Below are 54,864 nucleotides of genomic sequence, written 5' to 3'. Positions count from 1 at the left end.
CGCCCGCGTCGGCGATCACGGCCTCCAGCGCGGCCTGCCACACCGCGAGGACGTCGTGCGGCGAGCCTGCGGTGAGCAGCGCCAGCGCCTCCCCCGCCGCCACGGTCCCGGCGTCCTCGTCGACGATCTCGACGAGCCCGGCGTCCAGGGCGACCCGCCAGGCCTCGGCGGCGTACCCGGCGGCGTCGTCCCCGGTGAGGCCGAGCAGCTCGGCGGCGGCCGGGAGCTGTTCCTCGGCCAGTCCCCCGCCTGCGTCGACGCGGGTGTCCGGCCCTGCCCAGCGGGCGAGCCGGGCGGCCCGGGAGAGCAGCGGCGCGGCCAGCGCGGCACGCGCCAGCTCCACTTCGGAACGCAACCGCACCGGGGGCAGGGGCGAGCTGTCTGACATCGGCGGGTTCTCCTCGGACGCCTCAAGGGTCGTACGGCGACATGGACACCGTACCGACGGCCGTACGACCACCTGGACGCCGTACGGCTCAGCCGCTCAGCCTAGACGGATTTCCACCCATGCCGCCCGGTTCATCTCCCCGCCGGACGGCGCGCATGGCTGAAACCTTGACAACTCCCGTGACCAGGCAGGAGATTGACGCGCGTAGAGAGCGGGGAGACAAGTGTTCACTCGTTGTCTACGCGCGTCACACCCGCGTCGCATGTCATACACGCACGTGATCTGCGGCATCGCATCACGTCGCATGTGTCATGCACGCCCCATGTTCACCCTCGTCCCGGCACGTCCGTATGTCCCCGGAGGGATTCCCTTGCCGAGCAGGTCTTCCGCGCGTCTCGCCGCGCTCACCGTCGCCGCCGTCTGCAGCGCGGCGTCCACCGTCGCCCTCACCTCCCCGGCGCAGGCCGACGGGCTGCGCATCCACGACGTCCAGGGCACCACGCGCACGTCCCCGTACGCCGGCCAGAAGGTGACGGACATCCCCGGCATCGTCACGGCCACGCGCACCTACGGCTCCTCCAGAGGATTCTGGCTGCAGGATCCGACGCCGGACGACAACCCGGCCACCAGCGAGGGCGTCTTCGTCTTCACCAGCTCCACCCCGAAGGTGGCCGTCGGCGACTCCGTCACGGTGACCGGCACGGTCTCCGAGTACGTCCCGGGCGGCGCCTCCACCGGCAACCAGTCGCTGACCGAGATCACCAAGCCGACCGTCACCACCGTCTCCACCGGCAACGCGGTCCCGGCGCCGGTCGTGATCGACGCGAAGTCGGTGCCGGCCGAGTACACCCCCGCGGGTGACACGGCGGCGAGCGGTTCGGTCAACGCCCTGGCCCTGGAGCCCTCGAAGTACGCCCTGGACTACTACGAGTCCCTGGAGGGCATGAACGTCCAGGTCGCCGACACCCGCGTGGTCACCGCAACCGACCCGTACTCCGAGCTGTGGGTCACGGTGAAGCCGCACGAGAACCGCACCCGCCGCGGCGGCTCGCTGTACGCCTCCTACGACGACCAGAACACCGGCCGTCTCCAGATCCAGTCCCTGGGCGCGACCGCCGACTTCCCGGTGGCGAACGTCGGCGACACGCTGACCGGCACCACGACCGGCCCGATGGACTACAACCAGTACGGCGGCTACACCCTCGTCGCGAGCCAGCTGGGCACGCTCAAGAGCGGTGGCCTGCAGCGCGAGACGACGCAGAAGCAGTCGCGCGGCGAGCTGGCGGTGGCGACCTACAACGTCGAGAACCTCGACCCGTCCGACGCCACGTTCGACGCGCACGCCGCCGCGATCGTGAACAACCTGCAGTCGCCCGACATCGTGTCCCTGGAGGAGATCCAGGACGACAACGGCGCGACGGACGACGGCACGGTCGCCGCCGACGTGACGGTGAACAAGCTGATCGACGCGATCGTCGCGGCCGGCGGCCCGAAGTACGACTGGCGCTCCATCAACCCGGTCAACGACCAGGACGGCGGCGAGCCCGGCGGCAACATCCGCCAGGTCTTCCTCTTCAACCCCGAGCGGGTCTCCTTCGTCGACCGCGCGGGCGGCGACTCCACCACCGCGGTGGGCGTCACCAAGGTGCACGGCAAGGCCCAGCTGACCGCCTCCCCCGGCCGCGTCGACCCGGCGAACGACGCCTGGAAGTCCAGCCGCAAGCCGCTGGCCGGCGAGTTCGTCTTCCGCGGCAAGACGGTCTTCGTGATCGCCAACCACCTGAACTCCAAGGGCGGCGACCAGGGGCTGACCGCGCAGTACCAGCCCCCGACGCGCAGCTCGGAGGTCCAGCGGCACGCGCAGGCGGCGCTGGTCAACGCGTTCGCCAAGAGCATCCTCGACGTCCAGAAGAACGCGGACGTCATCGCGCTCGGCGACATGAACGACTTCGACTTCTCCGACACCACCAAGATCCTGCAGGGTGACGGCGAGCTGTGGTCGGCGATCCAGTCGCTGCCGAGGAGCGAGCGCTACACCTACGACTACCAGGGCAACCAGCAGGTCCTGGACCAGATCCTGATCAGCCCGGCGATCCGGCGCGGCTGCGACTTCGAGTACGACAGCGTGCACATCAACTCGGAGTTCCACGACCAGATCAGCGACCACGACCCGCAGGTGCTGCGCTTCCGCCCGTAAGCAGTAGGCGGGCAGGCTCAGGGCTGGCTGTACACACCGTTCAGCCAGCCCTGCCAGGCGGCCTCGTTCGCCCCGGCGTCGGCGTCCGGTGCGAAGTCGTGGACGCTGATGCCGACCGGGGCGCCCCAGTGGTTGCGGCCGAAGAACCGCACGAGGGCGTCGTCGGTGCGCAGCCCGATGAAGTAGGGGTTGCGGTAGTCGACCACCGCGTCCACGGCCCGTCCGCCGGGTCCGCGGACGCTCACCTTGGCGCCCTCGGCCGTGTCGTCCGACAGCCCGAGCGCGCGGCCCACGGCGACGAAGGCGTCCGGCGCCTGGGACGCCTCCGGCCCGTTGAGCTGGGCGAAGGTGACCGGGCGGGGCGCGAAGTGGGTGAGGTACTCGCGCAGGGTGTGCAGATAGAAGTCGTTGTGCTTGCTCGCGCCGTCGTACTGGTTGTCCCACTCGTCGGTGAAGATCCCGCTGTGCACGAAGCGCACCCAGGCACGCCGGCCGCCGTCGCGGGGCTCGATGACGTGCTCCAGCTGGTTGGCGCTCTGGGTCGGGAAACCGACGTCCTCGCTGCGGACGACCAGGTGGTGCGGCGGGTCGTACGCGGTGACGGTGGAGCCGAAGGCCGCCGAACCGCCGACCCGGGGCTCGGGCGGCTCCATCGGCCACAGATAGGCACCGGTGCCGTTGGTGATCGCCTCCCACACCTCCTCCGGCGTGGCGTCGACCTCGAACTCGCGGGCGATCTCGAATTCCTTGGACATGTCGGGGCTCCTGCTGCCTACTGATCCAGTTCGGGTACGGGCTGGTCCTTGACCGTGGGATGAAGCGCGACGACGATCCGGTGGTCCCGGCCGCCCTCCGCGTCGGGTGCGTCGTACTTGCGGATGAGCGCGCTCACACCCGCCGTCAGCTCCTGCGCGAACGCCGCGCGGTCGGCGGCGGAGGCGAAGCGGACCTCGCCGTCCAGCGCGTACGTCGCCAGCCGCTTGCGGGCCTTGGTGGCGCCGGTGATCAGCGTGCCCACGTCGCGCACCAGACGGGCGCCGAGCGCGAGCAGCCAGCGCGCGGAGAGCTGGTCACGGAAGCGGTCCGGGTCCGGCTGCACGGCGGGCAGCGCGGCCGGCGAGATGACGTACGACGCCGCGGTCGCGCGCATCAGCCGCTCGGTGACGTTGCCCTTGCGCCGCTCACCCGCCAGCTCCACCAGGCCGTGCCGCTCCAGCGCCTTGAGGTGGTAGTTCACCTTCTGCCTGGGCAGCCCGACCTTGCCGGCCAGCATCGCGGCCGACGCGGGCGCGGCGGCCAGTTCGGCGAGCAGCCTGGACCGTATGGGGTCCAGCGTCACGGCCGCCGCCTCGGGGTCCTCGATCACGGTCACGTCCAGCATGGCTTCACCCTCTCACCGAAAACTTTTCTCGTCCAGACGGATCGAGTTTTCGGTGAGAGGGTGTGGCGTGCCAGGTTCGCCGAGAGGTGCGAGAGGTGAGGCGTTCGCTGCCGGGGGACGCTCGGCGAGGAAACGTACCCGGGTCTCAGCCGCGCCGGCTCCGGCGCAGCACGCGCGCGACCACGGCAGCGACACCGGCGGCAAGGGCTGCGCCCCCTGCCAGTGCCCGGCGCGGGTGTCGCCGGGCGGCCCCGACGACCGCGTGCACGGACCGCGAGGCGCGCCCCTCGGCGCCGTGTCCGACCTCGGCTGCCTTCTCGGACGCCCGGTGCCCGGCCCGCACCGCCTGCTCCTGCACGGCGTGACCGGCCCGCACCGCCCGCTCCTGCACGGCGTGACCGGCCCGCACCGCCCGTTCCCGCGCGCCGTGCCCGGCCCTCGACGCTCGTTCCCGAAGCGCGTGCCGCGCCTTCAACAGCCCCTCCTGGGCGGTGTGCCCGCCCTTCGCCGCCCGGTCCTGGGTCTGCTGACCTGCCCTGGTCGCGCCCTCGCGCAGATGTACGGTCAGCACGCCGGCCTTGTCCTTCAGGCCGGCGGCGCGGGCCTGGGCGCGGCCCTTGAGACCGGCCTTCGCCGTCAACGCGCCCGCGGCGTCGGCCAGTCCGGCCCCCGTCGCGTGTGCGGTCCTCTTCGTCATCGCTGCCGCCCTCCTGGGTGTCGTCGGCGTCCGCTCTGTTCTGTCTCCAGACATGCGGCTACCCAGGTCGACGGCGCTCAGCCCTGCTCCCCACGCTCCTCACGCTCGGCGAGCCGCGCCAGCCGGCTCTGGAACCAGTCCAGACGGGCCTGCAACAGGGCCGCCTCCGCGACGAGTTCGGGCACCCCGAACCCCTCACCCGGCACCGCCCCACCGGGCGGCGCACCCCCGGCGGCCGCCCCCGCGCCCCCGGCGATCACCCGCAGCCGCTCCCCTGCCAGCCGGGCGAAGCCCGCCAGCGAGACGGACGTACGCGCGTGCGCACAGCCCCCGCAGACGGCCGCCAGAGCGTGCCAACCGGGCCTGCCCCAGCCCGCGTCGGCGAGCGCGACGGCCGGCGCACCGCAGGCACACGGGCCCACCGTGGCCGTACGCACCCGCTGCCGGGCATAGCGGAAGCCGCGCTCGAAACGGAGGTAGGCGCCGAGCACGGAGACTTCGAGCAGCACGGCCGCCCGGTGCTCGGCGGTGCACAACAGGGCCTCGGCGGCCTCGCGTTCGTGCACGCAGTGGAAACCGCAGTCGCACAGCCGCGCGGGCGGGCGGTGCCGGCGGCCGTAGACGCAGGACGCGTCGTCCAGCACCGCGTACGGCAGCGCGCCGCCCAGCGACACACCGGTGAACCCGGCCCGGGTGCCGTCCCCGGACAGCATCGGGTGGGCGATCTTGTAGCCGGTCGGCGGCTCCGCCGGACGTTCCGCCGGGAGCCGCAGCCTCATCGGGCGGCCGGGGCCTCTTCGGGCACGGACTCGGCCTGGAGCTCTTGGATCTCTTCGGGAAGTTCGGGTTCTTCGCCGTGCACGAGCGGCCGCTCCTCGGCGACCCCCTTGGCCAGTGCCCTGCCGAGCCTCATGACGCCTCCCATGACCTGCCGTCGGTGACCGTCCCGCCCATAGTGACCCATGAAGGGCCGAGTTGGACACAGGGCCTCGGCCCGCCGAGTCACCAATAGCTTAGAGTTACTAAGACGTATCCCGTAGAAGAATTAAGTGGAGCTAAGCCATCGCGCTGCCGAGACTACCCCCATGACGAACCCACGCGACACCGCCCGCACCACCCGCTCCCCCCGTCCCTTCGGCCGGACCCTCTGCGCGATGGTCACCCCCTTCACCGGTGCGGGGGCGCTCGACCTCGACGGCGCCCGCCGGCTGGCCACGCACCTGGTGGACATGGGCTGCGACGGTCTGGTGCTGAACGGCACGACCGGTGAGTCGCCGACCACCACGGACACCGAGAAGGCGGAGCTGATCACGGCCGTCCGGGAGGCGGTGGGCGACCGGGCGGCACTCGTCGCGGGCGTGGGCACGGCGGACACCCGGCACACGGTCGAGCTGGCGCTGGCGGCGGAGAAGGCGGGCGCGGACGGCGTGCTGGTGGTGTCGCCGTACTACAGCAGGCCGCCGCAGGACGCTCTGGAGGCGCACTTCCTGGAGGTGGCGGACGCGAGCGGGCTGCCGGTGATGCTGTACGACATCCCGGGCCGCACCGGCACCCGCATCGAGCCGGAGACACTGGTCCGGCTCGCCGCGCACCCCCGGATCGTCGCCGTGAAGGACTGTTCCTACGACTTCCTCGGCACCCAGAAGGTGCTGGCGCGCACGGAGTTGGCGTACTACGCGGGCTGCGACGAGCACATCCTCGCCCTGTACGCGGTGGGCGCGGCGGGCTGTGTCAGCACGGTGGCGAACGTCGCACCCGCCGAGATCGCCGCGATCCTGGACGCGTTCGACGCGGGCGACACCGCCCGCGCCGCGGAACTCCAGCTGCGCGCGACCCCGTTGATCGAGGCGGTGATGGCCGCCGGCCTGCCCGGCACGGTCACGTCGAAGGCGCTGCTCACCGCGCTCGGTCTGCCGTCCGGACCGGTACGGGCCCCGCTGCGGCCCGCCGGCCGGGAGGCGGCCGACGGACTGCGGGCGGTGTACGAGGAGCTCGTGGCCGGCTGATCAGCGGCGGACGAAGACGGGCACCCACGCCTTCAGCGCGTCGTAAATCTCCCTCTGGACCCCGCTCAGCGGCACGATCCTGTCGCTGCCGATCGTCACCAGCACGAGCCGGGCCCGGTACGGCTCGTCCAGGCCGGTCACCCGCTCCCAGGCGACGAGCCGCCGGTCGTCGACCCACGCGAGCAGGTCGGCACCGCGGACCTTGGTGATCTCCTTGCCGGTGCGGGGATCGCGGATCGAGGAGTACGACTTCCCGGGGGCGACCTCCTTCGTCAGACCGAGCGCGGCGAGCCGGCCGTTCGGGGACAGCCGTGCGTCGACATCCGCACGCAGGTACTTCTCGTCCGCCGGTGCGGCGGTCTTGTCGCCGTCGAGGTCGTAGAACTGCTGGGTGCCGTCATGGTCGCCCAGGACGCGCGCGTACACCTGACGGCCGGTACGGCTGTAGGAGAAGTCCGCGCGGGCGAGGGTGTCGCGGTCGTTCGCCACCGCCGTCCAGGTGCCCTTGCCGGAGGCCACCGCGAAGTCGTAGAAGCCGGTCCGGCTCGACGCCTCGAACGCGGGTCCCCAGTCCCAGCCGCCCTCGACGTTCTGGACCCTGGACCGCACATCGGGGTTGCCGGTGTACGTCGTCGCCAGGAGCCGGGTCCCGTCGTAGGAGAACGCGAGCCCGGCGACCGCGTGCCCGACCGGGATCCACCGCTCCACCTTCCTGGTCGCGAGGTCGAGCAGGCCGATCCGGCGGACGGGCAGGTTCTGCTCCAGCACGGCCGCCGTCCGCAGGCCCGGCGCGACGGCGACGAAGGACCACCGGGAGTCCTTCACGTACGTTCCGGTCCCCGGGTCGAGCAGCCGGTAGGTGCGTACCCCGATGCCCTTTTCCCCCGTCTGCGGCACGGTGCGCCAGGTGTAGTAGGCGGCGAGCGCCGTCTGCCCGGCCGCGATCAGTTCGCGCGGCGGCGACTGGTCCGGGTGCCCGGTGATCCCGTCCTGCTGCAGGATCCCGGACGGGCGCACATCGCTCTTCCCGGAGTCCAGCAGCGGCACCGCCACCGCGACGGCGACCACGGCGGCCGTCGCGGCGGCCATGGAGGCGAGCCTGCGGGTGCGGCGGCGCCGGCGCACGGCCAGCACCCGGTCGGCGAAGCCCGGCCCCGCCGGGGTCTGTTCCGCGGCCAGCTCCCGCAGGGAGTCGCGCACGAGTTCCTCGACGTTCACGGCCGCACCTCCACGGGCGAGTAGTCACGGGACGGCGGCTGTGCGCGGCCGGGGTCCGGATCGAGGGCGGCCAGTTCGGGCGCGAGGGTGCGCAGCCGGGCCAGCGAGCGGTGGGCGGTGGAGCGCACGGTGCCGACGGAGCAGCCGAGCAGCCGGGCCACGTCGGCCTCCGGCAGGTCCTCGAAGTAGCGCAGGACCAGCACGGTGCGCTGACGGGCGGTGAGCCGGGACAGCGCGGCGCGCAGCACGAGCCGCAACTCGGCGGCGGACGCGGCGTCGGGCGCGGGCGGGCTCTCCGGGGGTTCGGCGACGGTGAGTTCGCGCCGTCGCCACTTCAGCCGCCAGCGGCTGATCTGCTGCCGGTAGAGGACCTGGCGTACATAGGCCTCGGGTTCGTCGATGCGCTGCCAGCGGCCGGCCGCCTTGATCAGGGCGTTCTGCAGCAGGTCCTCGGCCGCGTGCCGGTCGCCGCCGGTCAGCAGCACAGCCGTCCTCAGCAGCGCCGAGGACCGGCTGTCCACGAACTCCACGAAGCTCTCCTGCAGTTCCGCATCCATCGTCACCTTCTCTTCCCCCGGGCCCACCTCGTGTCCGGGCCCTGTATTCCCTGGTGACGCGCGCGGAGCGGCCCCACTATGCCTGTCCGGCACGGAAAAATCACCGGAGCCGGCCGGCCGCCCTGCCGTACGTTGGCCCCGTGAGCCGCCCCCTGCTGTTCCTGGACGTCGACGGCCCCCTCAACCCGTACGCGGCCCAGCCCGAACGACGCCCTCCGGGCTACACGACGATCCGGGCGACCGTACGCCCCGGCCGCCCCCTGCGGGTCTGGCTGAACCCGCGCCACGGCCCGGCCCTGCTCGCCCTCGGCTACGAACTCTGCTGGGCGACCACCTGGATGTCCGAGGCCAACCACTGGATCGCCCCGGTCCTCGGCCTGCCCGACCTACCGTACGTCGACTTCGGCCACACCCTGCTGACCGAGCGACCGGACGGAGTCCACTGGAAGACCGAGGCCATCGTCGCCTACGCCGACGGCCGCCCCTTCGCCTGGGTCGACGACGAGCAGAGCCCACCGGACACCCTGTACGTCCACGCCCACCACCCCGCCCCGGCCCTGCTGCACCACGTCGATCCCCGGCTCGGCCTACGCGAGAACGACTTCACCGCACTGGCGGAGTTCCGGGCCTGCCTGCCGTACGACGACTGACCACCCTCGTGTCGGCCGTCGCCGGGCACACCATGAGGAAGGGGCTCTCCCGTGGCCGACTACACCTCGTTGAAACCACGCGCCGCGTCGTAGATGTCAGCCTCGATGAAGACCACGAAGAAGCTCGTCACGACGTAGTGGACCATGACGCGGTCCTCCCAGGCCGCACGCGTCACCGTGTCGGTCGTGTAGGCAAGGTGGCTGTCGACGCCTTCGGGCTCGGCCGCGATCCTTTCGACGAGCCGCAGAAACTTCTCCCGATCCGCGATCGGCATGTAGTCACGGAACCGCACAACCTGCTCGGTGAACTGGACACGTCTCTTCATCAAGGCCGGATCCTATGGACACGGCGCGACCCCCTGCAGGGAATATCGGCCGAGCCCTACGCGCCCGGCACACACACGCCCTCGCGCGCCTGAGCCGTCGGCGCACCCGCCGGCGATTTCACCCGAATGGCGCAACATGACGTGCCACCCACTTGGGTGAAGATCAGGCTGGCTAGTGCCCCGACCGAGGCAATCCGTGAAAGGGGAACCACATGCCCATTCGACGAATCCTCGCCGCCGCCATCGCCACGGCAGCCCTCGCCGGACTCGGCCTCACAGGCGCCGCCACGGCCACCGCGGCCACCGCACATGCCCGGTCCTACGTCACCCCTTCCCAGTGCAAGCAGGGCGGCGGAACGGCCGATCTGACGGACAACCTCTGCAAGGGCGGTACGTACGACGGGCAGCAGATCGACTGAATCCCACGAGGCGCCCCGCAGCCATGCGCCGCGGGGCGCTCCCGCGCGAGCGTAGCCGGGAGAGTCGCAGGGCCTGTGCCGACCGCCGGCACGCTCGGACGCCGTCGGCGTCCGCGTCGGTCAGCGGGTGCGGAGACTGCCGGTGTACACGTCCGTACGGTTCTGTGGTGCGCCGGAGTTGGTCTCGGTGAGCACTGCCCGTACCCCCTCTCCCTTGTCGTCCGCCACCAGGCCCTGGTAGTCGCCGAGGAAGTAGCCCCCGGAGAACGGCGCCTGCAGCCAGTCGAAGACCCGCGAGATCCGTCGTTCGGTCCGGAGCTTCGGGTTTCCGTGCCTGAGCGTGGCCAGTTGGTAGGCGGTGGGAAGGGTGGTGGTGTTGCCGGGCTTGAGGAAGCGCAGGTCGTAGTAGGTGAGCGCGACCGTGCCCTGCTCCGTGACCGCGATCGATGGTGAGAAGGCGGGAACGCCCTTGGGGCTGATCAGCTCCGGGGTCCCCCAGGTGCGTCCGCCGTCGGTGGACTGTGCAAGCTGGACGGAGTCGAACCTTCCGCCGGAGAAGTCCGAGCCCTCGTAGGCCATGTACAGCGTGCCTGACGTGGGGTCCACGGCCGGGCTCGGCAGAGTGGTCCCGTCGCGCAGCAGTTTGGTCGGGTCGTTCGGGTCGACCTCCGGTACGGAGGTGTCCCGGGCCACGGTGACCGGGGCGCTCCAGGTCTCTCCGGCGTCGGTCGAGGTGACCACCTGGTAGCGGGCCGCGACGACGGTGGTGAGGTCGTCGGCGTAGGTGATCCGGTCGAAGAAGTCGTAGAGGGTGCCGGTGCGCCGGTCGACGACGATCAGGTGGCCGATGGTCTGGGTGTTGGGCACGCTGCTGGTGTCGACGAACGGCCGGGCCTTGCTCCAGGTGCGGCCGCCGTCGCGGGTGAGGGAGATGTAGCCGGGACCGTCGAGGGAGCTGGGGCCGGGCGGGTCGTTGTCGAGGCGGTTCCAGACCTGGTAGGCGGTGCCCTTGCGGATTGGGTCGGCGGTGAGCGAGGGCTTGTCGTTGAAGAACGGCTGCTCGTCGACGTGCGTGGTGGTGAGGTTCCGCCAAGTGCGGCCGCCGTCGCGGGAGGTGACTGCCAGGAGGGCGGTGCGCGTGCTCCTCGTGAAGTCGACGCCCTCCCCGCCGGCGTAGACCGTGCCGTCCGGTCCGGTGCTCACCCAGGGGTCGGTGGCCCGTTCGTAGTCCGCGCCGCCGGGGGCGCAGAGGCTGAACGGCAGCGTGCTCCGGTGGAAGGTGCGGCCGTCCGCGGTCCAGCCGGCCGCCAGGCCACGGGCGCCGCCGTCGTTCCAGCGGTCCTGCTGGAACACGGTGACCACGCGCTTGGAGTCGCGCGGATCGACGGACAGGTACGGCTCGACCTCGGTGCCCGGGTAGACGATGCTGTCGGGGGACCGCGCTCCGATGGTGCACTTCGCGTACGGGTCGCCGTGGGACACCTTGACCAGTGCTGTGCCGTCGGGGTTCCGGTCCGCTGCGGCGGGGGTCGTACCGGCGACCGTGACGAGCAGGAGCGTGGCGGTGGCGACGGCGGTCAGGGGCAGGCGGACGCGCATGCGGGATCTCCTCCGGGCCTGTCGGCCGGGGTACGGGACCACCGTCATCGGGGCGGACGGGGGCACGGAGGCGTACCGGAACGCGAGGGTGGGGGCGACTCCGCTTGGTCCTCTTCGGCGTTGCGGCCGACGCCCTTGATGGGCCGAACGACGGAGTCGTCCCCAGGGTCGTGGCGGAGCACGGCGGAGCCGACCGGCGGGTACACCGCGCCGGTCGGCTCCTTGGTCCTGCTGTTACGGCGCCGTCCACCTCAACGCGGACTGCGGCGCGCTCACCGCCCGCGCCGGAAGACAGACTCCATCACCGTCGGCACATCCGGGATCGACGCCGACGGGACCGCTCGTTCTTCTCTCCACCCGAAGGGGGACCGGGTGCCCTCACTCCGTACTGGCTACCCGGCCGTGCGCCGGCCGGTCAAGTGATCGCCTGCGTGGTCCCGTCAGGCAGCGTGCAGATGTAGCCGGCGTAGGGGCGTGCGACGACCTGTCCGCCGGCGGCCGTGCAGTCGTCTCGGGAGATGTTCGGAGACGAGGCGGCCCCGGCGGCACTGACAGCGCCGACGGCGCTCACGCCGGCAAGGGTTGCCGCGGCCAGGGCGAGGCCCAGGATTCTTCGCATGCGCATGACTTCCTCCTCCTCTCAGGCGCCTTCGTTCGGCCTGCGGGAAGGACAAGTCTCAGGACGACGGCGCCCTCTTACCCAGCATGGGCGCTCCGCATGAGGCCCGCGAGGCAAGGCCGGGCGCCGCGTCCGGGCGGTGACTGCCCGGGCGCGGAGAGGCATGACGTCACCGGCCTCGACCGGCCGCATCGGTTCGCTGCCTGCGCGTCGCCGGCAGCGGAGCGACGTCTAACGCGGCTCGTGGGCCGCGGCCCGGCAGGCAGCGGTCGCGGCACCGCCCGCCACTCCGGCCCCGGTCAGCCCGGTCACACAACTCTGCAGGTCTCCGACCACGCCACGGCCACAGGCCGCTGTGACGGAGTCGGAAACGGTGGCACCGGCCAGTTCGGCCATCTTTGTGCAGGCGGGAATGTCCGCCCGGGCCGCGGGAGCGGCGAGAACCGCACCACCGAGGGTGAGGGTCAGGCCGGTGAGGGCACCGGCGATACGGGTCGACGTGCGCATGGGACGCACCTGCCTTCCGGGCTGGTCGCGCGGTCCTGGCCCCGGCGGGCCGGATCCACGCGGTACGGCCGCCTGGCGACGCTCGGTGAGAGGTGGTCCCGGCCGGCGGACTCACCGACTGACCGCACGATTGCGCGTCGCATCCATCGAGCCGCACCGGGACATGGTCACCAGGCCGAAGAAGAGGGCCCCGGACCGGATGAGACGCACTCGGACCTCCACTCACGTGCCCCCCTCCAGCGTCGCATCCTCTCCCCCGCCCGTCCTGGGCACCCGGGGGGCGGCCGCGCTGAGCAACCGCGATGGCGCGAGGCGCGGTAGCAGGCCCGCCCGGGCGACCCGGCGGATCGGACGGCCATCGCTCCCCTGGCGGATGTCGTCTCGTGGTACCGGCACTGGAGCGAGGCCGACCGGTGGTGCACCTACCTGGTGAGATGGGCCGGTTCGTCGAGTCGGGTCAGCTTCTGTGGGTTGGAGGTCGCGTAGATCCGGGTGATGCGCCCGTTCTCGATCAGGAAGCTGACCGTGGCGCCTCCGCTGTCGGCTGCGATGCGGATCGCGGGGGCGCCGTTGAGACATACCGTCGTGGTTTTGTAGGCGGTCCGGTCGGTGGCGGCGAGCATCGTTGCCACGAGTTCGGCGCCGTGGACGGGGGCCGGGGCGGCGGCTGTGATCCCGCCTCCGTCGGCGACGAGGACGACGTCCGGCGCCATGATCTCCATGAGGTCCTGGATGCGCCCGGTGTGCAGCGCGGCGACGAAGCGGTCCACCACGGCCCTGTGCTCCGAGCGGCTCACCCTGACGCGTGGCTGTCGAGCGGCGACGTGGTCCCGGGCCCGCCGGGCGACCTGCCGGACCGCGGCGGGCGTCTTGCCCACGGCCCCGGCGACCTCGTCGTAGGGCATGTCGAAGACCTCGCGGAGCACGAACACCGCGCGTTCCACGGGTCCGAGCGTCTCCAGGACCGTCAGCATGGCGATGGAGACGTTTTCCGCGAGTTCGACGTCGTCGGCCACGTCGGGGTGGGTCAGCAGAGGCTCGGGCAGCCATTCGCCCACATAGTCCTCACGACGGCGGGCGAGGGTGCGCATGCGGTTGAGGGCCTGCCGGGTGACGGCCCGGACGAGGTACGCCCGCGGGTCGTGGACCTGTGACCGGTCGACGCCGGCCCAGCGCAGCCAGGTCTCCTGCAGTACGTCCTCCGCGTCGGCGGCGGAGCCGAGCATCTCGTAGGCGACGGTGAACAGCAGGCCGCGGTGGACGACGAACGGGTCCTCCGTCATGCCGTGGACCCCGCGCGGGACGCCGTCGGGCGCTTCGCCAGTGGGATCTCGCAGGCGTCGGAGAAGCCCTGCGAGGTGACCCCGTTCGCCACGTTGGCCCTGGTCGCCAGGTTGACGTAGGCGATGAACGCGGTGAGTTCCACCATCGCCCCCGTCCCGAGCCGCTTCAGCAGGGCGGCGTACTGCTCGTCGGTGACGGTCGGCGGCGTGTTCGTCATCGCCTCGGCGTACGCCATGACGTCGCGCTCCAGCGCTGTGAACACCTCCGCCTCCCGCCAGCGCGGCACCTGGCTGGCCTTGGCCAGGTCCAGGTTCTCGTTCCGCGCCTGGAAATAGCCGACGTCCAGGCACCAACTGCAGCCGACCTGCGACGCGACGGCCATGTGCGCGAACGACTTCAGGCCGGCGTCGGCCCCCTCCCACACCCCCACCTTGGCACCGAACTCCAGGTTGTCCTGGGCCACCCGGGGGCTGTGCCACAGCACCTCTACGTTCTCGGGCACAGCACCCAGCTGCTTGATCATGTTCTCCCGGAGCTCGGCGGGAAGCTCGGCCTTCGGCAGGCGCAGTGTCATGATGACTCTCCTTGTACGTGTCCCCGTGTGGCTGTTCGGCATGAAGACACCGCCCGGCCCCCGCGCGTGACACCCACGCCTGCCTCGGCCCGTCAGACGTAGGTCCAGCGCCACGCGTTCGAGCTGTACGCGCACTCGATCTTCACGCCGCCCGCGGTGGTGGTGATGGCGCCGTGATCGCTGTTCCGGCAGAACTGTCCCGCCGAATAGCAGTTCCCCGCGTTGGAGACGATGGTGCAGGTGCCGGCGCTGTCCTGACCGCTACTACCGCTACCGCTGCTGGCGGCCTTGGCGGTGGCGGTCTTGGTGACCGTGACCGTGGGGGCGGGCTTCGCTTTGGCCTTGACGGTCTCGGTGACGGTCGGACCGGGCTCGGGCGTGACGGTGACGGTCGCGGTGATGGTGGTCGAGGGTTTGGCTTTGGTCTCGACGGGCTGTTGCCCGGCGTTCCCCGCGGAGCCGATGACCGCGCCCGTGATGAACAGAGCCGTTCCGCCGACCTGGAGTGACCGTAGTGCCCGTCAGAGCCCTGTGTGCAGAGCGGGTGGGAGGGGTGGCCATACTGTGACCCGCGCTGGTCGGTGCGCCAGCGCGGGATTCAGGAACCGGACGGAGGCATCCTCAGCGTGGTCTGCCACGCCCGCTGTGTCAGTCTGGGGCGGAGCGTCTTCCCCGGCGATTCGGTGCTCCCGGTGAACAGCCCACCCGATGCCCCGACTTCCCCGGCCCAGGTGCTCCGGATACACCGGGGGCCGCTCTGGGAGTTCACCGAACTCACACCCGGCTGGAGCGCCGCCGTCGAGCTTGAAGGCACGGATCTGTCATGGGTGCGGCCTGAGGCGACCCTTCGAGTGGTGGAGACGGAGAACCGTGCCGGGGGGTCAACGCACGGGCCACGGGCGAACCTTGACCGCGAACATCCGTGAGAGGAGGATCCTCTCCTCGATGAAGGAGTGGGGATGCTGCGGTTCATGGACTGGTCCGTGGTCGCGATGGGGTGCGCGCTGGTCCTCATGAGTCTCGGCATCCGGTGGTGGGAGCGGACCGAGGTTCGGAAGGGCAAGAGCCCCGATCAGGGCACGCGCTTCTTTCGGGCCTGGCTCCCCCTCCTCATGGGCCTGGGAATGATCATCTCCGAGATGCCAAGGCTGTTGCACGCGTCCTACCCCGTCACGATGATCGTGGACACTCTCAACTTCGCGCTGGCGGTCACCGTGGTGGTCTTGGTGCTACGGGCGGCGCATCGCGTCTTTCGGGCGCGGAGTCCTCGTATCGTCGACTGACGCGGCAGCACGGACGGAAGAGCGACTCCCACTCCCAAGCCCCTCTCAAGCCCGCGAGCGCCCTCCCCGGACCGTCTCGGACCGTGGAAGGGCGCTCGGTGATGACCGGCATCGACGGGACGGCCGCAGCAGGTCACGGCGGCCGTCGTACGTCAGTTGTGGCTGTGCAGGATCTCGTTCAGGCCGCCCCAGACCGCGTTGTTGGGGCGGGCCTCGACGGCGCCGGAGACCGAGTTGCGGCGGAAGAGGATGTTGGAGGCGCCGCTGAGCTCGCGGGCCTTGACGATCTGGCCGTCGGGCATGGTGACGCGGGTGCCCGCGGTGACGTAGAGGCCGGCCTCGACCACGCACTCGTCGCCGAGCGCGATGCCGACGCCCGCCTCGGCGCCGATCAGGCAGCGCTCCCCGATGGCGATGATGACGTTGCCGCCGCCGGACAGCGTGCCCATGGTGGAGGCGCCGCCGCCGATGTCCGAGCCGTTGCCGACCACGACGCCGGCCGAGATACGGCCCTCGACCATCGACGTGCCGAGCGTGCCGGCGTTGAAGTTGACGAAGCCCTCGTGCATGACGGTGGTGCCCTCGGAGAGGTGCGCGCCGAGGCGGACCCGGTCGGCGTCGGCGATGCGCACGCCCTTCGGGACGACGTAGTCGGTCATCCGCGGGAACTTGTCGATCGAGGTGACCTGGAGGTGCAGGCCCTCGGCGCGGGCGTTGAGGCGGACCGTCTCGATGTCGTCGACGGCGACCGGGCCGAGGGAGGTCCAGGCGACGTTGGCGAGGAAGCCGAACTGGCCCTCCAGGCTCAGGCCGTGCGGCTTGACCAGGCGGTGCGAGAGCAGGTGCAGACGCAGGTAGACGTCGTGCGCGTCGACCGGCTTCTCGTCGATCGAGGCGATGACCGTACGGACCGCGACGACCTCGACGTTACGGCGGGGGTCCGGGCCGATCGCCTGGGCCGCACCCGCGCCGAGGAACTCCACGGCCTGCTCGGCGGAGAGCGTCTCGGTGCCGGCCGGGCCGGGCTCGGCGACCAGCTCGGGGGCGGGGAACCAGGTGTCGAGAACGGTGCCGTCGGCGGCGATGGTGGCGAGGCCGGCGGCCGCGGCGCCGGTGGTGCGAGGAGCAGTCGTGTCGGTCATGAGGGCAACCTAACCGGCCGGGACCCTCGCAGGCCAACCAGCGACAGCGGTGTCTCGGGTGGCGGGCGGCCCGCACTCCCCACGTGGTGCGGGCGCCCGGGTGCGCGGCTGTCAGCCGCGGTCGCCGGCCTCGTCCACCACCGCCCTTGCGACGGTCGAGTTGCCGCCGACGACCTTGCCGCCCTGGACCATCCGCATGCCGACGATCCGGTACGTCTGCGGATCGATCAGCCACTGGTCCTGCATCGACTCCCCGGTCTTGGGGTTGTCCTCCCGGTCGTAGCTCACCGCGACCACCCGGCGCCCGGCGGCGGTCTCGACCAGGTGGTCGGTGAGCCGCCCGCCCGGCACCGTGGCGAGGGCGCGGTAGAGCGAGGCCAGCCCCTTGGACGGCATGACGTCGGCCGTCAGCAGGACGCTGATCTCGACGTAGTCGTCGCGCGCCTGGGACTCCCCCTTGCCGTCGACGATGGCGTTCTTCTCCCGCAGGACCTTGAGCGTCTGCTCACCGTCGGCCGGCAGGGCTGCCAGCACCTGGTACATCTCGCGCGGCGAGCGGTCGTCGCCCTCCCCGCCGTTCTCCAAGTGCATCTTGGTGACATTGAGCTTGCGCTGCTTGCCCGTGGTGTCCAGCCCCAGGTCGGCCATCGCGGTGCCGTCGTACCTGAGCCAGCTCTCCTGGGGGCCCAGCAGCGCCTTCATGGGGCCCGTGGCGTTCTTGGCCTGCTCGTTCAGCGGCTCCTGCATGCTCTTGGTGTAGATCCACTGCTTGGCCGTGGGTACGGTGCCGTCCGGCTCCGTACCCACCACATCGGCCGCCCGGCGCAGGAACTCGGCCGCGTTCATCCCCTTCAGGTGCAGGCTCGGGGACCCGGTCGGCGAGGACGCCGGCCGCACCTTCCGCCCGGTGCCGCCGCCCAGCAGCAGCGAGACCGTGACGGCGACGGCGGTCACCGCGGCCACCACCCCGACGATCACGAACCCCCTCCGTCGCCACGGCGCCCGGCGGCGATCCCCGGCCAGGGCCGCTTCCGCCAGCCGCGCCCGCCCCGGCGCGAGCCGCGCGCGGTCGGGCACGGGCGCGCCGGACCGCAGTTCGCGCACCTTGGTCATCTCGTCCATCGCTACGCCACCTCCGTCGCGTCGCTCATGAATGCGGGATCGGCGCCCAGCGCCGTACGGACCTTGCGCCGCGCCCGGTTGAGCCGGGAGCGGACCGTGCCGACCGGGATGTCCAGTGCCTCGGCGACCTCCTGGTAGGTGAGCTCGGCCCAGGCGACGAGCAGCAGGACGTGCCGGTCGCCCGCGCCCAGCGCCGCGAGCGCGCCGGCGAGCGGCCCCTGGGCGGCGATCCTGCTGTCGGTGTCCTCGACCCAGGACTCTCCCCAGGAGGCGGCTACGGGGTCATGGCCGGTGCGGGCCAGCGCCTTGAGCGCACGCACCTCGGTGCGGCGCTGCCTGCCGATGAGGTTGCCCGCGATGCCGTACAGCCAGGGGCGGGCGTTGGGGCGCGTCAGGTCGTAGCGGGAACGGATCCGGAAGGCGACCAGGAAGGTGTCCGCCGTGATGTCGTCGGCCGCCGAGTCGCCCAGGCGCCGGGTCGCGTAGCGGTGGATGTCGGGTGCGTACCGGTCGTAGAGCAGGGCGAACAGTTCCGGCTGCTCCAGCGACTGGGCGACGATCGCCGCGTCGTCCTCCGTCCGGGTCGTGGACGGCGGTGGTCCGCTCACAAGGCTCCCCCTGGTTCGTCGTTGCGTGCATGTCACCTCCTGTTGCCCGGTGGGGGCCGGAGAGTTCACGGTTTCCCGCAGCAGAATTCACGAGTTCCGGGAAGCGGCCCCACGGCAGCGGACCAGCGGACCAGCGGACTACCGGACCAGCGGGGCGGCGGGGGCGGCGGGGGCGGCGGACCAGCGGGGTGATCAGGGAATCAGCCGTGCCAGCGCCTCGCGCGCATACTCCTCGTCGTACGGAACGCCGGTGAGCAGCGCCTGCAGGCAGATCCCGTCCACCAGCGCGACCAGCGCCCGCGCCGTGAGGGTGTCGGTGCGGCGGGCGAGCCGGGCGGCGAGGTCCTCGGCCCACTCGGCGGCCACCGGGCGCAGGGCGGGGCGGCGCAGGGCGGCGAGGTAGAGCTCGCACTCGAGCTCGACGCCGGTGCGGTCGCCCGCGAGCCATTCGCCGATCAGGCCGGCGAGTTCGGTGGCCAGGTCGACCTGAGGGTCCTCCAGTCCCCCGCGCGAGGCGATCACCTTGGCGAAGCCCTCGTTGGCCTGGCGCAGTGCGGCGACCATCAGTTCGTCGAGGGTCTTGAAGTGGTACGTCGTCGAGCCGAGCGGTACGTCGGCCTCGGCGGCGACCGTCCGGTGGCTCAGCCCGGCGAGTCCCTTCGCCCCGACCACCCGGATCGCCGCCTCGATGATCCGCTGCCGGCGCTCGGGGTCGTAACGGCGTGGCATCAGTGCGCGCCTCCCAGGTTCAGGACCACCACGCCCCCGATGATCAGGATGATCCCGGCGACCTTGACCAGGCTCAGCCCCTCCCCGAACAGCATCAGGCCGAGCAGGGCGATGGTCGCGGTGCCCGCACCGGACCAGATCGCGTACGCCGTGCCGATGGACACGGTCTTCAGTGTCTGGGCCAGGAGGAGGAAGGAGACGACGTAGCCCAGTGTCGTCAGCAGCGTCGGCCAGAGTCTGCTGAAGCCGTCGCTGTACTTCATCGCCGTCGTCGCGGCGACCTCGGCGGCTATGGCGCCGGCGAGTGTCAGATATCCCATGTGTACGAGTGTACGCAACGTTGTGTACGACCGTACGCAACAGCGGATCCACGGGCTGCCGACGGCTACGCCAACAGCTCCCCAACGACGCGCGAAGACGACACGCTCCGTATACACGACCGGATCTCCCCGTACAACGGCTCCACGGTCACCACGACCGGCATCGTCACCGCCATCCGCTCCACCGGCTCCTCGCGCGGCTTCTGGATCCGGAGCGCGAGCGGCGACGGCAACGCGGCGACCAGTGACGCGATCTTCGTGTACACGGGGTCCAGTACGCCCAGTACGACGGTCGGCACCAGCGTGAGCGTCACCGGCAAGGTGTCCGAGTACTACCCGGACAGCGACACCGGCAGCCAGTCGCCGACCGAGCTGCGCAGCGCCTCCTGGACCACCGACTCGACCGGGAACACGCCCCCTTCGACCGTCCCGGCCGCCTACACCCGCACCAACAGCGGCGGTTCGGTCAACTCGTACACGCTCGCCCCGACCACGTACGCCCTGGACTACTACGAGTCCCTTAAGGGCATGCGGGTCGCCGTCGGCAGCGCTCCGGTGGTCGGCGCGACCGACGCGTACGACGAGCTATGGGTGAACGTGAAGCCGTCGCAGGTGACTTCGGCGCGCGGCGGCTCGCTGTACGCCTCCTACAGCGGCCAGAACTCCGGGCGGCCGCAGATCGGCACGCTGCTGTCGTCCACGTTCCCGACGGCGACCGTCGGGGACACGCTCTCGGGCGCGACCGGGGTGCTGGACTGCATCGCGTACGGCGTCGGCGGCCGGCGGGCAGCTGCCGGTGGCCACGTACAACCTGGAGAACCTCGACCCGACCGACGCCGCCTCGAAGTTCACGGCGCTCGCCTCGGGGATCGTGAACAACCTCAGGTCGCCCGACATCGTGGCGCTGGGGGAGGTCCAGGACAACGCCGACGGCGGCGAGACCGGCGGCAACATCCGGCAGGTGCTGCTCTACAACTCGGCGCGCGTGGGCTTCACTTCACGGGGCAGCGCCACGGCGACCACCGCGAACTCGGTGACCACGGTGAGCGGGCTCGCGCAGCTGACGTACGACCCGGGCCGGATCGCGCCCACCGACTCGGCGTGGACGGACAGCCGCAAGCCGCCGGCGGCCGAGTTCACCTTCAACGGCGAGAAGTACTTCGTGATCGCCGACCACTTCGTGTCGAAGGGCGGCGACTACGCGCTGCAGCAGCCAGGGTTCGGTGGAGAACACGTTCGTGGACGCGATCCTGGCCGCCCAGCCGGACGCGAACGTGATCGTGCTCGGCGACCTGAACGACTACACGTTCTCGACCGCGGTCCCGAACCTGAAGGGCGGGGTGCTCACCGACCTGGTGGACACCCTCCCGGCCGCGCAGCAGTACACGTACGTCCACGACGGCAACTCCCAGGTCCTCGACCACACCCTGGTGAGTTCGGCGATCACCTCGTACGACTACGACATCGTGCGCATCACGCCGTGACCTCGCAGGCGGACCGGGCCGCCGCCACCGGGCCCGGTTCGCGCAGCCGGGTCAGCCGGTCGAGCAGCCGGCGCTTGGCGTGGGCCGCGCGGCGCCGGGCGAAGACGCGGCGGTAGCGCAGCAGTTCGGCCGGGTCGGGCCGGACCGCTCCGCTCAGTTCGTAGCCGTACCGGGTGAGGCGGTCGCCCAGCACGGCGTCGGCGAGCCGGATCTGATCGGGTGTCAGCCGCTGCTGCCAGCTGCCGGCGCGGGAGGTGTCGAGGGCGCCGTGGGTGCGGCGGTGCCAGGTCTTGCGGGCCGGTACGGCGGTGCGGGCGAGGCGGTGCGGCTCGGTCGTGGCCGGATCGTACTCCTCGCCCAGGTAGGCGCATATCACCCGGAGTTGGTTCTCGGGGTCGGCGACCAGGTCCTCGAAGCGGACCTCGTGCCAGGCGCCGGGGCCGAGCCGGCGGGCGTAGCGCCGGGTCACGTCCATCACCTGGGCCCAGGTGGCCACCGCCTCGTGGAAGCCGCGGTGCCACCAGGGCATCCCGAGCAGCGAGGCCGCGCAGTCCCGGCCGTCGCGGACCAGGTGCACGAACTGGGCGTCCGGGAAGAGCCGCAGGATCTCCTCGACGTGCAGGGCGTAGGCGGGCCGCTTGTCGCCCCAGCGGGCCTTGCCGTGGCTCTCCGCGTACGCCTTGAGGGCGATGCCGAGGGCCGAGCCGAGGGTGGGCGGGCCCTCGGCGATCCGGCCGGCGACGACCTCGGCGTCCAGGCCCAGTTCATGGAAACGGGTTTCTCTGCGGCCGGTGATCCACTGGGCGAGCCCGGCCCGGTTCAGGGGCTCACGCAGGTCGCCGAAGCTGAGCCGGCGCTCGTACGCGGGCAGCACGAAGCGGGTTTCCGGCGGCAGGGCGATGCGCGGGTGGGCGTGCAGCATCAGCTGGAGCAGGGTCGTACCCGAGCGGGGACAGCCGACGACGAAGACGGGACGAGCAGGGGAGAGCGCTGAGGTAGCCATCCGGGCCAGGCTGCCGTCGGGCGATGAGCCGGCACTGGGAGGGCGCTGAGAATGACGTTTGAACTCTCGTGCGTCACATGAGGATGTTTAATGCTCACAGAAACCGCTCGCTGAAACGGCTCCCCGCAGCCCCGCGACTCCACTAGTCTGTGCACCTCTGTGATCCATCACTGTTTCACATGTCACTCACCTCACCTTCACACCCCCGGCTGCCGCTGCCTTGGCGCCGCTGGAGGAAACGCGCATGCCAGAAACCACCCCCCAGCCCCCGCCGCATCCCTCCTGGGAGAACGGCTGGGCACCCGACACCTCACGGGCTCCCGGAACCCGAAGACTCTGGCTGGCCGGCACGCTGGCGATCGCCACGATCGTCGCCTGCGTCACGGCGATAGCCGTCAGCCGCACCACCCCTGACCAGGCGTCATCGGCTCCCCCGGCGACCGACGCACACACCGACAACGGCCCCGGCCTGCTCTCCTTCGCCTCGCCCACGACGACGGGTGCGACCGCCCCCGCGAAGGACAAGTCGGGCATGGCTTCGACCGGGCCGACCGGATCCGCCTCCGCCGCGGCCTCGGCGCACGGCACCACCCCCAAGGCCTCGCCGACCGGCGCGAAGCCCTCCAAGTCCTCGTCGTCCACGGGCGGTTCGAGCGGCTCGGGCGGTTCCAGCGGCTCGGGCGGTTCGGGTCAGCAGACCGGCAGCGCCCGCAAGTCGGTCCGCTCGGTCAACTACCCCGACCGCTACTGGCACGTGAGCGACGGCCTGGTGAAGCTGGACGCGCCACGCGGCTCGGAGTCCCGCGAGGACTCCTCGTTCACCGTGGTCAAGGGCCTGGCGAACAGCTCCTGCTTCTCGTTCAAGACGGCCGACGGCAGGTACCTGCGGCACCGCGACTTCATCCTGCGCGCCATGAGCGACGACGGCTCGTCCCTCTTCAAGCAGGACGCCACCTTCTGCGCCCGGGCCTCGTCCTACTCCGGCGCGGTCATGCTGGAGTCGGTGAACTACCCCGGCCGCTATCTGCGCCACCAGAACTTCCAGCTGAAGCTGGACCCCTACCAGAACAGCGACCTGTACCGCGCGGACTCCGCGTTCCGGTTCGTGGACCCGCTGGGCTGAGCGCGGAGACAAGAGCGCACTGACGAAAGCGCACAGCAGAAAGCGGCGGCACCCGCAGGTGCCGCCGCTTTCCCGTGTCCGGTCTCAGACGTTGAACCCGAGCGCCCGCAGCTGTTCGCGGCCGTCGTCGGTGATCTTGTCGGGGCCCCACGGGGGCATCCAGACCCAGTTGATGCGCAGTTCGTTGACGAGGCCGTCCGTGGCGGACTTGGCCTGGTCCTCGATGACGTCGGTCAGCGGGCAGGCCGCCGACGTCAGGGTCATGTCGACGGTGGCGATGTTCGCGTCGTCGATGTGGATGCCGTAGATCAGGCCGAGGTTGACGACGTCGATGCCCAGCTCGGGGTCGACGACGTCGTACAGCGCCTCGCGGAGTTCTTCCTCCGAGGCCGGCTTCATCTCAGCGGTCTCGCTCATGCCGTCTTCCTTTCGGCGTCGGCCGCGCCGCCCAGCGCCTGGGCCGTCGCGTCCTTCCATGCCATCCAGCTCAGGAGGGCGCACTTGACCCGGGCCGGGTACTTGGAGACTCCGGCGAACGCGACGGCGTCCTCCAGGACCTCCTCCATCGCGTCGTCGGGCTCGATCCTGCCCTTGGACTGCATCAGCTCCAGGAAGGTCTCCTGGATCTTCTGCGCGTCGGCGAGCTCCCTGCCGACGAGGAGGTCGTTCAGTACGGAGGCCGAGGCCTGGCTGATGGAGCAGCCCTGGCCCTCGTACGAGACGTCCTCGATGGTCGTGCCGTCGTACTTCACTCGGAGGGTGATCTCGTCGCCGCACGTCGGGTTCACATGGTGCACCTCGGCGTCGCCGTCCCGGAGACCACGCCCGTGCGGGTGCTTGTAGTGGTCCAGGATGACTTCCTGGTACATCGAATCCAGCTTCACGGTCTCAGCTCACGCCCTTCAGCCGAAGAAGTTCCGTACGTGCTCCAGGCCCTCGACCAGAGCGTCGATCTCGGCCGGAGTGGAGTACAGATAGAACGACGCTCGCGTGGTCGCAGGAATTCCGTACCGCAGGCAGACGGGCCGCGCGCAGTGGTGGCCGACGCGGACCGCGATGCCCTGCTCGTCGAGGACCTGGCCCACGTCGTGCGGGTGGATGTCCCCGAGGGTGAAGGAGATCGCGGCACCCCGGTCCTCGGCCGTGGTCGGGCCGATGATCTTCAGGTCCGGGACCTGCTGGAGCCGCTGCACCGCGTACTCGGTCAGCGCGTGCTCATGGGCGAGGATCTTGTCCATGCCGATGGCGTTGAGGTAGTCGATCGCCGCGCCGAGGCCGACCGCCTGGGCGATCGGCGGGGTGCCCGCCTCGAACTTGTGGGGCGCCGGGGCGTACGTCGAGGAGTGCATCGAGACCGTCTCGATCATCTCGCCGCCGCCGAGGAACGGCGGCAGGTCCTCGAGGAGCTCCTGGCGGCCCCAGAGGACGCCGATGCCGGTCGGGCCGCACATCTTGTGGCCGGTGAAGGCCACGAAGTCGGCCTGGAGGGCCTGCACGTCGAGCGGCATGTGGGGCGCGGCCTGGGAGGCGTCGATGCAGACGAGCGCGCCGACCTCCTGGGCGCGGCGCACTATCGCCTCGACCGGGTTGACCGTGCCCAGGATGTTCGACACCAGCACGAAGGAGACGATCTTCGTCTTCTCCGTGATGACCTCGTTGATGTTGGACAGGTCGAGCCGGCCGTCGTCGGTGAGGCCGAACCACTTCAGCTTCGCGCCCGTGCGCTGCGCGAGCAACTGCCACGGCACGATGTTGGAGTGGTGCTCCATCTCCGTGATGACGATCTCGGTCTCGTGGTCCACCCGGTAGGGCTCGTCGGCCCAGCCGAGCATGTTCGCCACGAGGTTCAGCGACTCGGAGGCGTTCTTGGTGAAGATCACCTCGTCGCGGCTGGGCGCGTTGATGAACTCGGCGACCTTGTCGCGCGCGCCCTCGTACAGCGCCGTGGCCTCCTCGGCGAGCACATGCACACCGCGGTGGACGTTGGCGTTGTAGCGCTCGTAGTACTCGTTCAGGGCGTCCAGTACCTGCCGCGGCTTCTGGCTGGTCGCCGCGTTGTCCAGGTACACGAGCTTCTTGCCGTCGTGGACCAGCCGGTCCAGGACGGGGAAGTCCTTGCGGATCGCCTCGGTGTCGAGGAGGCCCGGCAGCTGTGTCACTCGGATGCGCCACCCTTCGTGTATGCCTCGTAGCCCTCGTCCTCCAGCTTGTCGGCGAGTTCGGCGCCGCCGGACTCGACGATGCGGCCGCCGGAGAAGACGTGGACGTAGTCGGGCTTGATGTAGCGCAGGATGCGCGTGTAGTGGGTGATCAGCAGGGTGCCGACCTCGCCGGTCTCGCGGACGCGGTTGACGCCCTCGGAGACGATGCGAAGGGCGTCGACGTCGAGGCCGGAGTCGGTCTCGTCGAGGATCGCGACCTTCGGCTTGAGCAGTTCGAGCTGGAGGATCTCGTGGCGCTTCTTCTCACCGCCGGAGAAGCCCTCGTTGACGTTGCGCTCGGCGAAGGAGGGGTCCATGTGGAGACGCTCCATGGTCTCCTTGACCTCCTTCACCCAGGTGCGCAGCTTGGGGGCCTCGCCGCGGATGGCGGTGGCGGAGGTGCGCAGGAAGTTGGAGACCGAGACGCCGGGGACCTCGACCGGGTACTGCATCGCCAGGAACAGGCCCGCGCGGGCGCGCTCGTCGACGGACATCTCCAGGACGTCCTCGCCGTCGAGCAGCACGGTACCGCCGGTGATCGTGTACTTCGGGTGACCCGCCAGCGAGTAGGCGAGGGTGGACTTGCCGGAGCCGTTGGGGCCCATGATGGCGTGCGTCTCGCCCTGCTTCACGGTGAGGTCGACGCCCTTGAGGATCTCCTTCGTGGCGTTGTCGGCCTCGACGGTGACGTGCAGGTCTCGGATTTCAAGCGTTGCCATGGGTGCCTCAGGACTCCTGGGTGAGGGAGACGAGCACGTCGTCCCCTTCGATCTTTACGGGGTATACGGGGACGGGGCGCGTGGCCGGGAGGCCGGACGGCTTGCCGGTGCGCAGGTCGAAGCTGGAGCCGTGCAGCCAGCACTCGATCTGGCAGTCCTCCACCTCGCCCTCGGAGAGCGAGACGTTGGCGTGGGAGCAGATGTCGTGGATCGCGAACACCTCGCCCTCGGTGCGGACGACCGAGACCGGCGTGCCGTCGAGTTCCACCCGCTTCGGGGTGTCCTCCTCCAGCTCGCTCAGCCCACAGGCACGTACGAAGGTGCTGGTCATGCGACCGAGGCCTCCAGCTCCTCCTCGATCTTGGCGAGCAGACGCTCTTCGATGTCGGCGACACCGATCTGCTGGACCAGCTCGGCGAAGAAGCCGCGGACGACGAGGCGGCGGGCCTCGTGCTGCGGGATGCCGCGGGCCATCAGGTAGAAGAGCTGCTCGTCGTCGAAGCGGCCGGTGGCGGAGGCGTGGCCGGCGCCGACGATCTCGCCGGTCTCGATCTCCAGGTTCGGCACCGAGTCGACCCGCGCGCCGTCCGTGAGGACCAGGTTGCGGTTCATCTCGTAGGTGTCGGTGCCCTCGGCCTTGGCCTCGATGAGGACGTCACCGATCCAGACCGCGTGCGCGTCGTCGCCCTGGAGCGCGCCCTTGTAGGCGACGTTGGACTTGCAGTGCGGGGCGTTGTGGTCGACCAGCAGGCGGTGCTCCTGGTGCTGGCCGGCGTCGGTGAAGTACAGGCCGTACAGCTCGGCCTCGCCCCCGGTGCCCGCGTACTGCACGCGCGGGTGCAGGCGTACGACGTCGCCGCCGAAGGTGACGACCACGGACTTGAAGGAGGCGTCCCGGCCGACGAGGGCGTTGTGCTGGGCCACGTGCACGGCCTTGTCGTCCCAGTCCTGGACGGAGACGACGGTCAGCTTGGCGCCGTCGCCGAGCAGGTAGTCGACGCCCGCGGCGAGCACGGCGTCACCGGTGTGGTCGATGACGACGACGGCCTCGGCGAAGGCGCCGAGCTCGATCACCTGGTGGCCGAAGGCGGTGCCGCCCTCGCCGTGCACGGCGATCCGGATCGGCTCGGTGAGGACCGTCTCCTTGGGGACGGTGACCACACCGGCCTTCTCGAACGCCGAGTACGCCTGGGCGGCGACCCGGTCCACCGGGATGCCGGCCCGGCCGAGCCGCGCGTCGTCACGGTCGACGGTCTCGACGGTGACGCCCTCGGGGGCCTCGACGACGACCTTCACGCCCTCGCCGGTGGCGACCGCGGTGCCGTCGTGCAGCCCGCGCAGGCGCTCCAGCGGGGTGAACCGCCACTCCTCCTCGCGGCCGTGCGGGACCGGGAAGTCCGCGACGTCGAAGGAGGGGGGCGCGCTCATGCGCGTCGCGACGGTCGACTCCGCGGCCACCGCGATGGCGCCGGCGGTGGTGGAACCCACCGGGGTGTTCTGAGCCTCAGCCATGGCTGTCGTAGTGCTCGCTTTCCGTTCCGTAGGTGGCTTGATGGAATCCGCGGATCGGTGGTTAACCGACCGCGCCTTCCATCTGGAGCTCGATCAGCCGGTTGAGCTCGAGGGCGTACTCCATGGGCAGCTCCTTGGCGATCGGCTCGACGAAGCCGCGCACGATCATCGCCATCGCCTCGAACTCGGTCAGACCGCGGCTCATCAGGTAGAAGAGCTGGTCCTCGGAGACCTTGGAGACGGTCGCCTCGTGGCCCATGGACACGTCGTCCTCGCGGACGTCGACGTACGGGTACGTGTCCGAGCGGGAGATGGTGTCGACCAGCAGCGCGTCGCAGAGCACGTTGGACTTGGAGCCGGCGGCGCCCTCGCCGATCTCGACGAGACCGCGGTAGGAGGTACGGCCACCGCCGCGCGCCACGGACTTCGACACGATGTTGGAGGAGGTGTTCGGCGCCATGTGGACCATCTTGGAGCCGGCGTCCTGGTGCTGGCCCTCGCCCGCGAAGGCGATGGAGAGGGTCTCGCCCTTGGCGTGCTCGCCCATCAGGTAGACGGCCGGGTACTTCATCGTCACCTTGGAGCCGATGTTGCCGTCGATCCACTCCATGGTCGCGCCCTCGTAGGCGACGGCGCGCTTGGTGACCAGGTTGTAGACGTTGTTCGACCAGTTCTGGATGGTCGTGTAGCGGCAGCGGGCGTTCTTCTTGACGATGATCTCGACGACCGCGGAGTGCAGCGAGTCCGACTTGTAGATCGGGGCCGTACAACCCTCGACGTAGTGCACGTAGGCACCCTCGTCGACGATGATCAGGGTCCGCTCGAACTGGCCCATGTTCTCCGTGTTGATCCGGAAGTAGGCCTGGAGCGGGATCTCGACGTGCACACCCTTCGGCACGTAGATGAAGGAGCCGCCCGACCACACGGCGCTGTTCAGCGACGCGAACTTGTTGTCACCGACGGGGATGACGGTGCCGAAGTACTCCTTGAAGAGCTCCGGGTGCTCCTTCAGCGCGGTGTCGGTGTCCAGGAAGATGACGCCCTGCTCCTCCAGGTCCTCGCGGATCTGGTGGTAGACGACCTCCGACTCGTACTGGGCGGCGACACCGGCGACCAGGCGCTGCTTCTCCGCCTCCGGGATGCCCAGCTTGTCGTAGGTGTTCTTGATGTCCTCGGGCAGGTCCTCCCAGGACTCCGCCTGCTTCTCGGTGGAGCGCACGAAGTACTTGATGTTGTCGAAGTCGATGCCGGAGAGGTCGGAGCCCCAGTTCGGCATGGGCTTCTTCTCGAAGAGGCGCAGGCCCTTGAGACGGAGCTTGGTCATCCACTCCGGCTCGGACTTCTTCGCGGAGATGTCCCGGACGACGTCCTCGTTGATGCCACGCTTGGCAGAGGCGCCGGCCGTGTCGGAGTCGGCCCAGCCGTATTCGTACGTGCCCAGGCCTTCGAGCTCAGGGTGGGCAGTCTCCGTGGGGAGAGTCATGCGGGGTTCCTCCCGGCCGTGCTTGCAGATGCGTCAGTGGAAATCTTGGGGATGAACGTCGTGCAGACGCCGTCGCCGTGAGCGATGGTCGCCAGTCGCTGGACGTGTGTTCCGAGCAGCTCGGCGAAGATCTCCGTCTCCGCCTCGCACAGCTGGGGGAACTGCTCCGCGACATGGGCGACCGGGCAGTGGTGCTGGCACAGCTGTTCGCCGACCGGTGCGCTGCGCGCCGTGGCAGCGTACCCGTCCACGCTCAGCGCCCTGGCCAGCGCCTCGGCCCGCTCGTCGGGGCGCACGCTCTCGATCGCCTTGCGGTAGGCGCGCGCCTGGGCGGTGATCCGGGCCCGGGCGAAGGCGGCGACCGCCTCCTGGCCGCCCCCCTGCTCGGCGATCCAGCGCAGCGCGTCGGCGGCGAGCTTGTCGTACGACTGGTCGAAGGCGTCCCGGCCGCAGTCGGTGAGGGCGAAGACCTTGGCGGGCCGGCCACGGGTCCGTGCGCCGTACACCCGCTGCTCGCGTGCCTCCACGACATCGTCGGCGACCAGCGCGTCCAGATGCCGGCGTACGGCCGCCGGGGTCAGGCCCAGGCGTCCGGCCAGCTCGGTGACGGTCGACGGGCCGTGGTCCAGGATCGACCGCGCGACCCGGTTGCGCGTCGAACGCTCACCGGTCGCCAGCTCCTCCTGCGGGACCCCGATGGGGGTCTCCCGAGCCTCGTCGACGTTTTTCACAACGCCATTGTTGCGTAATTCCCCAGAGGCAGGCAAGCCGCGTCCGGGCGACCGGACGGTGCCCTGCGTCACTTAGGCATACCTAATCTGACCTGCGGAAACGATCTTTGATCGATCATCCCTCAGCCAAACCGGTGGCGCGCGACCGCCCCTTCCGCAAGACTCCGGAACCATGCCCACACCCCCTCCGACCGGCCCTCTTGTCACGCGGGACACCCTCGCGGAGCAGCTTCGCGCCCTCGGTGTCAAGCCCGGCGAGACCCTCCTCGCCCACACCTCCCTCAGCTCCCTCGGCTGGGTCAACGGCGGAGCCGTGGCCGTCGTCCAGGGGCTCCTCGACACGCTCGGCACGGGCGGCACCCTGGTGGTCCCCACCCAGACCGGCGACCTCTCCGACCCGGCGGTCTGGCAGCACCCGCCGGTGCCCGAGGAGTGGTGGCCGACGATCCGGGCGACCATGCCGGAGTACGACCCCCTGCTCACGCCCTCGCGCGGGGTCGGGGTGATCCCGGAGACCGTACGGAACTGGCCGGGCGCCCTGCGCAGCGCGCACCCGCAGACCTCCTTCGCGGCGATCGGCCCCCGCGCGGCCGAGATCACCGAGGGCCACGCCCCCGACTGCCGGCTCGGCGAGCAGAGCCCGCTGGCCCGGCTGGAGAAGCTGGACGCGCGGGTGCTCATGCTCGGCACCGGCTACGCCACCTGCACCAGCTTCCACCTGGCCGAATACCGCATCCCCTCGCCACGCGTCGCGGTCGGCAGGCCCGCGCCCGGCGGCGGCTGGGAGAAGGTGACGGAGGTGTCGATCAGCTCCGACCGCTTCGACGAACTGGGCTACGACTTCGAACGCGACCGCCCGGTCGTCGTCCGCGGCACGGTCGGCGCGGCCGAGACCCGGCTGTTCCCGGTGGCCGAAGCCGTGGCCTACGCCGAGCGGTGGCTGGCCGTACACCGACCCCGTGAGGAGGAGATCTAGCACCCGGCCGTCCGGGTGACGCCGGGCATCCTTAGACTCTGTCACCATGCGAAGTGAGCCCGTGGTCCAGGTGCGGGACCTGGTGAAGCGGTACGGCACGAAGACCGCCGTGGACAGCCTCGACCTGGTGGCCCGGCCCGGGGTGACCGCCGTACTCGGCCCCAACGGAGCGGGCAAGACGACGACGATCGAGACCTGCGAGGGCTACCGCAGACCGGACTCCGGCTCGGTGCGCGTCCTGGGCCTCGATCCCGTACGCCAGTCCGCCGAGCTGCGCCCCAAGGTGGGCGTGATGCTCCAGTCCGGCGGCGTCTACTCCGGCGCCCGCGCGGACGAGATGCTGCGGCACGTGGCCAGACTGCACGCGCATCCGCTCGACGTGGACGCGCTGATCGAACGGCTGGGCCTCGGCGGCTGCGGCCGGACGTCGTACCGGCGCCTCTCCGGCGGCCAGCAGCAGCGCCTCGCGCTCGCGATGGCCGTGGTCGGACGCCCGGAACTGGTCTTCCTCGACGAGCCGACGGCCGGCCTCGACCCGCAGGCCCGCCGGGCCACCTGGGACCTGGTCCGCGACCTGCGCACCGACGGTGTCTCGGTCATCCTCACCACCCACTACATGGAGGAGGCCGAGCAGCTCGCCGACGACGTCGCGATCATCGACGCCGGCCGGGTGATCGCCCAGGGCTCCCCCGAGGAGCTGTGCAAGGGCGGCGCCGAGAACACCCTCAGGTTCACCGGCCGCCCCGGCCTCGACGTCGGCTCGCTCCTCAAGGCGCTCCCCGCCGACAGCTCGGCCGCCGAGCTGACCCCGGGCTCCTACCGGGTCATGGGCAAGGTCAACCCGCAACTGCTGGCGACGGTGACCTCGTGGTGCGCCCAGCACGGGGTGATGCCGGACCGCATCTCGGTCGAACGCCACACCCTGGAAGACGTCTTCCTTGAGCTGACCGGCAAGGAGCTGCGCTCATGACCACCGCGACCGACACCGGCACCGGCACCTACACCCCCCGGCCGGGCGCCGCCCCGCTGCTCCGCATGATCGCGGCGCAGGCGGCCCTGGAGACGCGGATGCTGCTCCGCAACGGCGAGCAGCTGCTGCTGACGGTCGTCATCCCGACCCTCCTGCTCGTCCTGTTCAGCTCGGTGGACGTCGTCGACACGGGCGCGGGCAAGTCGGTCGACTTCCTCGCCCCCGGCATCCTCGCCCTCGCCGTCATGTCCACGGCCTTCACCGGCCAGGCCATCGCGACGGGCTTCGAGCGCCGCTACGGCGTCCTCAAGCGGCTCGCCTCCTCCCCGCTCCCCCGCTGGGGCCTGATGGCCGCGAAGACCGCGTCGGTCCTGGTCACGGAGATCCTCCAGGTGGTCCTCCTAACGGTGATCGCCTTCGCCCTCGGCTGGTCCCCGCACGGCGCCGGGACATTTTCAGGCGTGCTCGCCGTCCTGCTCCTGCTGGTCCTCGGCACGGCCGCCTTCTCCGGCCTGGGCCTGCTGATGGCGGGCACCCTGAAGGCGGAGGCGACCCTCGCCGCCGCCAACCTGGTCTTCCTGCTGCTGCTCGTGGGCGGCGGGGTCATCGTCCCGCTGGACAAGTTCGGCGGCGCCCAGGACGTCCTCGGCCTGCTGCCCGTCTCCGCCCTGTCGGACGGGCTGCGGGACGTGCTCCAGCACGGGGCCGGGACGCCTTGGGGCGACCTGGGGATCCTCGGCGTGTGGGCGGTGCTGGGCCTGGCCGCCGCGGGCCGTTTCTTCCGCTGGGAGTGACCCTCGTGAACGCATGCACAAGCGGCCCCCTACGATGGTGCGCGTGCCAAAGCTGACCCCCGCCGACGCCGTAGCGGCGCTGCGCAACCCGCTCGCCTTCATCGCCGACCGCTGGACTCCGCAGCCCCGGACCGTCCGGCGGGCCGCGCTCGCCGCGCTCGTCATGTCGGTGGTCATCGTGGTCACCGGCGGCGCGGTGCGGCTCACCGGCTCGGGCCTCGGCTGCCCGACCTGGCCCGAGTGCACCGCCGGCTCGCTGACCCCGACAAACGCTCTGAGCTACCACAGCGCCATCGAGTTCACGAACCGCATGCTGACGTACGTGCTGTGCGCGGCGGTCGGCTGGGCGATCATCGCCGCCCGGTCCGAGAAGCCGTACCGGCGCGGCCTGACCCGGCTGGGCTGGGCGCAGTTCTGGCTCGTGATGAGCAACGCGGTCCTCGGCGGCATCGTGGTGCTGGTCGGGCTCAACCCGTACACCGTCGCCGCCCACTTCCTGCTGGCGACGGCCCTCATCACGGTCGCCGCCGTGATGTGGCAGCGCACCGGCGAGGGCGACGGGCAGCCGCGGCCGCTGGTCGGCAAGGCCGTGCAGCAGCTGGTGTGGGCGCTGGTGGTCGTGTCGTTGCTGCTCATCGCCGTGGGCACCGTGGTGACCGGCGCGGGACCGCACCCGGGCGACTCCGGCGACGTCGAGCGCATCGACGTCAGCTGGTCGGGCGTCGCCGAACTGCACGCTGTGCTGGCCTGGATCGTGGTGTCACTGACCTTCGCGCTGTGGTTCTTCCTCAAGGGCGTCGGCGCGCCCCAGGGGCCGCGCGACCGCGTCCGCGACCTGTTCCTGATCCTGCTCGGCCAGGGCGTGATCGGTTACGTCCAGTACTTCACCCACCTGCCGACGGTCCTGGTCGGCCTCCACATGTTCGGCTCCTGCCTGGTGTGGATCGGTGTGCTGCGGGTCCTGCTGTCCCTGCGGGAGCGCGCCGACGTGACGGCCGAGCTGCCCGCTCAGTCGTACGACGCCGTGAGCGCGTCGATCGCCGGGACCAAGTAGTCCCGGGTGAGGCGGGCCCGGCGTGCCGTCCACTGCCCGGTGGGCGGCGCGGGGGCGTCGTAGCGGCGGCTCCGGACGTCCTCGACGACCTCGGTGGGGGCGCCCAGGCCGGGCAGCAGGTCGAGTGCCTCGCGTTTGGAGATCAGCCGGCCCTCGCGGGCGGTGACGGTGGCCCGGGCGAAGGTGATCAGCCCCAGGTCGACCCAGATGTCCCGGGCCCACAGCGGGGCCTTGTCGAGGGCGGGCCGCCAGAAGTCGCGCTGGTCGCGGACCACGAAGTCGGCGAGTTCCCGGTCCTCCACCGGCGGCAGCAGCCCGGCGGGCGCCCGGCCGTGCAGGACCCGTCCGAAGGCGTGCAGCTCACGCCGGGTCACCGGGGTGACCGTCCGTCTGAACAGCTCCTCGTGCGCCCAGGTCAGGTGGCGTCGGTCCGGATCGGCCGCCGTCGAAGGGGTCAGATAGGTGCAGTGCAGCCCCGCGGCGAGCGGCAGGGCGCGCAGGCGGGCGTGGACCAGGGCGATCCTCCATACGACGGCCGGGGTCACCCGGCCCGGCAGCACCGCGACCAGGTCCAGGTCGCTGCGGCCCTCCTGGTAGTCGCCGGCGGCGAGCGAGCCGTGCGCCCAGACGGCGACCGGGTCCAGTGACGACAGTTCACGGACGAAGCGGGCCACTAACGTCTCGGTGTCCATGCGCCCAGTCTGTACAGCTCACTCCAGCCCGTACACCCGTTTCGCGTTCCCCGCCGCGATCAGCTTCGCCACCCGCTGGGCGTCGCCCAGCGACCAGGCGCCCTCGGCGGCCCAGCCGCCCAGCACCCGGGCGAGCGACTCGCGGAAGAGACGGGCGCCGACCACGTGCAGTTCGGGCAGGCCGTGGGCGCCGCTGGAGAAGAGGATCTTGCCGAAGGGGGCCAGTTCCAGGATCTCGGCGAGGATGGTCGCGGCGCGGGCGCCGGTCCGGACCAGGGCCGCGCCGGAGTCGGCGTAGACGTGCGGGAAGACACCGGCGAGGTGGGCGGCGTGGCGGTGGTAGGGGTAGCCGTGCAGCAGGACCAGGTCGGTGCCGAGGCCTGCGGTGGCCCGGACGAAGTCGGTGAGCAGGACCGGGTCGGTACGGTCGATCCGGGCGCCGGGCTCGCCGAGGCCCGCGTGCAGCTGGAGGGGGAGGCCGGAGGCCACCGCGATCCAGAGCAGGTGCCGTAGGAGAACCGGGTCGGACAGCTCGCCGCCGACCCGGCGGCCCGCCAGCCAGCGGCCGGCCGCGCCCCGCACCTCGCCGGGGCCGGGCGGCTCGGGGGCCAGGGCGAGGCCGTGCCGGAGACCGGCTACCGAGGTGAAGGCGACCGCGTTCGCCGCCGCGCCGTGCACCGACTCGGCGAGGTTGGCGAGGAACGACTCGACGGTGCCGGAGGTGTCGGCGACCTGCTCGGCGAGGAGTTCCAGGCGTACGATCTCGCGGGCTTCCGCGTCGCCGGCCGAGGCCATCTCGGTGGGGCCGGTGAGGTCGCCGGGCAGGCCGGTGTCGACGAGGTAGGTGGTGATGCCGCTGCCGCGCAGGAGCCGGCGGCCCGCCTCCAGGACGCCGAGTTCGCGGCGCCGGGCGAGGTAGCGGGCGGGCGGGCAGTGGGGTTCCAGGCCGAGGAGCGGGGGGCACCAGCGTCGTACCGCGAAACCGGTCTGGGTGTCGAAGAGCGTGGTGCCGGGGGCCGGGGGGCCTTCGGTGCGGGCGAGCTGGGCCTCGAAGGTGCCGAGTCCCAGCTCCGTACGGAGGACGCCGTGGCAGTACTGGTCCACCAGGGACGGCGTTTCGATCATCCGGGCTCCCCGTGGACGACGGTTGCTTGACCGTCTTAACGGGTGAACCGGGATGGAGGTCGCGGTCCGGGGTGGGTGGTACCGGTTGTACGGCGGGTGCGGGCCGTGTGTGGCTGGTCGCGCCCACGCGGCGGAGCCGCGTATCAGATGCAGCCCCGCGCCCCTGAAGGGGCGCTGAGTCAGCCGCCCACTTGAATGCCGGCCATGCGCTTCCACTCGTACGGGCCGGTCTGTACCTTTGCCGCGAACTCGCCGTCGAAGGACTCGTGAACGGTGATGCCCGCCTTCTCCACCGCCTGCTGGGCGATCTCGGTACTCGGGGCCACCAGGTCGCCCCAGCCGCCGTCGTCGCCGACGAGGACGATGCGGGCGCCGCGTTCGCCGATGTAGGCCACCTGACCCTCGGCGCCGCCGTGGGCCTTGGCGAAGGTGCTGATCTGCTTGGCGAGGCGCGCGACCTTGCGCTCGGCCTTCTGGTCCGCCTCAACCTGCTGCGTGTCTGCCATGAACAGGATGCTACCGACGGGTAGATCGATTGGCGACGGAGGGGCGGAGTGACTCCTACCTCAGGAAGGGGTCGACCGCCACGGCCACGAAGACCAGGGAGACGTAGGTGATGGACCAGTGGAACAGCCGCATCTCCTTGAGCTTCCCGCCCGACGCCTCGGACTTCGCGCGGTGCTGCAGGGCGTGCGCCTCCCACAGCCACCAGCCGCCCGCCGCCAGGGCGACCAGGGTGTAGAACCAGCCGGTGTAGCCGAGGGGGGTGAGCAGGAGGGAGACCGCGACCATCACCCAGCTGTAGATGACGATCTGCTTGGCGACCACCTTGTTGGAGGCGATGACCGGCAGCATCGGGACGCCCACGCGCGCGTAGTCGTCCTTCACCTTCATGGACAGCGGCCAGTAGTGCGGCGGCGTCCAGAAGAACATGACGAGGAACAGGATGATCGGCGCCCACGACATGGAGTCCGTGACGGCCGACCAGCCGATCAGCACCGGCATGCAGCCCGCGATCCCGCCCCACACGATGTTCTGCGAGGTACGGCGCTTGAGGATCATCGTGTAGACGACGACGTAGAAGAGGAGCGCTCCGAGTGACAGCCAGGCGCTCAGCCAGTTGACGGTGAGGCCGAACAGCAGCGTGGAGACGACCGCCAGGCTGATGCCGAAGGCGAGGCACTCGCGCGGGCTGACCATGCCGGTCACCAGCGGACGCTGCGAGGTGCGGTCCATCAGCGCGTCGATGTCCCGGTCGATGTACATGTTCAGCGCGTTGGCGCCACCCGCGGACAGGTAGCCGCCGACGCAGGTGAGCAGCACCAGCGTCAGATCGGGCACGCCCTGCTGCGCGAGGAACATCACCGGAACGGTGGTGATGAGCAGCAGCTCGATGATCCGTGGCTTGGTCAGCGCCACGAAAGCTTTGACACGGGCCCCGAACGGCCGGTGACTCGGGCTCTCGCTCGCACCGAGTACCCCCGCTGGACGGGATTCGACGGCCGTCACGCACACCCCTGACAGAGACTCCCAGCGAGCCCCGCCGTGTGAACTCACGGTAAAGGCTCGCGCGTACCACGCCACTTTAGACGTTGCCCATACCCCGACCTTCGCGGGGGTGGGGTCGTGTTGGGAGGCGTCTCGGGAGAGGGGTGGGGTGGCTCGATTGAGCAGTCAGATGAGCGGTTCCGTATTCATGTGCCGAATGCCTTCCCGGCCAGTCGGGAGGCGGATCCCCGCAAGGCCCGGCAGTCTGGAAACACTCGAAAAAATGCACGTCCTTACGGGGGTAGGCTCGACAACGGCCGGTGGGCACCCAGGCCACCGGCAGCCGGTGTGGGCGTATGCCCGAGGACCGGTATCCGAACATGTGGAGAGGAGCCCTGACTCAGGGTGAGCACCAAGCCGACCACCACAGACCTCGACTGGACCGAGTTGGACCAGCGGGCCGTAGACACCGCCCGTGTCCTGGCCGCCGACGCCGTACAGAAGGTCGGCAACGGCCATCCGGGTACGGCGATGAGCCTGGCGCCGGCCGCGTACACCCTCTTCCAGAAGGTGATGCGGCACGACCCGTCCGACCCCGACTGGGTGGGCCGCGACCGCTTCGTGCTGTCCGCCGGTCACTCGTCGCTGACCCTCTACACGCAGCTCTACCTGGCCGGGTTCGGTCTGGAGCTGGCAGACCTCGAGGCCTTCCGCACCTGGGGCTCGAAGACCCCCGGTCACCCGGAGTACGGCCACACCAAGGGTGTCGAGACCACCACCGGCCCGCTGGGCCAGGGTGTCGCCAACGCTGTGGGCATGGCCATGGCCGCCCGCTACGAGCGCGGTCTGTTCGACCCGGAAGCCCCACAGGGCGAGTCGCCCTTCGACCACTTCGTGTACTGCATCGCCGGTGACGGCTGCCTGCAGGAGGGCATCTCCGCCGAGGCGTCCTCGATGGCCGGCCACCAGAAGCTCGGCAACCTGGTCCTGCTGTGGGACGACAACCACATCTCGATCGAGGGCGACACCGAGACGGCCGTCTCCGAGGACACCGTCAAGCGGTACGAGGCGTACGGCTGGCATGTGCAGCGCATCGCCCCGAAGCCGGACGGCGACCTGGACCCGCACGCCATCTACAACGCGATCGAGGCCGCGAAGGCGGTGACGGACAAGCCGTCCTTCATCGCGATGCGCTCGATCATCGCCTGGCCCGCCCCGAACGCGCAGAACACCGAGGCCGCCCACGGCTCGGCGCTCGGCGCGGACGAGGTCGCGGCCACCAAGCGCGTCCTCGGCTTCGACCCGGAGAAGAGCTTCGACGTCGCCGAGGAGGTCATCGCCCACACCCGGCAGGCCGGGGAGCGCGGTGCGGCCGCCAAGGCCGAGTGGGAGAAGTCCTTCCAGCTGTGGCGGGACAACAACGCCGAGCGGGCCGCCGAGTTCGACCGCATCGCCGCGGGCGAGCTGCCCAAGGGCTGGGAGGAGAAGATCCCGGTCTTCGAGCCCGGCAAGGGTGTCGCGACCCGGGCCGCCTCCGGCAAGGTGCTGCAGGCCCTCGGCGCGGTCGTCCCGGAGCTGTGGGGCGGTTCCGCCGACCTCGCCGGATCGAACAACACGACGATCGACAAGGACAGCTCGTTCCTGCCGGCGGACAACCCGCTGCCGGGCGCGGACCCCTACGGCCGCACCATCCACTTCGGTATCCGCGAGCACTCCATGGCCGCGGAGATGAACGGCATCACCCTGCACGGCAACACCCGTGTCTACGGCGGTACGTTCCTCGTCTTCTCCGACTACATGCGCAACGCCGTCCGTCTCTCGGCGCTGATGCACCTGCCGGTGACGTACGTGTGGACCCACGACTCCATCGGCCTCGGCGAGGACGGCCCGACGCACCAGCCGGTCGAGCACCTCGCCTCGCTGCGCGCCATCCCCGGTCTCAACGTCGTGCGTCCCGCCGACGCCAACGAGACCGCGATCGCCTGGCGCGAGATCCTCAAGCGCTACACCAAGGTGTTCGGCAAGGGCGCCCCGCACGGCCTCGCGCTGACCCGCCAGGGCGTGCCGGTGTACGAGTCCAACGAGGACACCGTCAAGGGCGGTTACGTCCTCTTCGAGGCCTCGAACGGAACTCCCGAGGTCATCCTCATCGCCACCGGTTCCGAGGTGCACGTCGCCGTCGAGGCGCGCGAGCAGCTGGAGGCCGACGGCGTGCCCACGCGCGTCGTGTCCATGCCGTGCGTGGAGTGGTTCGAGGAGCAGGACCAGGGGTACCGGGACAGCGTTCTGCCGCCGTCCGTCAAGGCTCGTGTCTCGGTCGAGGCGGGTATCGGTCTCACGTGGCACAAGTACGTGGGCGACGCCGGCCGCATCGTTTCCCTGGAGCACTTCGGTGCTTCCGCCGACGGCAAGGTGCTCTTCCAGGAGTTCGGCTTCACTGCCGAGAACGTGGCTGCCAAGGCCCGGGAATCCATCGCCGCCGCCCAGCGCTGACGCTCACAACGACACGTAGGAGATGTAATTCCATGACAGACGCACTCAAGCGCCTCTCCGAGGAGGGCGTCGCGATCTGGCTGGACGACCTGTCGCGCAAGCGGATCACGTCCGGCAACCTCGCCGAGCTGATCGACCAGCAGCACGTCGTGGGCGTCACCACCAACCCGACGATCTTCCAGAAGGCGATCTCTTCGGGCGACGGCTACCAGCAGCAGGTCTCCGACCTCGCCGCCCGCAAGGTCACCGTCGAAGAGGCCATCCGCATGATCACGACGGCGGACGTCCGTGACGCCGCCGACATCCTGCGCCCGGTGTTCGACGCGACCGACGGCCAGGACGGCCGGGTGTCGATCGAGGTCGACCCGCGCCTGGCGCACCACACCACGGCGACCGTCGCCGAGGCCAAGCAGCTGGCCTGGCTGGTGGACCGCCCCAACACCCTGATCAAGATCCCGGCCACCAAGGCGGGCCTGCCGGCGATCACCGAGGTCATCGGCCTCGGTATCAGCGTCAACGTCACGCTGATCTTCTCGCTGGAGCGCTACCGCGCGGTCATGGACGCCTACCTGGCCGGTCTGGAGAAGGCCAAGGAGCGCGGCCTCGACCTGTCGCTCATCCGTTCGGTGGCGTCGTTCTTCGTGTCCCGGGTGGACACCGAGATCGACAGGCGCCTGAACGACCTGGGCACCGACGCGGCCAAGGCGCTGCGCGGCAAGGCCGCCGTCGCCAACGCGCGGCTCGCCTACCAGGCGTACGAGGAGGTCTTCTCCTCGGCCCGCTGGACCGCCCTGGAGAACGCGGGCGCCCGCAAGCAGCGTCCGCTGTGGGCCTCCACCGGCGTCAAGGACCCGGCGTACAAGGACACCCTGTACGTCGACGACCTGGTGGCGCCGAACACGGTGAACACCATGCCGGAGGCCACCCTCGTCGCGGTCGAGGACCACGGCGGCATCACCGGCGACACGATCACCGGCACGTACGAGCAGGCCCGCGCCGACCTCGACGCCGTCGAGGCGCTCGGGATCTCGTACGACGACGTGGTCCAGGTACTGGAGGACGAGGGCGTCGAGAAGTTCGCGGCGTCCTGGAACGACCTGCTCAAGTCGACCCAGGCGGAGCTGGAGCGCCTGGCCCCCTCGGAGGGCTGAACTCTGTCAAGCAGCAACCCGCTGCGTGACCCCGCAGACCGACGGCTCCCGCGTATCGCGGGGCCGTCGGGCCTGGTCATCTTCGGCGTCACGGGCGACCTCTCCCGTAAGAAGCTCATGCCCGCCGTGTACGACCTCGCCAACCGGGGTCTGCTGCCGCCGGGCTTCTCCCTGGTCGGCTTCGCCCGCCGTGAGTGGGCCAACGAGGACTTCGCCGCCGAGGTCCACGACGCCGTCAAGGAACACGCCCGCACCCCGTTCCGCGAGGAGGTCTGGCAGCAGCTCATCCAGGGGATGCGCTTCGTCCAGGGCACCTTCGACGACGACGACGCGTTCGAGCGCCTCCGCTCCACCATCGAGGAGCTGGACAAGGCGCAGGGCACCGGCGGCAACTTCGCCTTCTACCTGTCCGTGCCGCCGCGCTCCTTCCCGGTCGTCATCCAGCAGCTGAAGAAGCACGGGCTGGCCGACCAGACCGGCGGCTCCTGGCGGCGCGCGGTCATCGAGAAGCCCTTCGGCCACGACCTGAAGTCGGCCGAGGAGCTCAACAAGGTCGTGCACGAGGTGTTCGAACCGGACCAGGTGTTCCGGATCGACCACTACCTCGGCAAGGAGACCGTCCAGAACATCCTGGCGCTGCGCTTCGCCAACACCATGTTCGAGCCGATCTGGAACCGGTCCTTCGTGGACCACGTGCAGATCACCATGGCCGAGGACATCGGCATCGGCGGCCGGGCCGGCTACTACGACGGTATCGGCGCCGCCCGTGACGTCATCCAGAACCACCTCCTCCAGCTGATGGCCCTCACCGCCATGGAGGAGCCCGCCTCCTTCGACGCGGACGCGCTGGCCGCCGAGAAGGAGAAGGTACTCGGCGCCGTACGGCTGCCGAAGGACCTGGGCGCCTCGACCGTCCGCGGCCAGTACGCGGCCGGCTGGCAGGGCGGCGAGAAGGTCATCGGCTACCTCGAAGAGGACGGCATCGACGCCCAGTCGAAGACCGACACGTACGCGGCCGTCAAGGTCGAGGTCGACAACCGCCGCTGGGCGGGCGTCCCCTTCTACCTGCGCACCGGTAAGCGCCTGGGCCGCCGGGTCACCGAGATCGCGGTGGTCTTCCAGCGGGCCCCGCACTCCCCCTTCGACCACACGGCGACGGAGGAGCTCGGCCAGAACGCGATCGTCATCCGCGTCCAGCCCGACGAGGGCATCACGGTCCGCTTCGGCTCCAAGGTGCCGGGCACCTCGATGGAGATCCGGGACGTCTCGATGGACTTCGCCTACGGCGAGTCCTTCACCGAGTCGTCGCCGGAGGCCTACGAGCGGCTCATCCTGGACGTGCTGCTCGGCGACTCCAACCTCTTCCCGCGCACGGCGGAGGTCGAGCTGTCCTGGAAGATCCTCGACCCGATCGAGGAGTACTGGGACACGCACGGCCGGCCCGCGCAGTACAAGTCGGGCACCTGGGGTCCAGCCGAGGCCGACGAGATGCTCGCACGAGACGGACGGAGCTGGCGCCGGCCATGAAGATAGACCTCACGGACACCACGGCCGGCAAGGTCAACAAGGCGCTGGTGCAGGGCCGCCGGGCCATCGGCACGCCCGCCGTGGGCATGGTGCTGACCCTCGTCATCGTCACCGACGAGGAGAACGCGTACGACGCCCTGAAGGCCGCCGGCGACGCCTCGCACGAGCACCCCTCGCGCACCCTGGTCGTCATCAAGCGCGTCTCCCGCTCCCCCCGCGACCGTACGACGTCCCGTCTGGACGCCGAGGTCCGGGTGGGCGCGGACGCGGGCTCCGGCGAGACGGTGCTGCTGCGGCTGCACGGCGAGGTCGCCGACCACGCCGACTCGGTCGTGCTGCCGCTGCTGCTGCCGGACGCGCCGGTCGTCGTCTGGTGGCCGGTGAACGCCCCCCTCGACCCGGCGAAGGACCCGCTGGGCGCCCTCGCCCAGCGCCGGGTCACCGACACCTACTCCTCCGAGCAGCCGGTACGGGAGCTGTCCGCGCGCGCGGACACCTACACCCCCGGCGACACGGACCTGTCCTGGACCCGGATCACGCCCTGGCGCTCGATGCTGGCGGCGGCCCTGGACCAGGTGGTCTGCGAGGTCAAGGCCGTCGAGGTGGAGGGCGAGGAGTTCAACCCGAGCTGTGAGCTGCTGGCCATGTGGCTCGCGGACCGGCTGGACGTGCCCGTCCGGCGGTCGCTGTCGGCCGGTCCCGGTCTGACGGCGGTCCGCCTCGACACCAGCGAGGGCGCGATCGCGCTCGACCGCGCGGACGGTTCCCTCGCCACCCTGTCCATCGACGGTCAGCCGGACCGGGCGGTGGCGCTGAAGCGCCGGGAGACGGCCGAGCTGATCGCCGAGGAACTGCGGCGACTCGATCCGGACGACACCTACGCCTCGGCGCTGCGGTTCGGGGTGGAGCGGCTGAACGCGTCGGCGACGGCTGTGCTGTCGGTCCCGGACTCCTCGCCCAAAGGAGCACCGGTCACCGTCGGAGCAGAGCCCGTCGGAGAGCCCGAAGCCATTGCCGAGGCTCCCGCGGCAGAAGCGGCGCCGCAGGAACCGGCACCGCTGAAGAAGAGGGCGAAGGCGACATGAGCACCCCCCAGCTGGTCGTGCACCACGACAAGGAGCTGATGGCGCAGGCCGCCGCGGCCCGTCTGATCACGAAGATCGTGGACGCCCAGGCCTCCCGGGGCGAGGCGTCCGTGGTCCTCACGGGCGGCCGCAACGGCAACGGCCTGCTGGCGGCCCTGGCGGCGGCCCCGGCCAGGGACGCCATCGACTGGGGCCGGCTCGACCTCTGGTGGGGCGACGAGCGCTTCCTGCCCGAGGGCGACCCGGAGCGCAATGTCACCCAGGCCCGCCAGGCCCTGCTGGACCAGGTCCCGGTGGACCCGAAGCGCGTGCACGCCATGCCCGCGTCGGACGGCCCCTGGGGCACGGACGTGGACGCGGCGGCCGAGGCCTACGCGGCGGAGCTGGCCGACGCGGCCGACCCCGAGAACCACGGTCCGGTGCCGACCTTCGACGTCCTGATGCTGGGCGTCGGTCCGGACACCCACGTGGCCTCGCTCTTCCCCGAGCTCCCCGCGGTCCGCGAGACGGAACGCACGGTGGTCGGCGTCCACGGCGCCCCCAAGCCGCCGCCGACCCGGGTCTCCCTCACCCTCCCCGCCATCCGCTCGGCCCGCGAGGTCTGGCTGCTGGCGGCGGGCGAGGACAAGGCCGAGGCCGTCGCCATCGCCCTCTCGGGCGCGGGCGAGATCCAGGCCCCGGCAGCGGGCGCCCAGGGCCGCCGGCGCACCCTGTGGCTCCTGGACTCGGCGGCGGCGGCCCAGCTGCCGAGGTCGCTGTATCCGCCGGCTTCGCCGTGACCACCCGGGTGACGGTGTGAGAAGAGCCCGTACGGTCCGCGCCGGACCGTACGGGCTCTTTCCGTTCCCGGCACTAACGCCCGCGCAGCTCCCGGTACCTGGCGACCAGCGCCTTCGTCGACGGGTCCAGGCCCGGTACCTCGGCGCCCTCCGTCAGGGCCGGTTCCACGCGCTTGGCGAGGACCTTGCCGAGCTCGACGCCCCACTGGTCGAAGGAGTCGATGTTCCAGACGGCGCCCTGGGTGAACACCTTGTGCTCGTAGAGGGCGACGAGCTGGCCGAGGACCGACGGGGTGAGTTCCTTGGCGAGGATCGTGGTCGTCGGGCGGTTTCCCTGGAAGGTCTTGTGGGGGACCAGTTCCTCGGCGACGCCCTCCGCGCGGACCTCCTCGGCGGTCTTGCCGAAGGCCAGCGCCTGGGTCTGGGCGAAGAAGTTCGCCATCAACAGGTCGTGCTGCGCCCTGAGTTCACCGCTGAGCTCGGCGACCGGCTCGGCGAAGCCGATGAAGTCGGCCGGGATCAGCTTCGTGCCCTGGTGGATCAACTGGTAGTAGGCGTGCTGGCCGTTGGTGCCGGGCGTGCCCCAGACGATCGGGCCGGTGGTCCACTCGACCTCCTTGCCGTCCCGCGCCACGTACTTGCCGTTGGACTCCATGTCCAGCTGCTGGAGGTAGGCGGTGAACTTGGAGAGGTAGTGGCTGTACGGCAGGACCGCGTGCGACTGGGCGTCGTGGAAGTTGTCGTACCAGATGCCCAGCAGGCCGAGCAGCAGCGGGACGTTGGTCTCGGCGGGGGCGGTGCGGAAGTGCTCGTCGACCAGGTGGAAGCCGTCCAGCATCTCGCGGAAGCGGTCCGGGCCGATGGCGATCATCAGGGAGAGGCCGATGGCGGAGTCGTAGGAGTAGCGGCCGCCGACCCAGTCCCAGAACTCGAACATGTTGGCCGTGTCGATGCCGAAGTCCGCGACCTTCTCGGCGTTGGTGGAGAGGGCCACGAAGTGCTTGGCCACGGCCTCCTGACCGGCCTTCAGCTCGCCGAGCACCCAGTTACGGGCCGAGGTGGCGTTGGTGATCGTCTCGATCGTGGTGAACGTCTTGGAGGCGATGACGAAGAGGGTCTCCGCGGCGTCCAGGTCGCGGGTGGCCTCGTGCAGGTCGGCGCCGTCCACGTTGGAGACGAAGCGGACCGTGAGGTCGCGGTCGGTGAAGCTGCGCAGCGTCTCGTAGGCCATCGCCGGGCCGAGGTCGGAGCCGCCGATGCCGATGTTGACGACGTTCCGGATGCGCTTGCCGGTGTGGCCGGTCCACTCGCCCGAGCGGACCCGGTCGGCGAAGGCACTCATCTTGTCCAGGACCGCGTGCACCTGCGGCACCACGTTCTCGCCGTCGACCTCGACCACCGCGTCGCGCGGGGCGCGCAGCGCCGTGTGCAGCACCGCGCGCTGCTCCGTGATGTTGATCTTCTCGCCGCGGAACATGGCGTCCCGCAGGCCGAAGACGTCGGTGGCGGCGGCCAGCTCGCGCAGCAGCCGCAGCGTCTCGTCGTTGACCAGGTGCTTCGAGTAGTCGATGTGGAGATCGCCGACCTGGAGGGTGTAGCCCGTGCCGCGTCCCGGGTCGGCGGCGAACAGGTCCCGCAGATGAGTCTCGGCGAGCTCCTCCCGGTGCTTGGCGAGCGCGGTCCACTCGGGCGTCTGGTTGAGCCTGGTACGGCCGTCTGCGTTCATTCGGACTTCAGCCTTCTTCCTTGCACCTGTCCTGTTGCGTGCCTGCGCCGCTGCCGTTCCAACCTAGTTGATCAGCTCGGGGCACGGCCTGCCGTCGCGCTGTCCCGTGGCGCAACAACAGGTACGTCCGGCCGACGCACCGGTATCAACGAGGTGACGGCCAGCCCGAACAGGGCGGCGGCGAGCAGCGCGGGCCCGTTCAGGCCGTACGCCCCGGCGACCGCTCCGCCGACGAGGGCGCCGAGCGGCGCTCCGGACGTCGAGGAGGTGCGGAAGGCGGCGGCGATCCGGCCGGTCATCGACTCGGGGGCGCGTTGCTGCATCAGCGTGACCTGGTTGACGTTCCACACCATGTTCATCGCGCCGAGCAGCAGGATGCCCACGACCAGGGCGCCGAGGTGCCGCACGGTGCCTATCAGGACCAGGGACGAGGTCTGGACGGTCCCGGCGACGAGCAGGGCCCGGACCCGGCCGGTGCGGCGCGCTATGCGCTGGGCGAGGAAGCCGCCGGCGATGCTGCCGGCCGAGTAGGCGGTCATGGCGGCCGCGTATCCGGCGGTGCCGGCGTGCAGCCAGCGGGTCACGTGCAGCACCAGGGTGGCGATCAGGGCACCCATGCCGATGTTGCAGAGCAGGGTGGAGACACAGACCGCCCGCAGGGCCCGGTCCTGCCACAGGGCGCGCAGGCCCTCGCCGATCTCGGTGCGCAGGGTGCTGCCGGCCGGGCGTGGCGCCCGCTCCGGGGGCCGTGTCCGCAGGGAGGCGACCAGGGCGGCGGCCGCGAGATAGGTGCCCGCGTCGGCCGCGAAGGGCATGAACGCGCCGGCCGTCAGCAGGAGCGGCACCAGCGCGGCGCCGAGCAGGCCGCCGGCGATCTGCTGGCCGGTCATCAGCCGGGCGTTGGCCGCGCCCAGGGCCTGGCGGTTCACCAGGGAGGGCAGCAGGGCCGTGGAGGCGTTGTCGAAGAGCGTCTGGAGTGTGGTCAGCGCGAAGGCCAGCAGGAGCAGCAGCGGCATCGAGGCGTGACCGAGCGCCACGGCGAGTGCGAAGGCGGCGACGAGCAGCCCTCGTACCGTGTCCACGGCCCACATCGCGCGCCGCTGGTCCACCCGGTCCGCGACGGCTCCGCCGAGCAGCCCGAACAGCAGCCACGGAACATAGCCGCAGGCGGTCACCGAGGCGATGGCGAGGGGGTCGTCGGTCAGGCGCGCGGCCAGCAGGGGCAGCGCGGACGTCCGTAGCGCGTCCCCGAACCGGGAGACCAGGGCGGCCGTCCACAGCCGCCCGAATCCCCCGCGCCACGCGGGCGCCCGCTCCCCCACCGTCACCGCCGCCCCCTCACGATTCGTCGATACACAAACCGTAGAGGGCACCACTGACAACGGGTCCGGGCCCGGGCCGCGGAGACAACTCCGGCCAGGCGCCCTCGGGCACCCGGCCGACCTCAACTCCTAGATCTCGCCCCGCAGTTTGGCGAGCGCCTCGGCGAGGATCGCCTCGCCGTCCGCGTCGCTGCGCCGCTCCCGTACGTACGCGAGGTGCGTCTTGTACGGCTCGGTGCGCGGCGGGTCCGGCGGGTTGTCCCGGTCCTGACCGGCCGGGAAGCCACAGCGCGGGCAGTCCCAGGTCTCGGGCACCTGCGCGTCGCTGGCGAAGCTCGGCTGCGTCTCATGCCCGTTGGAGCACCAGAAGGAGATGCGCAGACGCGGCGCGGACTCGCCGCGCTCGGCCTCGCCCATCGGCCCCGCCCCGACCCGGCTACCTCGGATCGCGTTGCCACTTGCCACGGTCGTAACTCCCTGCGTGATGGTGCCGCGAAGCGAGTCGGCGTGTCGCTTCGTTGCGAGCGCCTCAGTCTACGTAAGGCCCAACGCGCGTCCAGTGGTGGGAGTTACCGCCCCCGCACCTAGACGCAAGCCCCATGATAGGCCGCGCTCAGGTGCGCGTACCGAACATGGGGCCTTACGTGCGGAATGTGCGTGTGTGCGAGTCGCGGATCAGCTGTTCGTCTTCATCAGCATGCCGAGGACGATGATGCACGCGAACCACAGCAGACCGATCACCAGGGTGATCCGGTCCAGGTTCCGCTCGGCGACCGAGGAGCCACCGACGGAGGACTGCATGCCGCCACCGAACATGTCGGAGAGACCGCCGCCCTTGCCCTTGTGCATCAGCACCAGCAGCATCAGCAGCAGGCTGAAGACGATCAGGGCGATCGAGAACCCCAAAACCACGGCTGGACCAACTTCCTCGGATACGGATGGACTGCGGGGCCGGAGACTGTTTGAAGCTTCACGCTCCGGATAACAGCCTCGGCCCCGCAAGGGTACGACGGATCGCCGCTACCGCCTACTCACGGTCTGCTCACTGATCGCGGAAGCGCACGATCTTGACGAATTCGTCGGCGTCCAGCGAGGCACCGCCGACCAGGGCGCCGTCGATGTCGGCCTGCGCCATGATCTCGGCGACGTTGCCGGCCTTGACGGAGCCGCCGTACTGGATGCGGACCTGGTCGGCCAGTTCCTGGCTGTACAGCTCGGCGAGCTTGGCGCGGATCGCGGCGCAGACCTCCTGGGCGTCCGCCGCGCCGCAGACCTTGCCGGTCCCGATGGCCCACACGGGCTCGTAGGCGATGACGATCGTCTCCGCCTGCTCGGCCGTGACGTCCTTCAGACCGCCCTCGACCTGGGTGAGGGTGTGGGAGACGTGGTTGCCCGCCTCGCGGACGTCCAGTTCCTCGCCGACGCACAGGATCGGGGTCAGACCGTGCTTGTAGGCGGCCTTGACCTTGCCGTTCACGACGGCGTCGGTCTCGTTGTGGTACTGGCGGCGCTCGGAGTGGCCGATGACCACGTACGTGCACTTCAGCTTGGCCAGCATCGGGCCCGAGATCTCGCCGGTGTAGGCCCCGGAGTCGTGCGCCGAGAGGTCCTGGGCGCCGTACCTGATCTTGAGCTTGTCGCCGTCGACCAGGGTCTGCACGGAGCGCAGGTCGGTGAAGGGCGGCAGGACGGCGACCTCGACGGCCTCGTAGTCCTTGTCGGCCAGGGCGAAGGCGAGCTTCTGGACGTGCGCGATGGCCTCGAGGTGGTTGAGGTTCATCTTCCAGTTACCCGCCATGATCGGCGTGCGAGTGGTCATGCGGGGTCAGTCCTCCAGTGCGGCGAGGCCGGGGAGCGTCTTGCCCTCGAGGTATTCGAGGGAGGCGCCGCCACCGGTCGAGATGTGTCCGAACGCGTTCTCGTCGAAGCCGAGGATGCGCACGGCGGCGGCGGAGTCACCGCCACCGACGACGGTGAACCCCTTCGAGTCGACGAGAGCCTGGGCGACCACCCGGGTGCCCTCGGCGTAGTCGGGGTGCTCGAAGACGCCCATGGGGCCGTTCCAGAAGACGGTGGCGGCGTCGGCGAGCTTCGAGGCGTACAGCTTGCGGGTCTCCGGGCCGATGTCCAGGCCCATCTGGCCGGCGGGCATGGCGTCCGCGGCGACCGTGCTGGGGTTGCCCGGGGCCTTGGTGGACAGGTCCGGGAACGCGGGGGCGACCAGGGTGTCCACGGGCAGGACGAGCTCGACGCCGGTCTTCTCGGCGCGCTCGATGTACTCGGTGACGGCCGCGAGCTGGTCCTCCTGGAGGAGGGAGCTGCCGACCTCGTAGCCCTTGGCCTTGAGGAAGGTGTAGACCATGCCGCCGCCGACGAGGATGCGGTCGGCCTTGCCGAGCAGCTGGTCGATCACGGCGAGCTTGTCGGAGACCTTGGCGCCGCCGAGCACGACGACGTAGGGCCGCTGGACGTCTTCGGTGAGCTTCTTCAGGACGCCGACCTCGGTGGCGATCAGGTAGCCGGCGTAGTGCGGCAGCCGGGCCGGGAGGTCGTAGACGGAGGCGTGCTTGCGGTGCACGGCGCCGAAGCCGTCGCCGACGTAGACGTCCGCGAGGGCGGCCAGCTGGTCCGCGAACTCGCCGCGCTCGGTCTCGTCCTTGGAGGTCTCGCCGGCGTTGAAGCGCAGGTTCTCGATGACCGCGACCTGGCCGGGCTGCAGGCCGTTCACCGCGTCGTGGGCGGCGGGGCCGACGGTGTCCTGGGCGAACGCGATCGGGGCGTCGAGCAGTTCACCGAGCCGCTCGGCGGCCTGGAGCAGGGAGAACTGCGTGTCCGCGGCGCTCTTGGGGCGGCCCAGGTGGGAGGCGACGACCACCTTGGCGCCCGCGTCGGCGAGGGCCTTCACGGTGGGCAGGACGGCGCGGATCCGGCCGTCGTCGGTGATGAGGCCGTCGGACATCGGCACGTTGAGGTCGGCACGGACGAAGACCCGCTTGCCGTCGACCCCTTCGGCGAGGAGTTCGTCGATCGTCTTCATGTGTTGGGGACTCCTACAGGAGGGCTCTTGATCGTACGAGGACAGATCGAACCGTAGACGGGCGGGTCGATCCTTACGTGCGTCAGGGCTCGGGCAGCGCGACCGTGCGCTGCCCGAGCCCTGCTACCGCATCGAGGTGCCTGCTCGGCCGATCAGAGCTGGTCGCCGACGAAGACCGTGAGGTCGACGAGGCGGTTCGAGTAGCCCCACTCGTTGTCGTACCAGCCGAGGATCTTCACCGTGTTGCCCTCCTGGACCATGGTCAGGGAGGAGTCGAAGGTGCAGGAGGCCGGGTCGCCGACGATGTCCGAGGAGACGATCTCGTCCTCGGTGTACGCCAGGTAGCCCTTCAGGTCGCCGTCGTCGGCGGCCTTCTTGAACGCGGCGTTGACCTCGTCCTTGGTGACCTCGCGCTGCAGCGTCACGACCAGGTCGGTGGCGGAGCCGGTCGGGACCGGGACGCGCATGGCGATGCCGTCCAGCTTGCCCTTGAGCTGCGGGAGGACCAGGGCGGTGGCCTTGGCGGCACCGGTCGTGGTCGGGATGATGTTCTCCGCGGCGGCCCGCGCGCGACGCAGGTCCTTGTGCGGGAAGTCCAGGATGCGCTGGTCGTTGGTGTACGCGTGCACCGTCGTCATCAGACCCTTGACGATGCCGAAGTTCTCGTCGAGGACCTTGGCCATCGGCGCCACACAGTTGGTGGTGCAGGAGGCGTTGGAGATGACGTGGTGGTTGGCCGCGTCGTACTTGTCCTGGTTGACGCCCATGACGATGGTGATGTCCTCGTTCTTGGCCGGAGCCGAGATGAGGACCTTCTTGGCGCCGCCGGCGATGTGCTTGGCGGCGTCCTCCTTGTTGGTGAAGATGCCGGTCGACTCGATGACGATGTCGACGCCCAGCTCGCCCCACGGGATGTCGGCGGGGTTGCGCTCGGACAGCACCTTGATGGTGTGGCCGTCGACGGTGATCGTGTCGGCGGTGTGCGACACCTCGGCCTTGAGGCGGCCCAGGATCGTGTCGTACTTCAGCAGGTGCGCGGTGGTCGCGGTGTCACCCAGGTCGTTGACAGCCACGATCTCGATGTCAGCGCCCTGCTCCAGCAGCGCGCGGAAGTAGTTGCGACCGATACGACCGAAGCCGTTGATGCCTACGCGGATCGTCACGAACCGATCTCCTCGTTGGTACGCCGGCCATGCGGTGCCGGCGAGCTGTATTTGGGATGTCCCCGACCACCCACGACCCTACCTCCCTGAGGCTCCCGTGGTGACATCCAGATGCCCCATACACGGCGAGGCGGTCCGTACCCGCCAGTAGGGGTACGGACCGTCTCGGATCGGGGGTCATATCGCCCCGTTTTGTCAGGGAATGGCGACCCGTTTTTACTGCCCTTTCACTCGTTCGTGAGCGGGTCGGCTCACTTGTCGAGTGCCGTCGGCGTCAGTTGTCGAGTGCTGTCAACGCCTTCTTCACCAGAGCGGCACGATCGGCGGCGGAGGTGACCTGTTCCAGGCCGAAACCGAGCAGCACGGTGCGGTCGGTGGTGACCGCTCCGTACGTCTTGAACAACGCCCCGGTGCGCTCCCAGTCCTTGAGGACGGCCGGGCTGCCCGCGGGCGGTCCGGCGACGCTCCAGGAACCGAGCGAGGTCTCGAAGCCCTCGGTCTCGGTGGCCGCGCCGCCGACCACGAGCGAGGCGTCGTCGACGAGGACACCGTGCCCGCCGGTGCTCGGGTCGGTGATGTAGGAGATGGACAGCTCGACGGACTTGCCGGCGTAGGCGCCCAGGTCGAAGCTCACCGACTGCCAGCCCGCGGAGCTTCCGGTGAGGCTGTGCCAGGAACCGCTGGTGCCGGACGAGGTGCACTGGTTGTTGTCGATCGTCAGGTAGTGCTTGAGCCAGGGGTGCTCGGCGATCAGGAAGCCGGCCCCGCACTCGGACGGTACGGCGTCGGTGGTGGCGCCGCCCTCCTCGGGCAGCGTGGTCCAGTCGTCGGAGCCGACGACGTGCGCCTCGACGACCGCGTGGTCGTAGCCCGGCTCGGTGTCCCAGAGCAGCTTGGTGCTGAAGGTCGGCTGCTGGGCCGCGGTGACACCGGTGAGGTCGATGGTGCGGGTGAGGCGCTTGTAGGCGTCGTCGGTGTGCACCGCGGCGGCCATGTACGACCCGGAGTACGGCCCGTACGGGTTGACGGTCCCGGCGAACTGGCCCGCGCCCGCGCTGGCGAACTGGGGATAGGTGTCCGTGGAGAGCTCGTCGGAGGTGACGGCGTAGGTGCCGGCCTTGTCGAGCGGGTTGGCGGAGGTGCCGCTCAGGGCTCCGGTGAAGCCGTCCAGCGTGCCGGAGCCGGTGAAGCCGGTGGCCCCGGGAGTGGATGTACGGGAGTAGGCGCCCAGGTAGTACTGGCTGAAGTCGTTGGAGGGGGTGCCGTCACCGAGGTTCACGCTGCCGCCGGCCAGCTCGCCCGCCTCGATCAGCTTGCCGCCCTCGTTGAGGTAGGCGCGCAGCTGGAGCTGGGTGTCGTTGCCGGGGCCACTGGTGCCCGAGTAGTGGACGACGTTCTTGAAGTGCTTCAGCACGCCGAGCGCGTCGGGCGCGCCCTGGGTGGCGACGTCCCAGACGACGGCCTTGTGCCCGGCCGCCTTCAGCGCGTCGACGTAGGTCTGCGCCTGGGTGGCCTTGGCGCCCTCCTCGGCGACCACCAGGGTGTCCGCCTTGGCCCGCTCGGCGACGGTGTACGTGAAGTGCGCGCTGGAGACCTTCTTGCCGCCCTTCGCCTCGCCGGTGAACCACACCTCGACCTTGTCGCCCGGTGCGCCGTCCTTCACCTTGGCCCGGTACTGGTCGAAGTAGAGGTTGTCCGCACCGCCGTAGGTCTCGCCGCCCCGCCAGGGCCGCAGCGCCGTGTCGTGGGTACGGCCGCCGTTGACGCGGTACTTGAGCTCCTTGTCCCGGACCGCCTCGCGGACGACGACGGAGACCTCCTGGTCGGCGCCGCGCGAGTACGACGTGGAGAACGTGGCCGGGGTGAAGTCGGCGGCGCTCAGGCCGACCGAGGAGACCGGCCGGTCGGGGTGGGCGGCGGTCTCGGCGACGGAGAGCGCGAACGGGATGTTCTTCGCGAACTCGTCCTGGATCAGTTTCTCGTCGTCCGGGAAGTTGAAGACCGACTGGCAGTCGGCCGCCTTCCAGGCGTCGTTCGGGTCGATGTCCGACGCCGTCTGGCAGGTCGACATCTCCGGGGTGAACATCGCCATGCCGTTGACGTTCGACGCGTGGCCGTCCGCCTCGCCGTTGGTGGTGTAGAGCTCCGAGGAGACCTGCGGGTGGTAGCCCGGGACCGCCGAGTTGTCGGGCGTGCCGGCGAGCGCCTTGTAGAGGACGTCGTCCGGGGTCGGGGTGGCCACCTGCCAGCCGACGCCGTAGAGGAGGAGTTCGGCGGCGGAGTGGTAGTTGATGCCGTACGTGAACCCGATCCGCTTCTCGAAGGAGTCGAGCGCCTTGGTCTCGGGCTCGGACTCGGGGCTCGCGCCGCGGTAGGTCTCGCTGGTGGGGTTGGGGGACGAGCCCTCGTCGTCGTAGCCCCACTTGTAACCGAAGTTGCGGTTGAGGTCGACGCCGTCACCCGTGCTGATGACACCGTCGCCGTTGACGTCCCGCAGGTTCTTGCGCCACAGCCGGGTGTCGGAGTTCTGGAAGGTGTAGTCGTAGCCGTCGGGGTTGGCGGACAGCACGAACCACAGTTCGGTCGAGTCGACGATCTTCTTGATGCGCTTGTCGGTGCGGTAGTTGTCCAGGTAGTAGTGCATCAGCCGGCGGGTCATCTCCGGCGTGATCCACTCGCGCGCGTGCTGGTTGGACACGTACAGCACGGAGGGCTTGGAGCCGTCCTTCGACTTCTTCGCGCCCTTGGTCAGTTTGAGCGCGAGGATGTCCTGGCCGTCGACCGTCTTACCGATGGACTCGACCTTGGTGAGGCCGGGGTTGGCCTGCGCGGTCGCGAGGATCTCCTGTTCGAGCCCGCCAGTGCCGCTGTACGGGCGGAACACCCCCTGGGAGGCGTCCTCGACCCGTGTCTCCGCCTTGGCCGAGAGTGTGTGCTCGGTGAGGTCGACGCCCTGCTTCTCCAGCTTCTGCGCCTGCTGGTCGGTGAGGTACAGCTCGACTTCCGTCTTCCCGGATCCGGTGACCTGGTCGCCGAGTTCGTGGCCGTCCTGCCCGGCCTTGAGCAACAGCGGAATCTGCTGCTTGGTGACGTCCGCGTGGAAGACCTTGACCTCGTCGGGGTCGGGCTTCGGCGCTGCGCCGGTCTGTGCCTGGGCCACGGGTGCGAGCGCCGCTCCGCCGATCAGGAGCGCGCCGACAGCGAGGATCGATCTCGCTCTGTGTCTCATGAACCCCCCTAGCAGTGGTCCGCCACGGCGGCGAACTCATGCCAGGCTCATGACACTCCTTGATCGAGTCAAGGGCGACTCACGGACAGCCCATAGGTAATTCACGGACTTGCAAACGCCGGTGCCGACGGCCCCCGATCGGCCGTCGGCACCGATGATGTGACGACGGCTCAGCCGACGAGGTTGTCCGCCAGTTCCTCGGAGAGGTTGGCCTCGGTGCCCGGGATGCCCAGGTCGGACGCGCGCTTGTCGGCCATCGCGAGAAGGCGGCGGATCCGGCCCGCGACCGCGTCCTTCGTCAGCGGCGGGTCGGCGAGCGCGCCCAGCTCCTCCAGGGAGGCCTGCTTGTGCTCCATGCGCAGTCGGCCGGC

59 protein-coding genes and 1 pseudogene (2 of these 60 cut by a window edge) are annotated in these 54,864 nt (G+C 70.4%); 16 read left to right on the top strand and 44 right to left on the bottom strand.

What is annotated here, in order from left to right; genetic code table 11:
* Positions 1–388: the beginning of a hypothetical protein gene (locus ACFZDK_RS09565; RefSeq protein WP_390971413.1), read on the bottom strand. Its footprint begins 1,043 nt before the window's first position; only the first 388 of its 1,431 coding nucleotides appear in the window; the start codon lies at positions 386–388; the stop codon falls past the left edge of the window.
* A 370-nt stretch (positions 389–758) separates the two neighbouring features.
* Between ACFZDK_RS09565 and ACFZDK_RS09560 the strand changes: the two genes are divergently transcribed.
* The gene (locus ACFZDK_RS09560; RefSeq protein ID WP_390971411.1) at positions 759–2,585 is read left to right on the top strand and encodes an endonuclease/exonuclease/phosphatase family protein; all 1,827 of its coding nucleotides are present in this window, start codon (positions 759–761) and stop codon (positions 2,583–2,585) included.
* Between the two features lie 17 nt (positions 2,586–2,602).
* On the opposite strand, the gene ACFZDK_RS09555 is transcribed toward ACFZDK_RS09560, so the two are convergent.
* From ACFZDK_RS09555 to ACFZDK_RS09535, 5 genes are all read right to left on the bottom strand, one after another.
* Positions 2,603–3,340, bottom strand: coding sequence for an SRPBCC domain-containing protein (locus tag ACFZDK_RS09555; protein WP_390971409.1), 738 nt, complete (start codon positions 3,338–3,340; stop codon positions 2,603–2,605).
* Between the two features lie 17 nt (positions 3,341–3,357).
* Positions 3,358–3,966, bottom strand: a complete 609-nt coding sequence (locus ACFZDK_RS09550) for a helix-turn-helix domain-containing protein (RefSeq protein WP_390971406.1) — start codon at positions 3,964–3,966, stop codon at positions 3,358–3,360.
* A gap of 145 nt (positions 3,967–4,111) precedes the next feature.
* The gene (locus tag ACFZDK_RS09545) at positions 4,112–4,663 is read right to left on the bottom strand and encodes a circumsporozoite protein (RefSeq protein ID WP_390971404.1); all 552 of its coding nucleotides are present in this window, start codon (positions 4,661–4,663) and stop codon (positions 4,112–4,114) included.
* A gap of 77 nt (positions 4,664–4,740) precedes the next feature.
* Complete coding sequence (locus ACFZDK_RS09540; RefSeq protein WP_390971402.1) at positions 4,741–5,442, bottom strand: hypothetical protein; 702 nt, start codon at positions 5,440–5,442, stop codon at positions 4,741–4,743.
* Complete coding sequence (locus ACFZDK_RS09535; RefSeq protein ID WP_390971400.1) at positions 5,439–5,576, bottom strand: hypothetical protein; 138 nt, start codon at positions 5,574–5,576, stop codon at positions 5,439–5,441. Before ACFZDK_RS09535 ends, ACFZDK_RS09540 begins: the two co-directional genes overlap by 4 nt.
* Positions 5,577–5,748: 172 nt before the next feature.
* Between ACFZDK_RS09535 and dapA the strand changes: the two genes are divergently transcribed.
* Positions 5,749–6,669 (top strand): 4-hydroxy-tetrahydrodipicolinate synthase, encoded by a 921-nt coding sequence (gene dapA, locus ACFZDK_RS09530; RefSeq protein ID WP_390971398.1) that lies wholly within the window; start codon positions 5,749–5,751, stop codon positions 6,667–6,669.
* On the opposite strand, the gene ACFZDK_RS09525 is transcribed toward dapA, so the two are convergent.
* A complete protein-coding gene (locus ACFZDK_RS09525) occupies positions 6,670–7,887 on the bottom strand; it encodes a WD40 repeat domain-containing protein (RefSeq protein ID WP_390971396.1) in 1,218 nt (405 codons plus the stop codon).
* Positions 7,884–8,444: a SigE family RNA polymerase sigma factor gene (locus ACFZDK_RS09520; RefSeq protein ID WP_390971394.1), complete on the bottom strand. Its 561-nt coding sequence runs from the start codon at positions 8,442–8,444 to the stop codon at positions 7,884–7,886. Before ACFZDK_RS09520 ends, ACFZDK_RS09525 begins: the two co-directional genes overlap by 4 nt.
* A 140-nt stretch (positions 8,445–8,584) precedes the next feature.
* Here ACFZDK_RS09520 and ACFZDK_RS09515 point away from each other — a divergent pair, with 140 nt between their 5' ends.
* Positions 8,585–9,094, top strand: coding sequence for a hypothetical protein (locus ACFZDK_RS09515; RefSeq protein WP_390971392.1), 510 nt, complete (start codon positions 8,585–8,587; stop codon positions 9,092–9,094).
* A 59-nt stretch (positions 9,095–9,153) separates the two neighbouring features.
* Here ACFZDK_RS09515 and ACFZDK_RS09510 read toward each other — a convergent pair whose 3' ends face one another.
* Entirely contained in the window at positions 9,154–9,420 is a 267-nt protein-coding gene (locus ACFZDK_RS09510; RefSeq protein WP_390971390.1) for a hypothetical protein, read from the bottom strand.
* Between the two features lie 212 nt (positions 9,421–9,632).
* On the opposite strand from ACFZDK_RS09510, the gene ACFZDK_RS09505 reads away from it, so the two are divergent.
* Positions 9,633–9,839 (top strand): hypothetical protein, encoded by a 207-nt coding sequence (locus ACFZDK_RS09505; RefSeq protein WP_390971388.1) that lies wholly within the window; start codon positions 9,633–9,635, stop codon positions 9,837–9,839.
* A gap of 120 nt (positions 9,840–9,959) precedes the next feature.
* On the opposite strand, the gene ACFZDK_RS09500 is transcribed toward ACFZDK_RS09505, so the two are convergent.
* From ACFZDK_RS09500 to ACFZDK_RS09475, 6 genes and pseudogenes are all read right to left on the bottom strand, one after another.
* Positions 9,960–11,438: a sialidase family protein gene (locus tag ACFZDK_RS09500; protein ID WP_390971386.1), complete on the bottom strand. Its 1,479-nt coding sequence runs from the start codon at positions 11,436–11,438 to the stop codon at positions 9,960–9,962.
* Positions 11,439–11,853: 415 nt separating this feature from the next.
* On the bottom strand, positions 11,854–12,063 hold the full coding sequence (locus ACFZDK_RS09495) for a hypothetical protein (RefSeq protein ID WP_390971384.1): 210 nt from the start codon (positions 12,061–12,063) through the stop codon (positions 11,854–11,856).
* 225 nt (positions 12,064–12,288) lie between these two features.
* A complete protein-coding gene (locus ACFZDK_RS09490; protein ID WP_390971382.1) occupies positions 12,289–12,564 on the bottom strand; it encodes a hypothetical protein in 276 nt (91 codons plus the stop codon).
* 422 nt (positions 12,565–12,986) lie between these two features.
* Positions 12,987–13,847 (bottom strand): RNA polymerase sigma-70 factor, encoded by an 861-nt coding sequence (locus tag ACFZDK_RS09485; protein WP_390971380.1) that lies wholly within the window; start codon positions 13,845–13,847, stop codon positions 12,987–12,989.
* Positions 13,844–14,422, bottom strand: coding sequence for a carboxymuconolactone decarboxylase family protein (locus tag ACFZDK_RS09480; RefSeq protein WP_390971379.1), 579 nt, complete (start codon positions 14,420–14,422; stop codon positions 13,844–13,846). Before ACFZDK_RS09480 ends, ACFZDK_RS09485 begins: the two co-directional genes overlap by 4 nt.
* A 92-nt stretch (positions 14,423–14,514) precedes the next feature.
* Positions 14,515–14,922 (bottom strand): annotated as a pseudogene (locus ACFZDK_RS09475) (hypothetical protein); the annotation flags it as partial.
* Between the two features lie 459 nt (positions 14,923–15,381).
* Here ACFZDK_RS09475 and ACFZDK_RS09470 point away from each other — a divergent pair.
* Positions 15,382–15,705: a hypothetical protein gene (locus tag ACFZDK_RS09470; protein WP_390971377.1), complete on the top strand. Its 324-nt coding sequence runs from the start codon at positions 15,382–15,384 to the stop codon at positions 15,703–15,705.
* 152 nt (positions 15,706–15,857) lie between these two features.
* On the opposite strand, the gene dapD is transcribed toward ACFZDK_RS09470, so the two are convergent.
* From dapD to ACFZDK_RS09435, 7 genes are all read right to left on the bottom strand, one after another.
* Positions 15,858–16,847: a 2,3,4,5-tetrahydropyridine-2,6-dicarboxylate N-succinyltransferase gene (dapD, locus tag ACFZDK_RS09465; protein ID WP_390971375.1), complete on the bottom strand. Its 990-nt coding sequence runs from the start codon at positions 16,845–16,847 to the stop codon at positions 15,858–15,860.
* 111 nt (positions 16,848–16,958) lie between these two features.
* Positions 16,959–17,969: a CU044_5270 family protein gene (locus ACFZDK_RS09460; protein ID WP_390971373.1), complete on the bottom strand. Its 1,011-nt coding sequence runs from the start codon at positions 17,967–17,969 to the stop codon at positions 16,959–16,961.
* A gap of 2 nt (positions 17,970–17,971) precedes the next feature.
* Positions 17,972–18,577 carry a sigma-70 family RNA polymerase sigma factor gene (locus ACFZDK_RS09455; protein ID WP_390971372.1) on the bottom strand — a complete coding sequence of 202 codons (606 nt, stop codon included), beginning with the start codon at positions 18,575–18,577 and terminating at the stop codon, positions 17,972–17,974.
* A gap of 192 nt (positions 18,578–18,769) precedes the next feature.
* Positions 18,770–19,306, bottom strand: coding sequence for a TetR family transcriptional regulator (locus tag ACFZDK_RS09450; protein ID WP_390971370.1), 537 nt, complete (start codon positions 19,304–19,306; stop codon positions 18,770–18,772).
* Positions 19,306–19,626 carry an SMR family transporter gene (locus ACFZDK_RS09445; RefSeq protein ID WP_390971368.1) on the bottom strand — a complete coding sequence of 107 codons (321 nt, stop codon included), beginning with the start codon at positions 19,624–19,626 and terminating at the stop codon, positions 19,306–19,308. Before ACFZDK_RS09445 ends, ACFZDK_RS09450 begins: the two co-directional genes overlap by 1 nt.
* A 65-nt stretch (positions 19,627–19,691) precedes the next feature.
* The gene (locus tag ACFZDK_RS09440) at positions 19,692–19,940 is read right to left on the bottom strand and encodes a hypothetical protein (RefSeq protein ID WP_390971366.1); all 249 of its coding nucleotides are present in this window, start codon (positions 19,938–19,940) and stop codon (positions 19,692–19,694) included.
* A gap of 655 nt (positions 19,941–20,595) precedes the next feature.
* Positions 20,596–20,772 (bottom strand): hypothetical protein, encoded by a 177-nt coding sequence (locus ACFZDK_RS09435; protein WP_390971364.1) that lies wholly within the window; start codon positions 20,770–20,772, stop codon positions 20,596–20,598.
* 77 nt (positions 20,773–20,849) lie between these two features.
* On the opposite strand from ACFZDK_RS09435, the gene ACFZDK_RS09430 reads away from it, so the two are divergent.
* A complete protein-coding gene (locus ACFZDK_RS09430; RefSeq protein ID WP_390971362.1) occupies positions 20,850–21,110 on the top strand; it encodes a hypothetical protein in 261 nt (86 codons plus the stop codon).
* Here the strand turns inward: ACFZDK_RS09430 and ACFZDK_RS09425 are convergent.
* The gene (locus ACFZDK_RS09425; protein ID WP_390971360.1) at positions 21,100–22,113 is read right to left on the bottom strand and encodes a sulfotransferase; all 1,014 of its coding nucleotides are present in this window, start codon (positions 22,111–22,113) and stop codon (positions 21,100–21,102) included. The two genes, ACFZDK_RS09430 and ACFZDK_RS09425, sit on opposite strands and share 11 nt — an antisense overlap.
* 244 nt (positions 22,114–22,357) lie before the next feature.
* Between ACFZDK_RS09425 and ACFZDK_RS09420 the strand changes: the two genes are divergently transcribed.
* Positions 22,358–23,236 carry an AbfB domain-containing protein gene (locus tag ACFZDK_RS09420; protein WP_390971358.1) on the top strand — a complete coding sequence of 293 codons (879 nt, stop codon included), beginning with the start codon at positions 22,358–22,360 and terminating at the stop codon, positions 23,234–23,236.
* 84 nt (positions 23,237–23,320) lie between these two features.
* Here the strand turns inward: ACFZDK_RS09420 and ACFZDK_RS09415 are convergent, their stop codons facing one another.
* The 8 genes from ACFZDK_RS09415 to ACFZDK_RS09380 form a co-directional block, all read right to left on the bottom strand.
* Positions 23,321–23,653: a metal-sulfur cluster assembly factor gene (locus ACFZDK_RS09415; RefSeq protein ID WP_355715227.1), complete on the bottom strand. Its 333-nt coding sequence runs from the start codon at positions 23,651–23,653 to the stop codon at positions 23,321–23,323.
* Entirely contained in the window at positions 23,650–24,120 is a 471-nt protein-coding gene (sufU, locus tag ACFZDK_RS09410; protein ID WP_355715230.1) for a Fe-S cluster assembly sulfur transfer protein SufU, read from the bottom strand. The genes ACFZDK_RS09415 and sufU overlap by 4 nt, the downstream gene beginning before the upstream one ends.
* 18 nt (positions 24,121–24,138) lie before the next feature.
* Positions 24,139–25,395: a SufS family cysteine desulfurase gene (locus ACFZDK_RS09405; protein WP_390971355.1), complete on the bottom strand. Its 1,257-nt coding sequence runs from the start codon at positions 25,393–25,395 to the stop codon at positions 24,139–24,141.
* The gene (gene sufC / locus ACFZDK_RS09400) at positions 25,392–26,156 is read right to left on the bottom strand and encodes a Fe-S cluster assembly ATPase SufC (protein WP_390971353.1); all 765 of its coding nucleotides are present in this window, start codon (positions 26,154–26,156) and stop codon (positions 25,392–25,394) included. The genes ACFZDK_RS09405 and sufC overlap by 4 nt, the downstream gene beginning before the upstream one ends.
* Positions 26,157–26,163: 7 nt before the next feature.
* The gene (locus ACFZDK_RS09395) at positions 26,164–26,487 is read right to left on the bottom strand and encodes a Rieske 2Fe-2S domain-containing protein (protein ID WP_390971351.1); all 324 of its coding nucleotides are present in this window, start codon (positions 26,485–26,487) and stop codon (positions 26,164–26,166) included.
* A complete protein-coding gene (gene sufD, locus ACFZDK_RS09390) occupies positions 26,484–27,668 on the bottom strand; it encodes a Fe-S cluster assembly protein SufD (RefSeq protein ID WP_390971349.1) in 1,185 nt (394 codons plus the stop codon). The genes ACFZDK_RS09395 and sufD overlap by 4 nt, the downstream gene beginning before the upstream one ends.
* A 61-nt stretch (positions 27,669–27,729) precedes the next feature.
* On the bottom strand, positions 27,730–29,151 hold the full coding sequence (gene sufB, locus ACFZDK_RS09385) for a Fe-S cluster assembly protein SufB (protein WP_390971347.1): 1,422 nt from the start codon (positions 29,149–29,151) through the stop codon (positions 27,730–27,732).
* On the bottom strand, positions 29,148–29,882 hold the full coding sequence (locus ACFZDK_RS09380; protein WP_359222065.1) for a metalloregulator ArsR/SmtB family transcription factor: 735 nt from the start codon (positions 29,880–29,882) through the stop codon (positions 29,148–29,150). The genes sufB and ACFZDK_RS09380 overlap by 4 nt, the downstream gene beginning before the upstream one ends.
* A gap of 172 nt (positions 29,883–30,054) precedes the next feature.
* Here ACFZDK_RS09380 and ACFZDK_RS09375 point away from each other — a divergent pair, with 172 nt between their 5' ends.
* The 4 genes from ACFZDK_RS09375 to ACFZDK_RS09360 are packed head-to-tail and all read left to right on the top strand — an operon-like array spanning position 30,055 to position 33,676.
* Positions 30,055–30,858, top strand: a complete 804-nt coding sequence (locus ACFZDK_RS09375) for an AAC(3) family N-acetyltransferase (protein ID WP_390971342.1) — start codon at positions 30,055–30,057, stop codon at positions 30,856–30,858.
* A 46-nt stretch (positions 30,859–30,904) separates the two neighbouring features.
* The gene (locus tag ACFZDK_RS09370) at positions 30,905–31,828 is read left to right on the top strand and encodes an ATP-binding cassette domain-containing protein (protein WP_390971340.1); all 924 of its coding nucleotides are present in this window, start codon (positions 30,905–30,907) and stop codon (positions 31,826–31,828) included.
* Positions 31,825–32,622, top strand: coding sequence for an ABC transporter permease (locus ACFZDK_RS09365; protein WP_390971339.1), 798 nt, complete (start codon positions 31,825–31,827; stop codon positions 32,620–32,622). The genes ACFZDK_RS09370 and ACFZDK_RS09365 overlap by 4 nt, the downstream gene beginning before the upstream one ends.
* Before the next feature lie 34 nt (positions 32,623–32,656).
* Positions 32,657–33,676 (top strand): COX15/CtaA family protein, encoded by a 1,020-nt coding sequence (locus ACFZDK_RS09360; protein ID WP_390971337.1) that lies wholly within the window; start codon positions 32,657–32,659, stop codon positions 33,674–33,676.
* Here the strand turns inward: ACFZDK_RS09360 and ACFZDK_RS09355 are convergent.
* From ACFZDK_RS09355 to ACFZDK_RS09340, 4 genes are all read right to left on the bottom strand, one after another.
* Entirely contained in the window at positions 33,631–34,368 is a 738-nt protein-coding gene (locus ACFZDK_RS09355) for a nucleotidyltransferase domain-containing protein (RefSeq protein ID WP_390971335.1), read from the bottom strand. The two genes, ACFZDK_RS09360 and ACFZDK_RS09355, sit on opposite strands and share 46 nt — an antisense overlap.
* Before the next feature lie 18 nt (positions 34,369–34,386).
* Positions 34,387–35,493, bottom strand: a complete 1,107-nt coding sequence (locus ACFZDK_RS09350; protein ID WP_390971333.1) for an amidohydrolase family protein — start codon at positions 35,491–35,493, stop codon at positions 34,387–34,389.
* Positions 35,494–35,672: 179 nt separating this feature from the next.
* Complete coding sequence (locus ACFZDK_RS09345) at positions 35,673–35,999, bottom strand: hypothetical protein (RefSeq protein ID WP_390971331.1); 327 nt, start codon at positions 35,997–35,999, stop codon at positions 35,673–35,675.
* A 55-nt stretch (positions 36,000–36,054) separates the two neighbouring features.
* A complete protein-coding gene (locus ACFZDK_RS09340; protein ID WP_390971329.1) occupies positions 36,055–37,008 on the bottom strand; it encodes a heme o synthase in 954 nt (317 codons plus the stop codon).
* A gap of 378 nt (positions 37,009–37,386) precedes the next feature.
* On the opposite strand from ACFZDK_RS09340, the gene tkt reads away from it, so the two are divergent.
* The 5 genes from tkt to pgl are packed head-to-tail and all read left to right on the top strand — an operon-like array spanning position 37,387 to position 44,016.
* Positions 37,387–39,474, top strand: coding sequence for a transketolase (tkt, locus tag ACFZDK_RS09335; RefSeq protein WP_390971327.1), 2,088 nt, complete (start codon positions 37,387–37,389; stop codon positions 39,472–39,474).
* A gap of 32 nt (positions 39,475–39,506) precedes the next feature.
* Positions 39,507–40,625 carry a transaldolase gene (gene tal, locus ACFZDK_RS09330; RefSeq protein WP_390971325.1) on the top strand — a complete coding sequence of 373 codons (1,119 nt, stop codon included), beginning with the start codon at positions 39,507–39,509 and terminating at the stop codon, positions 40,623–40,625.
* A gap of 3 nt (positions 40,626–40,628) precedes the next feature.
* The gene (zwf, locus tag ACFZDK_RS09325) at positions 40,629–42,152 is read left to right on the top strand and encodes a glucose-6-phosphate dehydrogenase (RefSeq protein ID WP_390971602.1); all 1,524 of its coding nucleotides are present in this window, start codon (positions 40,629–40,631) and stop codon (positions 42,150–42,152) included.
* On the top strand, positions 42,149–43,237 hold the full coding sequence (opcA, locus tag ACFZDK_RS09320) for a glucose-6-phosphate dehydrogenase assembly protein OpcA (RefSeq protein ID WP_390971323.1): 1,089 nt from the start codon (positions 42,149–42,151) through the stop codon (positions 43,235–43,237). The genes zwf and opcA overlap by 4 nt, the downstream gene beginning before the upstream one ends.
* Positions 43,234–44,016 (top strand): 6-phosphogluconolactonase, encoded by a 783-nt coding sequence (gene pgl / locus ACFZDK_RS09315; protein WP_390971321.1) that lies wholly within the window; start codon positions 43,234–43,236, stop codon positions 44,014–44,016. The genes opcA and pgl overlap by 4 nt, the downstream gene beginning before the upstream one ends.
* 73 nt (positions 44,017–44,089) lie before the next feature.
* On the opposite strand, the gene pgi is transcribed toward pgl, so the two are convergent.
* From pgi to whiA, 9 genes are all read right to left on the bottom strand, one after another.
* On the bottom strand, positions 44,090–45,742 hold the full coding sequence (gene pgi / locus ACFZDK_RS09310; RefSeq protein WP_390971319.1) for a glucose-6-phosphate isomerase: 1,653 nt from the start codon (positions 45,740–45,742) through the stop codon (positions 44,090–44,092).
* Positions 45,743–45,813: 71 nt separating this feature from the next.
* On the bottom strand, positions 45,814–47,007 hold the full coding sequence (locus ACFZDK_RS09305; protein WP_390971601.1) for an MFS transporter: 1,194 nt from the start codon (positions 47,005–47,007) through the stop codon (positions 45,814–45,816).
* A 186-nt stretch (positions 47,008–47,193) separates the two neighbouring features.
* Positions 47,194–47,529, bottom strand: a complete 336-nt coding sequence (locus ACFZDK_RS09300; protein WP_003976875.1) for an RNA polymerase-binding protein RbpA — start codon at positions 47,527–47,529, stop codon at positions 47,194–47,196.
* A 210-nt stretch (positions 47,530–47,739) separates the two neighbouring features.
* A complete protein-coding gene (gene secG, locus ACFZDK_RS09295; protein ID WP_352224631.1) occupies positions 47,740–47,970 on the bottom strand; it encodes a preprotein translocase subunit SecG in 231 nt (76 codons plus the stop codon).
* 136 nt (positions 47,971–48,106) lie between these two features.
* Complete coding sequence (gene tpiA, locus ACFZDK_RS09290) at positions 48,107–48,883, bottom strand: triose-phosphate isomerase (RefSeq protein WP_390971317.1); 777 nt, start codon at positions 48,881–48,883, stop codon at positions 48,107–48,109.
* A gap of 6 nt (positions 48,884–48,889) precedes the next feature.
* Complete coding sequence (locus tag ACFZDK_RS09285; RefSeq protein WP_390971315.1) at positions 48,890–50,101, bottom strand: phosphoglycerate kinase; 1,212 nt, start codon at positions 50,099–50,101, stop codon at positions 48,890–48,892.
* A 152-nt stretch (positions 50,102–50,253) separates the two neighbouring features.
* Positions 50,254–51,264: a type I glyceraldehyde-3-phosphate dehydrogenase gene (gene gap / locus ACFZDK_RS09280; protein ID WP_390971313.1), complete on the bottom strand. Its 1,011-nt coding sequence runs from the start codon at positions 51,262–51,264 to the stop codon at positions 50,254–50,256.
* 274 nt (positions 51,265–51,538) lie between these two features.
* Positions 51,539–54,493, bottom strand: coding sequence for a M14 family zinc carboxypeptidase (locus ACFZDK_RS09275; protein ID WP_390971311.1), 2,955 nt, complete (start codon positions 54,491–54,493; stop codon positions 51,539–51,541).
* 170 nt (positions 54,494–54,663) lie between these two features.
* Positions 54,664–54,864 carry the end of a DNA-binding protein WhiA gene (gene whiA / locus ACFZDK_RS09270; protein ID WP_030791337.1) on the bottom strand. It continues 789 nt past the right edge of the window, so 201 of the gene's 990 nt are visible here — the last part of the coding sequence; its start codon lies beyond the right edge, outside the window; its stop codon occupies positions 54,664–54,666.

The sequence above is a fragment of the Streptomyces sp. NPDC007901 genome, from assembly GCF_042959465.1.
GTDB lineage: Bacteria > Actinomycetota > Actinomycetes > Streptomycetales > Streptomycetaceae > Streptomyces.
Note: the sequence above shows the minus strand (reverse complement) of the source record. Positions and strands in the feature narration are given on the sequence as shown.

Bases quoted from the DNA above. Each gene is read 5' to 3' on its own strand.
- ACFZDK_RS09555 (WP_390971409.1), bottom strand. From the start codon at position 3,340: ATGTCCAAGGAATTCGAGATCGCCCGCGAGTTCGAGGTCGACGCCACG.
- ACFZDK_RS09550 (WP_390971406.1), bottom strand. From the start codon at position 3,966: ATGCTGGACGTGACCGTGATCGAGGACCCCGAGGCGGCGGCCGTGACG.
- ACFZDK_RS09545 (WP_390971404.1), bottom strand. From the start codon at position 4,663: ATGACGAAGAGGACCGCACACGCGACGGGGGCCGGACTGGCCGACGCC.
- ACFZDK_RS09540 (WP_390971402.1), bottom strand. From the start codon at position 5,442: ATGAGGCTGCGGCTCCCGGCGGAACGTCCGGCGGAGCCGCCGACCGGC.
- ACFZDK_RS09535 (WP_390971400.1), bottom strand. From the start codon at position 5,576: ATGAGGCTCGGCAGGGCACTGGCCAAGGGGGTCGCCGAGGAGCGGCCG.
- dapA (WP_390971398.1), top strand. From the start codon at position 5,749: ATGACGAACCCACGCGACACCGCCCGCACCACCCGCTCCCCCCGTCCC.
- ACFZDK_RS09520 (WP_390971394.1), bottom strand. From the start codon at position 8,444: ATGGATGCGGAACTGCAGGAGAGCTTCGTGGAGTTCGTGGACAGCCGG.
- ACFZDK_RS09510 (WP_390971390.1), bottom strand. From the start codon at position 9,420: ATGAAGAGACGTGTCCAGTTCACCGAGCAGGTTGTGCGGTTCCGTGAC.
- ACFZDK_RS09505 (WP_390971388.1), top strand. From the start codon at position 9,633: ATGCCCATTCGACGAATCCTCGCCGCCGCCATCGCCACGGCAGCCCTC.
- ACFZDK_RS09500 (WP_390971386.1), bottom strand. From the start codon at position 11,438: ATGCGCGTCCGCCTGCCCCTGACCGCCGTCGCCACCGCCACGCTCCTG.
- ACFZDK_RS09495 (WP_390971384.1), bottom strand. From the start codon at position 12,063: ATGCGCATGCGAAGAATCCTGGGCCTCGCCCTGGCCGCGGCAACCCTT.
- ACFZDK_RS09490 (WP_390971382.1), bottom strand. From the start codon at position 12,564: ATGCGCACGTCGACCCGTATCGCCGGTGCCCTCACCGGCCTGACCCTC.
- ACFZDK_RS09485 (WP_390971380.1), bottom strand. From the start codon at position 13,847: ATGACGGAGGACCCGTTCGTCGTCCACCGCGGCCTGCTGTTCACCGTC.
- ACFZDK_RS09480 (WP_390971379.1), bottom strand. From the start codon at position 14,422: ATGACACTGCGCCTGCCGAAGGCCGAGCTTCCCGCCGAGCTCCGGGAG.
- ACFZDK_RS09470 (WP_390971377.1), top strand. From the start codon at position 15,382: ATGCTGCGGTTCATGGACTGGTCCGTGGTCGCGATGGGGTGCGCGCTG.
- dapD (WP_390971375.1), bottom strand. From the start codon at position 16,847: ATGACCGACACGACTGCTCCTCGCACCACCGGCGCCGCGGCCGCCGGC.
- ACFZDK_RS09460 (WP_390971373.1), bottom strand. From the start codon at position 17,969: ATGGACGAGATGACCAAGGTGCGCGAACTGCGGTCCGGCGCGCCCGTG.
- ACFZDK_RS09450 (WP_390971370.1), bottom strand. From the start codon at position 19,306: ATGCCACGCCGTTACGACCCCGAGCGCCGGCAGCGGATCATCGAGGCG.
- ACFZDK_RS09445 (WP_390971368.1), bottom strand. From the start codon at position 19,626: ATGGGATATCTGACACTCGCCGGCGCCATAGCCGCCGAGGTCGCCGCG.
- ACFZDK_RS09425 (WP_390971360.1), bottom strand. From the start codon at position 22,113: ATGGCTACCTCAGCGCTCTCCCCTGCTCGTCCCGTCTTCGTCGTCGGC.
- ACFZDK_RS09420 (WP_390971358.1), top strand. From the start codon at position 22,358: ATGCCAGAAACCACCCCCCAGCCCCCGCCGCATCCCTCCTGGGAGAAC.
- ACFZDK_RS09415 (WP_355715227.1), bottom strand. From the start codon at position 23,653: ATGAGCGAGACCGCTGAGATGAAGCCGGCCTCGGAGGAAGAACTCCGC.
- sufC (WP_390971353.1), bottom strand. From the start codon at position 26,156: ATGGCAACGCTTGAAATCCGAGACCTGCACGTCACCGTCGAGGCCGAC.
- ACFZDK_RS09395 (WP_390971351.1), bottom strand. From the start codon at position 26,487: ATGACCAGCACCTTCGTACGTGCCTGTGGGCTGAGCGAGCTGGAGGAG.
- sufD (WP_390971349.1), bottom strand. From the start codon at position 27,668: ATGGCTGAGGCTCAGAACACCCCGGTGGGTTCCACCACCGCCGGCGCC.
- sufB (WP_390971347.1), bottom strand. From the start codon at position 29,151: ATGACTCTCCCCACGGAGACTGCCCACCCTGAGCTCGAAGGCCTGGGC.
- ACFZDK_RS09375 (WP_390971342.1), top strand. From the start codon at position 30,055: ATGCCCACACCCCCTCCGACCGGCCCTCTTGTCACGCGGGACACCCTC.
- ACFZDK_RS09370 (WP_390971340.1), top strand. From the start codon at position 30,905: ATGCGAAGTGAGCCCGTGGTCCAGGTGCGGGACCTGGTGAAGCGGTAC.
- ACFZDK_RS09365 (WP_390971339.1), top strand. From the start codon at position 31,825: ATGACCACCGCGACCGACACCGGCACCGGCACCTACACCCCCCGGCCG.
- ACFZDK_RS09360 (WP_390971337.1), top strand. From the start codon at position 32,657: ATGGTGCGCGTGCCAAAGCTGACCCCCGCCGACGCCGTAGCGGCGCTG.
- ACFZDK_RS09355 (WP_390971335.1), bottom strand. From the start codon at position 34,368: ATGGACACCGAGACGTTAGTGGCCCGCTTCGTCCGTGAACTGTCGTCA.
- ACFZDK_RS09350 (WP_390971333.1), bottom strand. From the start codon at position 35,493: ATGATCGAAACGCCGTCCCTGGTGGACCAGTACTGCCACGGCGTCCTC.
- ACFZDK_RS09345 (WP_390971331.1), bottom strand. From the start codon at position 35,999: ATGGCAGACACGCAGCAGGTTGAGGCGGACCAGAAGGCCGAGCGCAAG.
- tal (WP_390971325.1), top strand. From the start codon at position 39,507: ATGACAGACGCACTCAAGCGCCTCTCCGAGGAGGGCGTCGCGATCTGG.
- opcA (WP_390971323.1), top strand. From the start codon at position 42,149: ATGAAGATAGACCTCACGGACACCACGGCCGGCAAGGTCAACAAGGCG.
- pgl (WP_390971321.1), top strand. From the start codon at position 43,234: ATGAGCACCCCCCAGCTGGTCGTGCACCACGACAAGGAGCTGATGGCG.
- pgi (WP_390971319.1), bottom strand. From the start codon at position 45,742: ATGAACGCAGACGGCCGTACCAGGCTCAACCAGACGCCCGAGTGGACC.
- tpiA (WP_390971317.1), bottom strand. From the start codon at position 48,883: ATGACCACTCGCACGCCGATCATGGCGGGTAACTGGAAGATGAACCTC.
- ACFZDK_RS09285 (WP_390971315.1), bottom strand. From the start codon at position 50,101: ATGAAGACGATCGACGAACTCCTCGCCGAAGGGGTCGACGGCAAGCGG.
- ACFZDK_RS09275 (WP_390971311.1), bottom strand. From the start codon at position 54,493: ATGAGACACAGAGCGAGATCGATCCTCGCTGTCGGCGCGCTCCTGATC.